The sequence below is a fragment of the Terrisporobacter glycolicus ATCC 14880 = DSM 1288 genome (assembly GCF_036812735.1).
In the GTDB taxonomy this organism is placed as follows: domain Bacteria; phylum Bacillota; class Clostridia; order Peptostreptococcales; family Peptostreptococcaceae; genus Terrisporobacter; species Terrisporobacter glycolicus.
In genome coordinates this window covers 2,133,842-2,191,512 of record NZ_CP117523.1, presented here as the reverse complement: position 1 = coordinate 2,191,512, position 57,671 = coordinate 2,133,842, and the positions used below count along the sequence as shown (strand labels likewise).

Genomic DNA, 57,671 nt, shown 5'->3' with positions numbered 1-57,671 from the left:
AAAGTAATGCCAAGTTTTATTTGCAAAAATGGTTGACAATAAAACTTGGCACTGTTATTATTTAATTACCAAGTTTACTTGGCATAAAATGTAGCAGGAGGGGTATAAAGATGTATAAAAAAGAAGAGATATTAATGAAAAGTCGTAATTCAAACAAAGATGAAGGTATAGAATACGTTGAAAATAAAGGCCGTAAGATAGGTTTTACTGCTTTTTGTCTTGTATTTGTTTTTATAGTGCTATTTAATTCTTTTATGGGAGAGAAAAGTTATGCAGTATCTTCATTATTTTGGATATTTATAGCTGCTGAAGCAATTCCAAAGTATCAATTTACTCATAAAAAAGTATACCTTGTAACTACCATAGCTGCTGGAATAGTATCTATTGCTTCATTAATAGGCTTTATTTTAGTATCAGTGAGGTAATTAAACATGAATGAAGAATTAATATTAAAAAACCGTTTAAAAGAATTTCGTGGGGAAAAGAAACTTTCCCAAAGTCAACTTGCAGAAATGGTTGGTGTTTCAAGAAATACAATTAGCTCTATTGAAACAGGGCAGTTTAATCCTACTGCAAAGTTAGCATTAATTTTATGTATAGCGCTTGATAAAAAATTTGAAGAATTGTTTTATTTTGATTAGTATGATGAATTCCAATATATATTATGATATTATAAGTAAGCATAAATATGTAGGAATTTGAGGTGAAATAATATGGATAAATATACAAAAGAAGAATTAAAAGAAGCACTAAATGTTGTAACTTCAACTATAAAAAACTGTGAAAAAATGCATCCCAAATTTGAAGAAGGAACATCACAACATACACTTCTTAAAAATAGGATAAAAGCATTATATATATCAAAATCATTAATAGAAGAAGAAAATATTAAAGATAAATATACAAAGGAAGATCTTGAAAAATCCATAGCTCCAGTTACGTCAATTATAAGTAAGTGTGAAAAAGCAAAGATAAAAGCAGTGGAAGGTACAGGAAATCATACTAGGCTGACAAAAATTATAAAAGCTATGTATATTTCAAAATATTTAATTACAAATGATATAAGTGAAAGAGATTAATATTTATATAAAGTAGTTCAAAATGAGCTACTTTTTTTGTGCAGTAATATAATATTTACAAGGGTCAATAATAATAAACTTAATAAAATTTGAAATTATATGATGACAAATGTTATTGAAGAATGTGTAAATGATGTTTTTCTTTCGGTTTGGGTAAATAGGAGTAAATTTAAAACAGTTCTTATTTTTTTTGAAATTAAATATGGGAAAATTAATGATTATGAAACAGGGGATATGCTACAATCTTTATTGTATATTATTGTTTTTATATATAAAAGAACAATTAAAATAGGGGGGATAAAGTGAAAGGATTAAAAAAGTTTGCAATAGTATTTTTAATATTAATTGGCAGTGGACTTTTAATCTATAACAGTAAAATAGGTACAGACATATTATTAACGGAGGAAAGAAAGATAGAGGACTTTAATTATTTATACAATACAATAAAAGAAAATTATCCTTTTTTAGAAGTGAACAAAAGATTGAACAATGTGGATTGGCTAAGTAAAAAAGAAGAATATTTGCAAAAAATAAAAAATACTGAGACAGATGATGAGTTTTTAATGGTTTTAGATGATATGCTCAGTGAATTAAACAACGGGCATACTAATATGATTACAGATTCTAAACAATTTAAATTTTTTAGAGAGGTTTATACTATGAGCAAAGGTTGGCAGAAAAAAGTACAACTACCAGTAATAAACAACAGAAAAGCCTTAGCTAGATACAATGTTGATAAAAATCAAAAAATAGCAGTTGTAGATGAAGGAAAAAATGGAGAAATAAAAGGTGTGAAAAATGCATCTGTTAAAGATATTGAGGAAGGGAAGATAGGCTATATTCGCATACCTCAAATGATAAGTTATTATAACATGAATATGGATATTGAATTAATTGATGAATATTTAGATAAATGTAAGGACTACGAAGCAATGGTTATTGATATAAGAGGAAATGGTGGAGGAGATAGTGGCTACTGGATGTTTTATTTGCTACCAAAGTTAATAAACAAGTCCTATACACAAACAACATATTGTTTTTGGAAAGATGGAGATTTGATAAATAATTTTATAAAAAAATCAAAATTAAAATATGAAAATGATTTTGGTGAAGTAAAAGATTTAAATACAAAACCTTTAACTAATTTACCTCCAGAAGTTAAGAAAGATTTCAAATATTATTGCAAAAATACTATAAAAATGGAGCCAAGTGAAGAATCTATAAATTTTAAAAGAAGTATATATTTATTAGTTGATAAAGGCGTTTATTCATCATCTGAAATACTTGCATCCTTTGCAAAAGAATCAGGATTTGCCACACTTATAGGTGAAACAACAGGTGGAGATGGAATCGGCTCTGACCCACTTCTTGGAATGTTGCCTAATAGTGGCTATGTATTTAGATTTTCCAAAGATATGGGAGTAACATCTGATGGAACTTGTAACGAAGAGTTTAAAACAAAGCCAGATTATTTTGTTGAAAATCCTTGGGTTAATACATTTGAGCATGATAAATGTATTAAAAAAGTATTGGAACTTGAAGAAAAATAATTGTATGGAAGCCACGTATAAACTAAACTTAATAGTAAGATTAGAAAATAAGTGGGTGGTAAGATGAAAAACCTATTAAGTACCTACAAAGGCCTACCGAGGGAAATCTACATATTGTTTTTAGGGAAAATAGTTAATGCACTAGGTGCATTTGTTCAACCTTTAATGTCCTTAATATTAACACAGAAATTGGGAATGAGTGCAGGAGAAGCTGGGGAATTTGTTACTTTTATGGCCGTATGTCAAGTTCCATGTATAATAATGGGAGGAAAATTAACAGATACCATAGGAAGAAAAAAAGTAATAACCATATTTCAGACAATGGGAATTATAATGCTAATAATTTGTGGAATAATTCCACTTTCAATCACAACGGCTAAATTTATGATATTATCTTCTTGTTTTTATTCTATCTCAATGCCTGCCTACGATGCTTTAAATGCAGATTTAACAAATGAAAGTAATAGAAAGAGTTCTTATTCATTATTATATATGGGTGTAAACATAGGATTTTCCATAGGGCCTATAATTGGAGGTTTTTTGTACAAAGATTATTTGTCTTTGATTTTTATAGGTGATGCGCTAACAACTGTAGTTGCACTTTTATTAATTATATTTTATGTAAAAGAACCAAATAAACAAAAGGAAGTTGTACTAGACTTTGAAGAAGAAGATTTAGAAAAATCAACATTAAGTGTTATTTTAAAAAGACCCATACTTTTTTTATTTCCATTAATGATGTTGTTATTTCAATTTGCATATAGTCAATGGGTATTTACACTACCTATTCAGTTAGGTGAATTGTTTAATGATGGTGGAGCTAGGCTTTATGGTTTTTTAGGTGGATTTAATGGTCTTATAGTAATAACTTTTACACCTATATTAACTTATTTTACTAAAAAATACAGAACTTTGAATATTATGAGTGCAGGTGGAATGTTATACGGATTGAGTTTTATTATATACGCCTTTGCATATTATAAAATATCTTTTTTTGCTGCCACATTGGCTTTAACTATTGGTGAGGTTCTTATAGCAACAAATGCTCAAGCCTTTATTGCAAATAATACACCCCCATCTCATAGGGGAAGGATAAGTTCGATTTTCCCCATGATATCTGGTGCAGGGTATGCTCTTGGACCCATGATAATGGGAGATGTAATAGATGCCTGTGGTATATTTGTGGCTTGGATGATAATTACGGCAGTTTGCATAACTGGTGCTGTGGGAATGCTTTTGATTAAAAATCTAAAAAATGTTAATGATTAATAGGAACAGAATATGATTTATTAGATAGTTTTATTGAAAAAGTACAATTATATATAAGTAATTTAAAAATGTGTTTATCTCACTAAAAAGATAGACACTTTTTATTTGTTTACTTTAATTTAAGGAAATCTTAATCTTTTTTTCATATTACTTTCATTCAAATGATTTAAATTAGTATAAGGGGAGAAATTACATAAATTTTAGGAGGGTAAGATTTGGATTTTAACATATTAGCAGAAAATCTAATTGAGCAATATGGATTAATAAGTATATTTTTAGTAGTTATGCTTGAATATGCAAATTTTCCACTACCGAGTGAGATAGTATTGCCATTTATAGGCATAATGATAGCTAGGGGAAATATTAACTTTGCTTTAGCTCTTATGGTGTCAGTTTTTGGAGGAATAGTTGGCAGTATTACAAATTATTTAATAGGCTTGTATTTTGGAAAGCCTCTATTAAAATATATGATGAAAAAATATCCTAAAACACAGCCTTCCATTAGATCATCCATGTGGTGGATGAATAAATACGGAAAAATATCTGTTATGATAGCAAGGGTAGTTCCTGTAGCAAGAACAGTGATATCTATTCCTGCAGGAATAAATAAAATGAATATAAGTATTTTCATATTATACTCAACTATAGGTATAAGCGTATGGAATACTATACTAATATTTTTAGGTTATATTTTTGGAGATAATTTATCTTTAATTGCTTATATGGTTAAAAATTATTCATTAATAGTGGGGACATTACTAGCTATAGTAATAGTAATATTTTATAGAAAAAAGAAAAAAATAAGATAAATTAATAGGAGAAAATATATGTCAAAAGTAGCAAAAGCAGCTCTAGGTCTTATGATAGCCATTTTGTTGGCCAAAATACTTGGATTTGGTAGAGAATTAACACTAGCATCAGTTTATGGAGCATCGGGTACAAGTGATGCTTTCTTAGTAGCAATGAATATTCCAGCTGTAATATTTACAGCTATAGGTACTTCACTAGGAACTGCATTTATTCCAATTTATTGTGATGTAAAATCAAATTTGGGAGAAGATGGTGCAAAAAAATATACAAATAATGTATTTAATATAGTAGTATTGATATGTATAGTAATTTCAATAATAGGGGTTATATTTACTCCACAAATTGTAAAATTATTTGCAGTAGGATTCGAAGGTGAAACCTTTAAACAAGCTATATACTTTACGAGAGTAATGACTCTTGGAATGGCATTTTTAGGTATGAGTTACATAATGATGGCTTATTTACAAGTAAATGATAATTTTATAATACCAGGGCTTATGCCAATACCATACAATATTTTAATAATTGCAAGTATAATAATTAGTGCAAAAGTAGATTCAAATTTACTACCTTGGGGTGCGCTTATAGGTTTATTACTTCAATTTTTATTTCAACTTCCTTTTGCCATGAAAAAAGGATATAGATATAGACCCTATGTCAATTTTAAAGATGAACAAATGAAAAAGATGATATGGCTAATAGCACCTGTATTAATAGGTGTTGCCGTTAACCAAATAAACTCCATAGTAGATAGAACAATAGCATCAACTTTAGTAGCAGGAAGTATATCTGCATTAAATTATGCAACAAAACTTAATCAATTTGTTATGGGTATATTTATAGTATCAATCTCATCTGTAATATATCCTGTACTATCTAAACTATCAACAGAAGATAATAAGGAAGAGTTTAATAAATCAATAGTAAAGTCAGTCAATACTGTTTCTCTATTGGTTATACCAATATCTGTAGGTGCAATAATACTAGCAAATCCTATAGTTAAACTTCTTTTTGAAAGGGGTGAGTTTGATGCAAGGGCAACTGAGATGACAGCAATTGCTTTAGTATTTTACTCTATTGGGATGATAGGATTTGGTCTTAGAGATATATTAGGAAAGGTATTTTATTCTCTACAAGATACAAAAACACCTATGATAAATGGTATAATTGCCATGTTTGTAAATATAGTATTAAACATACTCTTTGTAAAGTTCACAAATATGCAGTTGGCTGGACTTGCCTTTGCAACTAGTATATCAGCCCTTATTACTATAGCATTACTATTTATTAGTCTTAGAAAAAAGATTGGCCAATTTGGAGGAAAATCAATATTGGTAGTAATGTTAAAATCAATACTTTCAGCTGTAATAATGTCTATAGTTACATTATTTGTATATAAGTTTTTAGGAAATATACTAGGAAATGGATTTATAAAGGAAGGACTTACTTTAGCCTTATCTGCAGGTGCAGGAGCAATTGTATATGGACTTAGTATAATTGTTCTTAAGGTAGATGAAGTTAATTTAATTATAGATAAAGTAAAAGAAAAGATTAAAAAAATTTAAAGTAGCTCAGATAATTAAGTTATACAAGAAAAGTTTAAATGAATTTAAGATAAAATACAAAAAAGAATATCCATAATGGATATTCTTTTTTATATTTATTATATCAAAAAAAATTGATTTAATATCTTTCTATAAAAATAATTTTTGAATTACTTCATAAGTTAAAACTCTTGATAAACTATCTTTGTTAACAGAATAATAATTCCATTTTCCCATGGAAGTTTTACTTATAAGGTTTACAGAAAGTAGCATTTTTAAGTGATATGAAAGTTTTGATTGAGATATATCAAACATATCTACTAACTTGCAAACACAGACACTTTCCTCAGAGTATAGTTTTTTTAATATTTGTAATCTGATAGGATCAGATAATGATTTAAAGATTAATTCGAAATTTACCATATTAATACCTCCATTATTAATTATTATATCAAATTATTTGAAACTAATAAAAATATTTATTATTAATATGGACAAAATATAATTATTAAATCAAAAAAAATTGATATATTTTAAGAAAATCAGTTTACAAATCTTTACTGATAACATATCATATGAGTATAAGTGAATATGATTATATAAAAGAGGTGACACAGTGGAATTAATACAAATGTTAAAAGCTCTTGGTGATGATACAAGACTGAGGATAATAAACATCTTAAGTCATGGTGACTTATGTGTTTGTGAAATAGAAGTAGTTTTAGGAATTTCGCAATCAAATGCGTCTAGGCATTTGAACAAATTGATGAATGCCAAGTTAGTTAATTACTACAAAGAAGCTAAATATGTTTACTACAAAATAAATGAAGAAACAATTAATGAGCACAAGTTTCTAAAAGATATTATTGAAAAAGAATTATGCAATATAGAGAAACTAAACAATGATTATGAAAATCTAATAAAATTGAAAAATGAAGGAATGTGTTGTGAATCTATAGAGAAAGTAAAAAATCAAGAAGGCATGAGATAAGGAGAATAATCGATGAAAATAGGAGTTATATCAGATATACATAGCAATATTTACGCCCTTGATGCAGTATTAAAAGATATTGAAAAAAGAAATGTTGATTTGATTGTATGTACAGGGGATTTGGTAGGTTATGCTACTAGACCAAATGAAGTTATAAATACCATAAGAAAAAATAAAGTGTTATCAATAATGGGCAACTATGATGACGCCATAGGAAATTATAGACTGGTTTGTGGTTGTGATTATCCAGATCCTAAAGATGCACAAAAAGCCAGTGCATCCATGACTTTTACTTTAGAAAAAACTAGTGATGAAAATAAAGCATATTTAAGAAATTTGCCAAAGGAACTAATTCTTACATTTAACAACAAAACTATAAGATTTGTTCATGGAAGTACTAGGCTAATAAATGAATATTTAAAAGAAAACTCCAAAGAAGCAGAGGAAGTAATGAGTGAAATAAAAGAAGATATTTTAGTTTGTGGTCACACTCATATACCTTATTTTAAACAGTATGGACAAAAACTACTAGTAAATGCAGGCAGTGTGGGAAAGCCTAAAACTAATAAGCCTGAAGCCAATTATGTAATAATAGATATTAAAAATGGTGATGAAATAAATAAAACACCTTCTACAATTAATGTTGAAATAGTAGAGGTAAATTATGATTATGAAATAGCAGCTAAAGAAATTGAAGAAAATGAAATACTACCAAATAGCTTTGCAGGTCTTTTGAGAAAAGGTAGCGCAAAGTAAAAAGATTTTATTTAATTAGGAAACTTAATAGAGGAGGTAAATATAAAATGAATGATTTTAATAAAAATGATATTAGAAATACTGTTAGAGACAGTTATAAAAAAATAGTAACTAAAGAGTCAAAACTTGGATGTTGTGGAGAAGATATTTCAAAGAGTATTGGATATTCAGAGGAAGAACTAGATGTTGTTCCAGAAAATTCTAACCTTGGTCTTGGCTGTGGAAACCCTCATCTTATAGCAAATATAAAAGAAGGAGAAACTGTTCTAGACTTAGGTAGTGGAGCAGGATTTGATTGTTTTCTTTCATCAAAAAAAGTGGGAAAAAATGGATTTGTAATTGGTGTAGATATGACACCAGAAATGTTAACACAAGCAAGAAAAAATGCAATAGACAATAATTATACTAACGTGGATTTTAGACTTGGTGAAATAGAAAATTTACCTGTTGCTGATAATGTTGTAGATATAATTATATCAAATTGTGTAATAAACTTATCTCCAAATAAACAAAGAGTATACGATGAAGCTTATCGTGTATTAAAACCTGGTGGGAGGGTTTCTATATCAGATATAGTGCTTATGAAAGAGTTAACTTGTGAAATGAAACAAGATGAAAAGCTGTATTGTGGCTGAGTTACAGGTGCCTCTTCAGTTGAAGAGTTGGAAAATTATTTAGAAAAATCAGGATTTAAAAATATAAATATAGATGTAAAGCCTGTGTCTAAAGAATATGAAGCTAAGTGGGGACACAACTTAAAGGTTGGCGAATATATTATGTCTGCATCAGTTACAGCTACTAAATAAATTATGAAATTATATATCAACTAAGGATAAAGGGACTTACTTTGTTCTTAGTATAATTTTAAAACATCATATTCATATATTTGAATATGATTATATAACAAGGAGGGAAATTATGAGTAATAAAAATATTGATGAAAGCTATAAAGAGGGCGGACTTGGTTTATTTGAAAAATATCTAACAATTTGGGTGGCACTATGTATAGTAGTAGGAGTTCTGATTGGTGTATATTTACCACAAATTCCACAAACCTTAGATAAGTTTACTTATGCCCAAGTGTCCATACCTGTAGCAATATTAATTTGGTTGATGATTTATCCTATGATGTTAAAAATAGATTTTTCAGCCATAAAAGATGCTACAAAACAAAAGAAAGGCTTAATTGTAACTTGTGGAACTAACTGGTTAATTAAACCTTTTACTATGTATGCAATAGCGTATTTCTTTTTAATGATAGTATTTAAAAATATAATTCCAGCTGATTTGGCAAAAGAATATTTGGCAGGAGCAGTACTGCTTGGTGCAGCCCCTTGTACGGCAATGGTATTTGTGTGGAGTCATTTAACAAAAGGAAATCCTGCATATACATTAGTTCAAGTAGCAGTTAATGATCTTATATTATTAATAGCCTTTGCTCCAATTGTGGCATTTTTACTTGGTGTAACTAATGTAGCTGTTCCAATGGATACATTATTACTATCAGTTGTATTATTTGTAATAATACCATTTGTTGCAGGATATTTTTCTAGAACTATGATAATAAAGAAAAAAGGATTAGATTATTTTGAAAATGTATTTTTAGCCAAATTTAGTGGGATAACAGTAGTTGGATTATTATTAACATTAGTAATACTATTTGCTTTCCAAGGACAAAAGATAATAGATAATCCAGTTCACATAGGATTAATTGCTATACCTCTTACAATACAAACATTCTTTATATTCTTTTTAGCATATGGATGGTGTAAGGTATGGAAGTTACCACATGATGTAGCAGCCCCAGCTGGTATGATTGGTGCTAGTAACTTCTTTGAACTGGCAGTTGCAGTGGCTATTAGTTTATTTGGACTTAATTCAGGAGCAGCACTAGCTACTGTTGTTGGAGTACTTGTTGAAGTTCCAGTAATGCTTTGCCTTGTATGGATAGCTAATAAAACTAAAAAGAATTTTTCTTAATAAAAAATTCATATAGGATTTTAAAAAGGGTGTGTATCTAATTTAAAGGATACACACCTTTTCTTTATATTACTTATTTTATGATTAAAATAAGCATTTTAAAATAGTTAATTTTTACTACAAAAATATTATAAATCTTGATTTAATTACTATAAGAAATCTTAAGATAAGTTTATTTATATTTAATGTATAATGAGATTAGGAGTTAAATCCAAAAAATGGTAGTTACAAAATTAGAATATATAAATATATGGAGGTATTCTATGAAAAAGTTTTTTTTCAATAGCTATAACTTTTTAATTATAATTACTGGAATTGTATTTATTACAAACTTTTTTCTTGATAAATCCAATCTCCAAGCCATTATAAATGTAACTGCTTTAATAATTTTACTTATTTATGCCATAATAGCAATTAAAGTTAACAAATAAAAATTTATACTATATGTGGTATTTAAATTACTAAAGAGGAGAAATTTATGATAGAAGTTTTATTTGGAGAAAGTGAAGCAGCATCGATGGAAGCAGCAATAGAAGAAGGAGTTATTTCAGGAAGCACCGATAAAGTTATTTGTCTTGCTTTAATGTTAGATATTGGTGATATTAGAGAAAATATAGATAGCCCTTATAGAGATGAACTTATTTTTGATATGTATGCACAAAATGTTTACGATTATACTGAAGAAAGCTTAGAAGAAGTTAAACAGATAGGAAGAAAATATATAAAAGAACATGATAAGCTTATAAAGTATGCATTAGAAGGAGAGTCCATTAGAATTTGGTACAGCAATGCTCCATATGCTATGAGTGGTTTTTATTACGTATGTAATATATTAAAAGATATTTCCAATGAAATATTTACTGTAAAGTTACCTGAGTATATACAAATACAGGATGCGGTTATGGCATATGAAAAATGGGGAGAAGTTATACCTGAAAAATTTGGTGAACTTATTAAATATGAAAAAAAGATGTCCAAAATAGAAAAAATAATGTTTGCTAATAACTGGTTAGAGCTTGTAGAAGACAACAGCCCTTTGAGAGCAGTAGTAAATGGGCGTTTGATAGGAGTTCCAATAGATTTTTATGATCACTTAATTTACAAACATCTTAAGTTTAAACATATAAAAGAAGTTGGATTAATTGGTGAAATCTTAGGGTACTATCCATTAGGTGTTGAGGATTGGTGGTATGCATCAAGAATTGATTATATGATAGACAATAACAAAATTAGAATAGTAGAAGATTCTGATAACAAATATGAAAGAACAATTTCAAATATTTAGATTAACTATGACGTTGAAATTGAAAGATTAAAGGTTTACTATATAAGTAAATAATTGGTAAAGGGGTAAAAAAATGGTATTAGTTTTAACGAGTTTATTATTATTTGTAGCTTTTATTGTAACATTAGTTCAAGCCAAAGACTTTAATAGAAAGGATAATGTTAAAGAAAGGTTAGCTTATGAAAATTCAATAAAAGATGAATTGGGGAAAATAGGAGAAATCAAATATGTGGATTTTATAAATAATGGATATATAGCAATAATAGATGATTATATGCAATATAGTTTTTGTGATTACAAAAACAAAGTTTATATAGAAGATATATTAAAAACAGAGATCGATTATGATTTACAAGGAATAGAAGAGATGAAAGATAAAGACGAAAAAAAGTTTCCCTTTATTAGACATACTCCCAATACTCCTGTGAAGTTAAGAGAAATAAAATTTGTTTTACATTTGAAAAAAATGGACAAAATAGTATTAACACTTAATCCGCAGTATGTAAATCCTTACAAGATTAAAAAAGTGCAGTCCATGTTGGATAACATGAATGTAGTTAGTTAGAGTTTAATTGGCACACCCCGTTGATATAGTCATGAGGGTGTGCCAATTCTGCGTTTAATACTATATACTTATACCATATAATAGATACAAAACAAGTAGTTAAATATGGATCTTATGATAAAAATCATAAGCGTATACCAATTAAAGATACTGATATTATAATAGAAAGTGGCATAATGACAAATCAGAAAACTCAAAGGTACTTATTATTAGAATAAACAACCTTTAATACCTATCAATCAAAAGACTCAGACAAAATAAATGAACAAAAATAATAAATATATATCAAATTAAAGGAGACGTTAATGGAAAATAAAAGACCGATATTATTAACATTCATGAGCTTTACCTTGTGTGGGGGTATAGTCTTAGAGTTGATACAGCAAAATGTAAACTATATACATGTAATTAGATTATCAATATTTTTACTTATTGTTACCATAATAACGTCATTTTTATGGGGGATCTATTTTGCTACTAAAGGAGCAAATATTAATATGGACTTAGCTGATGGAAAAGAGATAATTTATTTTCAAAGTGTTGAAGAAATAAATTTTAATACATTAAAAAACTCTATTTATATTAAAGGGTTTACTCAGTTAAAAAATACTATTAATGAAGTTGAAATATTGAATATTAAAAAAATAAATTGGAATCACCCATTTATTTATAATTCTGTGGATGAAAATGGATTAATGCTACAGGGATTTTCTATAAAAGTACTTAATAAAAATTATAATAGCTCCAATAAAAGAAGAATTATTTTGAAAAATAAATTCCAACAAAAACATGAAGAGGATTATAATATTTATTTTGAAGCAGGAGATATATTTGAATGTAATGTATTAGCAGAAGAAATAGTTATAGATAGTGAAAAAATTAAATTATTGAAGTAACTACATATGTTAAAGATAAAGTTTTTAAAATAGGCAATGGATGGGTGAAAAGATGAAAAATAGATTATTAATTAAAGATGGACTATACAGTAAAGCCTATGATATATTTGAAAGTATAGCAGGGGATACACTTTTTCTAGTATTCTAGATACTTTTCCAAAATTAAGTAAAAAGGAATATTATTGTTATTTAATGTATGCAATATCTAGGAATGAGACTCCAGATAAGCATATGACACTATGCCCAATTTTAATGTTTATGAAAAGGTTTGTAGATGATGACTATTCTATTATTTACTGGCATATAAAAAGAGCTATTAATCTTTTTCATAGTGGATTGTGTATAATATATAAAATTAAACAATCAAAAGGGGGAATTAACTTGAGTAAAAAAATTATTATTGGATGCTTTGTATTAATTGTAATTGTTATGCTTTTAGGAACTATATCTTACTCTTCTAAAATAGCTAATCCATTTGTTGGACTAAAAGGATTGGCACAAATATCTATGGGTGGAGAAAAAGTCGAAAAAATTTCAGATAAACCACTAAGATATATAAGTAAATCCTATGAAGATTTTACAACTTATATGGAATCAGAAGGCTATACTGTTGAGCAATTAGGTAGAGGATTTCAATTACAAAAGGGTAATGAAAGTAAACTATTAGTATCAGAAGGTTTTATGGGGATGTACGAAATATTTAGCGAATAAAAATGGGGGAGATATTTATGACAATAATGGCATATTCTTTATGTCTATTATCAATATTCTATATGATTTATAGTCTTAATAAAAATAGAAAAGATGCATTTGTATTGACACCATACAAGATAGACATAAAGAAATTAGATTTTGAAAAAGAAAAAATTATAGTTAAAATGTTGAAAATTCAATATGCTCAGATTGCAATGGCAATATTGACCAATATGGTTATAGAAGTTTTAAGTATAGTTAACGGTTGGGATAAAAACATCTCACTAATTCTTGGCATCATCTTAATGATTGTAGTTTTTTCTCAGGTTTTTATTATAAAGAAAAGAATAAAGATTATATTAGGGTAATATTGTTTACGCAATTTTAATCTATTACGCACTAAATATATCAAATTATATAAATAGCCACACTTTAGCTTTAAATCCATTGAGATACTAAAGTGTTGCTATTTTTTACTATAACTATCACGAAGTAAGCTAACATAGCCAAAAAATTAAATTATCGAAGTAACTGGATATGTTAAAGATAAAGTTTTTAAAATAGGTAATGGATGGGTGAAAGAATGAAAAATAGATTATTAATTAAACATGGACTATACAGCAAAGCCTATGATATATTTGAAAGTATAGCAGGGGGATACACTTTTGATAGTATCTTAGATACTTTTCCAAAACTAAGTACAAAGGAATATTATTGTTATTTAATGTATGCAATATCTAGGGATGAGACTCCAGATAAGCATATGACACTCTGCCAAATTTTAATGTTTATGAAACCTTTTATAGATGATGACTATTCTATTATTTACTGGCATATAAAAAGAGTTATTAATCTTTTTCCTGAATATATTGATATTAAAATATGGGCACTTGATGTATTTTGGAGGTGTCCAACATCTCCATTAAGTGATGAGGAATTTTATGATTTTGCAAAAGTAATACTAGAATTTTATCCTAATAATGAAGTTGCAATTGAAATAGTTAAAAAATAGTAACAGATACTATAAGTAAATATTATAAGAAATAATGTTAATATACCAAAATATCAAGGAGTACAGTAATGAAGTTACATATAGAATTTACAATAGGTTTTGCAGATCCATCAAAAGATTATCCCTGGATTATACAAAGAAAATTACATAGTATTAAAAATAAGTTGAAAAAATACGAATTAAAGAAAATGATAGGTATTGATCCTATATATAAAATAGATGAGACAAATCCAATATTCTTAGAAGCTAAACAATTAATGTATGAATATTTAGTTGAAAACGGAATTAGTTCTAAATATTTTAAAGAATGTTATACAAAAAGAAAAAATATAATTGCTTACAGATTATACAGCGACAATGGGCTAGATGTAAATGCCTTTTATGATGATTCATATTCTGATTTATTTATTTGTAGTAATTGTGGAAAGTTATGTAAAAATTTAAAAGTAGACCAAACATACATAAATAAATATATTGATGAAAATTCATTAGATGACTTAGAAGATGTAAATATTACATCTGAATATTTCTCGAAGAATAAAAAAATAATTGTAAGTAAAAAAGTTTATAATTTAGTGAAAGAAAAAGATCCAAAGGCTATGTTCTTACCTATATATATAAAGCATAAGTAACAATTAAATATCATCAAGAGAAGAAACTGAATTTCTAATCAACCCCCCAGGGAGTGTATGTTATGGGTACTACAAGATACGATAAGTATGGATTTAAGTATTGTATTAAAATATACAAAGGAGATTATATGAAGGGTTCAATCAATGATTTATTATGGCCAATAATTGTAATATTAAGTATTATATATTTGTTAGTAATTGAAATAAAAAAAAGAATAGCTATAAGAGAATTGAAATCAAAAATAAAATATACTGAAAGCCAAATAGTAGATATGCAAATAATCAACAAAGGGTTTTCAGAAGGACTATTTTCATCAATTGGAGGAAGCATGTTACCATCTAAATTACCTGATACATATATTGTGGAGTTGAAGTATGAAGATAGTAACTATGAAATAAAGGATGAACAAATATATAAGGTTTATGAAATAGGAGATTTTGTAAAACTTAAACTTGTTAGTAATTTAGATGAAAGTAAAAATCTTATAAGTTATGAACTATATAATTTAAATGAAAATTAAATAGCATATAAAAAACTCACAACAATATTAAAGTAGGGAAGGAATTTTTAATTTATCACCCAAATTATATAAGGGTTCAAGATTTTAAAAATAGAACACCTGTGTTTATAACTAACTAATCAAAAGAAGGGGATAATGAGAAATGAAAAAAATTGGAGTTATTTTTAGTATTGTTTTATTAATTATAGGAGCAGTAGGCTGTGCAGGTGCTGGAGATTATGATATAGAATTAATAAATGGATTTAAAGTAATAAGAACATCAGCAGAAAAAATACATATTGGGTCACCTGAATATAGTTATGATGAAGTGTTAATACCATTACTTGCTGATTATGATGAAGGCGAGTATGTAACACAAGTGGGTCATGACAATGATAGGTATATAATTGCAAAAACAAATTTAAATAATTACTACTTATTAGATACAAAAGAACCAATAGTAAACGGTCCATTCACAGAAGAAAAGTTTATACAGGTAAAACAAAATGTAAAAATACCAGAGAGTGTTATTCTTAAAGATTTAGATAAATATGAAAAAATAAAATAACTAAAAAATATATAGGGCTGATTTTAACCCTATATATTTTTTACTCAATGTCAACATTTTGTTAAAATATAGCCTATTAGATAAGGGAGATATTATGGAAAAACGTGTACAATGTATGAAGATAAATAATGAAAATAACATAATACTGTATTCAATAATATTATTGGTATATTATATAGTATTTTACAAATATAAAGATATTGTGATTTTAAGATATATATTTATTACAATAATTATAGTTATATTATTTTTAATTCATAGATTTTATTATAAAAAAAATGATGTTAGTGTTACATCAGAGGAACTTTTAAATGAATATAAGGAAAATATTTATGAATGTGATAAAAAATATAATGAAAAGTATGTAAAATTAACAGGTGTAGTTTCAAAACTAGAAATTACTAATAAAAAAGATTTGTACATATTTTTTGAATCGAATAACAAATTTATTATTATTGCTAACAGCGTTTCTATAAATAACAAATGCTTAGAATATATAAAAAGTATATCTAAAGGAGATAGAATAACAATATATGGAGATTTATTTAGGACAAATAATGAACTAAGAATTTTTATGTGGTATATTTTGCAAAAGTAATAAAAAGAAAATATTATGGGTACTACAATAATTTCAATCTAAATCATTTTATATTACCAAATAATAAGTAGGTACTTGCTTAAGCAATGGGGGATGAAAATGAAAAAATTAATTAGATGTTCAAAACTTTATTACGCCAATGACCCAAAAGTAGATTCTATAGCAATTTGGATTTTATGTTCAGTAGGTATAATTACAACACTTAAAGATGGTTACTATATGGAAATATTAAGATACAGTACTTGCACATTTGTAATGGCATTAATATTATGGGATTATCTTATTAAAGGTAAAAAAGCAAAAATTGAAATAGAAGAGGGAGAATTGTTAAACGACTATAATGAAAATGAAGAAAGAGCTGATAAAAAATATTGTGATAAATACATAAAGTTAATAGGGACAGTATCACATATTGAATTTGACGAGTATGAACGCATATTTATAGAAATGGCAAGTGATGACAAATATTGTGTAGAAGCATCAGCAATACTTGCTAATAAAAAATGTATTAAATATGTAGAAAGCATACATAAAGGTGAGAAAATGATTTTTTATGGGAATTTTCTAAGAGATGAAAATAGATTATTATTAGATGTGAAATATTTAAAATTAGAGAATGGGGGAGCTTAAAAATGTGGCTTTTTTTCGTCTGTATATTATGTTCTATAATTATTACTTATTTGGGAAACTACCTAATATCTTTTATATTATCAAAGATGAACAATACAAGTAAATTTAAAAGAGTGTTAGTAAATGCCATTGTTTCAGGAACATTGCTATATATTGCTTTTAGGATAATATTGTTTTATACAGAATAAAAAGGAGTTGCTAAAAATAAACCCACTATAGTAGATTATTTTAAAATTAAAAGTTGAGATCTAATCAAGAATATTATGAGTCAAAGGAATATTAAATTATGGAGGAATAATGAAAAAATATATTATACCAATAAATTTAAAAAGTGATCAATTAAACAATTTTGTATTTAAAGACCCATTAGTTGCAGAGATAAAAGAAAGCCAAATAAAGTTTACATATAAATCAATAGAAGAGAAAAATACTAATAAATTAGGTATATACTTCAAAGGTCAAATTATAGAAGAAAATGAAAATTTAAGTGTAATAGGAACTTTTCATTACTCTAAATTATTTATAGCTATAACATATAGTTTTATTATACTAGTTTACATAGCAGTTTTTTTATTTGCTAGTAGAGATTTTATAAAAACATTTACTGTTAATATGTCAATTCTTATATTTATATATCTAAATATAAAAATAAGATGTGGCTATTTGTATCAGAAAGCTAACATAATTCAATCATTTTTAAAATCAATCGACAATAAAGATATAAATTTTTTAGATGTAAATGATTTCTATCAGGAAATACCGACTAATGGAAAATTGAAAATTGTGTTATCAATTTTAGGTATAGTTTGTTTTTTTGTTGGATTATTTGGAGTTTTAATATTTGGGTTAAGTTCAAAAAGCAAAATATTTGAAATTAGTAAAGAATATAGCCCACTTTATGATATAGAAGATTTTCTAGTGGATGAAGAAGGTCGATTTATTGTTAAATGTAGTAATTATACAGAGGTATTTGACTATAAGGGCAATTTCTTAATGAAAATAAATCACGGAGGAGAGTGTTCTACTTATGTTGAAGTAAAAGGGGATTTAGTTTACTTTTTAGTTGATTATAAAAATAGCAAAAATCCAGATTATTATAATGAGTTTATAGTTAATATATCAGAAGAAAAAATAATTAAGCATAACACCTATAAAGAAGATGACCCTGTATTCAGTTATAATTTTGAGGATGGTGAGCCTATAAAAAGTGACGTAATTTATGACTTTGAGATAGGTAAAACAAAATTTGTAAAAGATGGTATAATTTATAAAATAAAATCGGATAAAATAAGCATTAATGAAGCTGGCAAGAAAAAGGTTGTAAATTTACAGAGCCCTAAGTGGCCTCCTTATTTTGGATATTTTTTAATACTTTCATTTTTAGGAGTAGGATTTATATGTATTATAAATATTTATAATATGAAAATTAATTAAACATAAATACTTTGAGAATCGTCAACATGAAGAGTAGCAAAGGATTAGTAACTGAAATTATAAATGGATTTAGACCTTTATAATTTTGACTCTAGTTATAACCGATATTTTGCAGATGCAGGGATGTTATCGATTGCCTATAACTATACAAATATATAAAAAAGAGGATTAAATTATGAGATATGAAAAATATACTTCAAAAACATTCATATTAAATATGATAATCGTATTCATCGCATGTCAATTATTTGATAATTATTTATATAACTCTGTTTATAATAGTGTTTTAATAAAAATAATTGTAATAGCTTTAATAATATGGATTGTAAATATATTAAAAAAAATGTTAAGAAATTAGAATAATCATTACAAGCTGATTAGATTAAATTATGAAAAATAGCAATAATAACTTCGTCTTTGAATTTGCTATTGTGGAGCAGTTCTTGTCAATTAATATTTTTACTATATTGGTTCCAAATTAAAAAGGTGCGTATCTTATTAAAAAGATACACACCTTTTCTTTATTTATTGGTCATATTAGTAATATTGTGAGACAGATCGCTTATACTATCTGTCAGAGCTTGAAGTTTCCCTTCAATTCTAACTAACAAATAGAGAGAAATTGCTATGGGAAAACCAAGGTTAGCTATGAGAGATTGTAAATCAGCCATTTAGATCACCTGACTAGACTTCTAAGTCGTATTCAGTAGTTGCGCTATCAACTACTTTGGCAGATACACAAGCAGCTATGTCATATCCATTTGGTTGGAAGATATTCTTATCTTTGATCAAATTCATAGCGTCTATTATATCTTGTTCTTCCAAGTCTTCTCTTGGATCCTCCACAGTGATGGAAAAGCTATTACCTAAAGCATTTTTAAAAGTCATTATAAGTTTCTTTTCATTCATAATTTAACCTCCTAAAATTTTAGCAGCGAATTATCACAAGATATAGGATAATTCGCTGACTTTATGTTCAGAGTAAATTTTTACTCTGATAATGATGAGTTATCCACTCTATTTGTGCCACTCAAAGTATGTTGTTGTAATGCAGCTATGGTATTTACCACAGCCATAATATTTTCGTTTGAAGCACCTGATTTTATGCTTGAAAAAGTTTTTGTTTTTACAACTCTATCTCCGTTTAAATCTGTTCCATGATCAAATTTAACTTTGACAGAAGAAGCATTGGGAGTTGAAACTACAGCCATATTATTACCTCCTTAAATTTTTAGTAAGGATATATCCCTTAGGATATGACTAACCTTTGTTTATATAGTAGTTGAAAATTGTGAAAAAAAGAAAAAATAAATATGAATAAAATTATTTATTAAAAGAGTTAAAAAATATGAAAATATGTAAGTTTAAAAGTGCCAAGCGCTAGAATTGAATTTGGAGTGTAAAATATAACATTTTTGTACAAAATTGCTTATAAAGTTACCCCTAAGTTACCCCTTTTTTGGTAAAAAGATTTAGTATAATTATATTATAAAACATAATAAAAAGGAGGTGAGTTATGAAGTTTGATTTTAGGAAAAGAAGAAGAGCACTAGGATATTCCATAAAAAATCTGTCTAAGAAATCTGGAGTATCTGAGAGTACTATAAAAAATATAGAAAGCAATAAGCGTATTGCCAGGAAAGAAACTTTTGAACTGCTTACTAAAGCCTTAAATTGGACAATTGATTATGATCAATACCGTGAATACATAGGCTCTATAAATAAAAAGCATATAAAAAATGAACAAATTTGTGAAAGTAATGAGGAAATAGATAACAAAATAAAACTAGAAAAAGCAAATGAACTTTACAAAGCAAATAAGTACGAAGAAGCTTTAAATATTTACTTATCCTTTTCAAATATATTTGAAGAAGATGGTAATTATTTATTTACATGTGCTCTACTGTACCAATTATTAAATGAATATGAAAAATCAATAGAATACTGTGACAAACTACGTAATTATAAAAAATACAAATTTTATGCACTTATATTAAAAGGGGAATGTTTGGGTCAACTTGGCAGGAATAGAGAAGCTTTGAAAACATTTGAGAAAGCACTTGAAGTAAAAAATAATGGGGGTATTAATTATTATAATTATCCTTTTGATGAAATAAGTAATAATCTTAGGGACTCAATTGAATATTATCATAAATATATAGAAATCTTACCTGATCTTACTTGTGGACATTCAAATATAGCTATTTGTTATGCTAAACAATTTAAAGAAAAAAAAGACATAAATCATTTTATAAAATCAATTGAACATAAGGACAATAGTTATGAAGTTCTTAGCAATATATTTATGGATTTAGATATTGCTGAAAAAACTGAAGAATTGAAGTTTTACTACAACGAGTTTTTTAGAGTGCACTGTGACAAAATTTTTGACAAAAAGAATTTGAAAAAGGATATTACATATGTGGGATATACTACCTTAGTCAGCCAGGTAGGTTCATTGGACTATCCAACTATGGTAAAAGTATATGCTAATAAAAATCAATATTTAGATCATATGGAAAAAATAAAAGAACACATTTCCTTTGTGCAGTACAAAGACAAATCAATTTATTTTACATCTGATTATGTAAAGGTGAATGTGGCAAGGATGGAAAAAAACACATTGATTGAAATAGTCTTTGGTGAATTTGATATTTTGGAAGTAAACGCATATGTAAAAGATTTGGATAAATTCAAAGAGCTATATGAAAAATACAACCAGTTTAGAATACAGTTAGAATGTGAAGGGCACATATTTGCAATGGATTGCTTAAACAATATATCTTTCAAATAATTAAATAAATGGACAAAATTTGCTATCATAAGTTTTTTTATTATGATGGCTTTTTTGTATAAGTAAGGAGGGAAAACCATGGAAGGAAAATTGGAAAACTTAATACCCATAAGTATTACTGAGGAAAGTGACGTACTAATAAGTGCTAGAGACTTACACGATTTTTTAGAAATAAAAACAAACTTTAGAATTTGGTACCCTAGGATGATTGACTATGGATTTGTGGAAAAGGAAGATTACCAGAAGGTCTACGAAAAAACAAATACCCTGGGAGGACAGCAAACTGTGGTGGATTATATGATGAATGTGGATATGGCAAAGGAAATAGCAGTGATTCATCGCAGTGAAAAAGGTAGGGAGGCAAGGACTTATTTTATAAAAGTGGAGAAAAAGTTTAAAGCTGCTCAAGTGGCTCTTAGGAGTTTGCTAGAAATTACTGAAAACAACTTCAAAAACTCCACAACTTTTCCAGCTTATAATAATGAGCTAAATTTTAATAATGAAAACATTTATAAAGTTGAAGAAAAACCAGGAAATCTAAAGACTAATTTTAGAGATACATCAAAACTTTATGGCATTAGAGAAAACTTATTTGTAAATTGGTTACTACTTAATAATTATTGTTATCGTGATAAAAAAGGAATTATAAAACCTTATGCAAAGGTTATGGAATATTTTTATTTGAAAGAATTTACAACGGAAAATGGACATAGTGGAATGCAAACATTGATCAATCCCAAGGGAAGAGAATTTTTTAGAAATTTATTAATTGATGAAAAAATAATAAAAGAAGAAATTAAATTATTAGAATGAGGTGGATAAAATGGCGAAAACATATTTTTGGTTGAAAATACAAGAAGATTTTTACAGACAAAAGGAAATAAAAATACTAAGACAAATGGAAAGAGGAGCTACTTATATTATTATTTATCAAAAAATGCTTATACACTCTTTGAAAAATGGAAATAAACTTTTCTATGATAATTTAAAGGATAGTTTTGAGGAAGAGTTGGCATTAATTATAGATGAAGAAGTGGAAGATGTTAAAGCTACTTTGGATTTTTTGAAAAGAGCAAATCTTATTGATTCTATAACAGAGGAAGAGTATGTTTTGGCACAAGTTGAAGAGTTAACTGGTGGTGAAAGTGAGGGAGCTAAACGTGTGAGAAAGCATAGAGAAAACAAAAAAGCAGAGTTAAATAATGATAAAATTACAGATGAAACTTTTTGTAACAAAAATGTAACGCTAGATATAGATATAGATAAAGAGTTAGAGAAAGAGAAAGAATTAGATAAAGACCTAGATAAAGATTTAGGGCAAAATTCAAATGCAAAAAATCACAAGAAATCGAAAAAACACAACAAGAAAAATTCCAAAAGCAAGTGTGTTAGTAGGTCTGTAGACGAAAATTTGGGGAAAATAAGCAAGCTTTATGAGGACAACATAGGGCCTATTTATCCTGCAAATACTCAGTATTTCATTGAAATTTCAGAGAAAATCCACTGGACCTTGTTTAATCGAGCCATAGAAATTTGCATAGACAAAAGCAACACCACACCAGGCTATTTGAAGGGCATAATCAGAAAATGGGATGAGCAAAAGATTTACACACTGGATGCACTAAAAGCAAAGGACATGGAACAACTTAACAAAAATTCCAGCAAAAATAAACTAAAATACAACACCTGTGAGGAGGAGAAAATAGACGAAAATCTCATAAGGGAGATGAAAGAGCTGGAGAAGAAACTGGGTGTTAGTTAGGGGGAAAAATGAATAAAAATTTGCTGCAAAGAGTGAAAAAACTTATGGAAAATGGCAATTGTACTAAAGACAACTACAACTGTGCAAAATGCAGAGATTTGGGATATATTTTTGTGACAAAGGAGAAAAGCAGTGATGTAGCTGTGCCTTGTTCCTGTTTAGCTGAAAAAGAAGCTTTTGAAAAACTGGAAAAATGCGGCCTAAGTGAAGCCTTTAAGAAAAAGACTTTTGCAAACTACGTCTGTGAAAATCCCTACCAAATAAAAGCCAAACATCAAGTAATGAAATTTTGCTGCGACTTTTCTAATAATAACTCATCTTTGTTAATCTGTGGAAGACCAGGTGTGGGGAAAACTCATTTGGGTATAGCAGCCATGCTAAAGCTTATAAGTGACAATATTACTTGCAAGTATGTGGAGTACAACAACATGATTGTAAATTTGAAGCAAAGTATTATGGATGAGGAAAATCACCTGAGAGAAATGGAAAAATACATAAATCCTAGAGTGCTTTTTATGGATGATTTTTTAAAAGGAAAGTCCACAGCCACAGATCTTAATTATATTTACAGAATAATAAACACCAGATATTTGAAACAAAAGCCTTTAATAATTTCCACAGAGAAAAGTCTGGAAGAAATTCTTGATTTTGATGAAGCAGTGGGAAGTAGAATAATAGAAATGGCAGGAGAAAATGTGGTGCTCTTTGGAAAAGATAGTAACAATCATAGATTGAGAAATCTTTCGAAATAATACTTATAAAATACCTAGTAGGAAATAATATTATAAATAAATATATAAAAACAGGGGTGATATTATGAACATATTAATAGACGATATTCCAGTAAACTTACAACAAATGGTAGATATAATAGGCATGGACAACCTTATAGAGTTGTCAAAAATATATGGAGGTGCAAGTATATATATTCCAATGCACAAGACTTTGCTTATACGTGAGAGAAACAGAAAAATAGTTAAGGAGTTTAATGGAGTAAATGGGGAAATCTTAAGAAGAAAATATAATATTTCTTATGCTCAGTTGAGAAATTTAGTTCAAGATAAATAGGTAAAAGGGGTATCATTTTTTTAGTGATCCCCTTAAAATATACAGTTTAGAGCTAATAATAAATTAAAATTCTTTTCGCTTATATATAGAAATAGAAATAAAGTAAGAAGATATAAACATTATCGCACTAATAACAATCCAACCTATTCTATAAATCATATTTGCATTGTTTAGATTAATCAAGTATGGTGCTAAAATCACACTTCCACCATTAAATAAAAACACGGTAATTATAGTGGAAGTAAGTAGGAGTGTATTCACTTTATCTCCTCCGAATTTTAATACTAATGGATACAAAAACGCTGGAACTAAAAGAGAATATGTAATTCCAAAACCATATCCATAGCCTACCCTTTCCATGTTCATTGCTTTAGTTGAAATAACAGATAATAATACCACAGTAAGTGTGGCAAGCAAAATTCCTATAAGAGAAAAAACTAAGAAGGAAATATATCTTGCCATTGTAATATCACGTATTTTTACTGGTAAAGTTCTTTCATATTTACTCCAGTTTGAAGTGTTATCCTTTTCCAGGGCAGTTCCAGTCAAAACTGCAAAATTCATTATTTGTCCAAGTATCAATATCATTAAAATAGTATCATTGCTAGCAATTTTATCTGCTCCAATTATGACTGCAAAATTTGCAACAATGCAAAAAGCTATATTCCATTTTAAAGCGCTGCCAACTGAATAAAAATTATTTCTTATTAAACCTTTCATTATGTTTGTTCTCCTTTTGTAATAAGTGGTAGAATTTCATCAATGCTTGTTACATCTAAAGTAACATTAGGATATTTTTTTGAAAAACTAACTTTATCTGAAATTAAAGCCTCAATCTGTAAGCCTCTTTGTCTATAAGAAATATATTCAGATTTATCAAGTTTATCAAAATCATTTCGTTTCATGCGGGCAATACCATAATCATAAATTAAAGCATCTTTGCTTTCTGTTAAAATAATTTTACCATTATCAATAATCACAATATAATCAGCAATTTTTTCAAGGTCACTGGATATATGAGATGATATTAAAATAGAGTTGTTCTCATCTTCCACAAAATCTAAAAATGTGTCTAAAATTTCCTCTCTTACAACAGGATCAAGACCGGCAGTAGCTTCATCTAAAATTAGAAAGCGCGCTTTATGAGAAAGAGCAATACTGATTGAAAATTTCATAGTCATACCACGAGAAAATGTTTTTATTTTTTTATCACTGGGAATTTTGAATTTTTCAAGATAAGAAAAAAATAAATCTTTATCCCAATTTTTATAGATATCTGACAAAATCTTTTCCAAATTCTTCGCCGTTAAATCTTGGTTAAAATTAACACAATCGAAGACAACTCCAATGTCTTCTCTAATAGAAGTGGCATCATCAGTCATATGACAACCGAAAAATTTTACTGTTCCACTATCCTTTTTTATAATATTTAAAATTGAATTGATTGTGGTGCTTTTTCCAGCACCATTTTTTCCTACAAACCCTAATATAGAACCTTTAGGTATATTAAAAGTTACATTATCTAATTTGAAATCTGTATTTTCATAAACCTTACAAAGATTTTCAACTTTTAAAGCGTAATCCATTTATTAATCCTCCTCATAGAATATTTTAAGTAGTTCTGTTATTTTTTCTAATTTAATACCGTTGGTGCGGGCAATATCAGCCGCTATCATTAAATGTTCTTCAACTTGTTTTTGCTTCTCTTCTTGTATGAAATCTTTATTCTGAGCAGCTACAAAGCTTCCTCTTCCAACTGTGGTTTCAATAAAACCATCTCGTGTTAAGTCTTCATAAGCCTTTTGAACCGTGATTACACTAACATGAATTGTTTTAGCAAGTGAACGCATAGAAGGGATTGGGTCACCTGTTTTTAACTCTCCACTCATAATCATAGCTTTCATTTGTGATGTTATTTGTTCGTAGATTGGCTTACTTGTATTACTGCTGATTATAATTTCCATGTTGCATCTCCTTTCGTAATGTAGTGTACTTATTGTATAAGTACATTATATGTAATTGATATCATATAGTCAAGAAATAAAAATAATTCAGTAGCAGTTCACGGTGAAGAGACAGAAAAAATATCACTTACAGCAAAAGAGTCTCATGCTTATGTGAGCATTGATTTATTTTTTATATTCCACAAGAATTTGCTGATATAATATTAATAATAGTACTAATAAAAAACATATAAAATAATCAAAAGGGGGGCGAAGAGTATAAAAGTCTTAAAAAAAGTATTTATTGGTGTAGGTGGTTTACTACTAGCGCTTGTAATTTTTGTAGTAGGTTATATAGCATATATGCAAATTAATTACTATAGAATAGAAGACGACCAATCCTTAGAAATAACCAACAATAAAAAAGAAATCATAAAAACAGGTAAAAATTACTCTGCTGTTACATATAACATTGGCTTTGGAGCCTATGATCAAGATTATTCCTTTTTTATGGATACTGGAGAAATGGAAGATGGGACTGCTGTTGTTGGAGAACATTCAAGAGCAGTAAGCAAAGAAAATGCTTTAAAAAACACTAATGGGTCCATAGAAACAGTAAAAAAACTTTCACCAGATTTTGCATTACTACAAGAAGTAGATGTGAATGCAACTCGTAGTTATAATATAAATCAAAAGGAAAGTTTTGAGAAAAAACTTCCAAATTACTCAAGCATATTTGCATTGAATTTTCATGCACCATATATGTTATATCCTTTTAATGAGCCCCATGGAAGTGTGGAGGCAGGACTGCTTACCATGTCAAAATACAAGGCCACATCAGCAACAAGAAAAAGTTATCCAGTAGATGAAAGCTTTTTTACTAAATTCTTCGACTTGGACCGTTGCTTTACAATATCACGTTACCCAGTGGAAAACAATAAGGAACTAGTTCTTATAAACAATCATATGTCTGCTTATGACAAAGGTGGTACTATAAGAGCACGCCAGCTAAAATTGCTTAACAAAATCATGGAAGAAGAATATAAAAAAGGAAACTATGTAATTGTTGGGGGAGATTTTAATCACGCTTTAGGAGAAACTGTAGATGCATTTGAAAGTAAACAGCAAATTCCAGACTGGGTATTTAAGTTAAATGACAAGGATATTGTAGAAGGAATGAGTGTTGTAAACGCTTTAAATAATACAGAAGTTCCAACTTGTAGAAGCTGCGATATTCCTTATGAAAAAGGTGTTAACTATACTTCAGTTTTAGATGGGTTTATTGTATCTGACAATATTGAAGCTAGGGCAGAAAATATAAATGAAGACTTTATATATAGTGATCATAATCCTGTTAAATTAACATTTAAACTAAAATAGAAATGTTCCATATTTAAAGTATAATTTAGTATTAATATATTACAAATTAATATTAACCCAAATATAAATGGTTAGATATTGGTGTATCACCAATATCTAACCATTTATATTTTTTATTTATTATGAGATTGTCTAATAGATCCTAAATAAATTAATAAACTATAAAACTTTTTTTAAAATAAATCGTTGTATATAGTGAAAGGAGGTTAATTAATGCCACATTCAGATGAGAACTTAGTAAAAGAAGTACAAAATGGAAATGAACATGCAATGGAGATTTTAGTTAAAAGAAATTATAACATAGTCCATAGTTTTCTTTATAGAAATACATCTGATTCAGAGTTATCTTATGATTTAACTCAAGAAGTTTTTATAAAGGTTATCAAGAATATTAATCAGTTTAATGATGAAAAAGGAAAGTTCAAAAGCTGGTTATTAAAAATAGCAGTAAATGTAAAAAATGATTATTTTAAAAGTAGTTCATATAAACATTTTCAAAATATTGATGATATAGACAATCATGATATAGAAGATAAGAATAATTTAATAGATATACTATCTCAAAAAGATGAAACTAAAAAGGTTAAAGAAGCAATAAGTGAATTATCGCCTCTTCAGAGAGAAGCAATTATTTTAAAATATTATGATGATTTAAAGATAAAAGAAATAAGTAAGATTACAGGTTCTAATGAAAATACTATAAAGTCACGATTACTTAATGGAGTAAAAAGCTTGAAAAAAATATTAGGAGGTGAAAAGGTTGAAAAAACACAAAATACAAACTTTAGAAACAAAGTATAAAAATATAGATGACGATAAATTTGAAGATTTGTTGGAAGAAGATTTAAAAGAAATAGAAAATTTTCTAGATAGTTATATAGTTCCAGAAGTAAATGAATACAAAATAGAAGCTACAATAGATGTATTAAGAGATTACATGCCAGTAACTGAAAGAAAGCATAAAGTTAATTTATACCCTAATGTAAAGTCAAGTTTAGAGCTTATTAAGTTAAACTTGACTTTTGTAAGTAAACTATACTGGTTTTTATCTTTATTACTAGTACTTTTAGGAACTATAATAACAGTTAAATTTGAATTTAATATATATGAAACTGCTATTTCAATTGCACCTATACCTATTTTGTTAGGTGTATTTGAATTAATAAAAGGAAGGGATGAAAGTGTTTGGGAAATAGAGTTAAGTTACAAGTATTCTTTAAGAGAAATACTATTAAGTAAGATAATTATTATTGGAGTTTTCTCAATAGGAATAGGTCTTATTATAAGTATTTTACTAACAAATACCTATTCTAGTGTAAATATATTAAAAATGCTTGTTTTATGGCTAATTCCAATATTTTTAACATCATCAGTTTCATTAGTAATAGTGTCTATATATAGAAGTATTAATAGTATTGCAATATGTCTATCCATATGGATATTATCAATAATTTTAATGAATAATATTCAACTTAACATAAGCCATTTTGCGGAATTGGCAGTGTTAGCCCTGTCATTTATAACAATGATATATTCTTTAAGATTATTTTATAAACAGTCAATAAACTTTTATGATTATCAATATCAAGATTTATAGGAGGAGAAAAAATGATATTAACTATAAATAAAGTTAGTAAGCAATTTAATGATAAAATAGCGGTGAAGGATTTTACGACAGAACTAAGTTCAGGAATATATGGATTACTTGGACCAAATGGAGCAGGAAAGACAACTATAATGAGGATACTTGCAGATGTATCTAGACCAAGTAGTGGAGAAATTTTAGTTGATGGAAAAAATAAAGATGATTTAGGACCTGAATATAGAAATTTACTTGGTTATCTTCCACAGAATGTAGGACTTTACAAGAACTTTACTGCTGAAGAATTTTTACAATATGTAAGTGCTTTAAAAGGGATTCATAAGAATGATGTTAAAGCAAAAGTTGATGAATTATTAGAATTTGTGAATTTGGAAAAAGAGAGAAGAAAAAAAATTGGTAAATTCTCAGGTGGTATGAAGCAAAGACTTGGAATTGCCCAAGCTCTTTTAAATGACCCCAAAATATTAATTTTAGATGAACCCACAGTAGGATTAGACCCAAACGAGAGAATAAGATTTAAAAATTTAATTGCAGATATTTCTAAAGATAAAATAGTAATACTATCTACTCATATAACATCTGATATTGAATTTATTGCTAATGAAATCCTAGTAATGAAAGATGGTGTATTAGTAGAGAAGTTAACTACGTCTGAAATGATAGATAAACTAAGAGGAAAAGTATACAACTTAAAAGTAAGTGAAAATAAACTTCATAATCTTAGTAAAAAATTTAAGGTTTCTAATTTAATTAGAGAAAATAAATATGTTATTGCAAGAATTGTAGGAGATGAAAAACCTAATATAGATGACGCTATTTGCACATATGATGAGCCTAATTTAGAAGATGTATTTTTATACTACTTCAATGAAAAAGGAGAGCAAAATTAATGAATACTATTACTAAATTTGAACTGAAAAAGATTATTAGGAGAAAAAGTACAGTTATTGGAATAATATTATTATTTTCAATTTTAATGACAAGTTTCTTTATTCAACTATCAAATGAAATGTATGGTGGCTCGTATACAGGAATGTCAGCTATTTCAAAAAGAAAAGAAGCATTTAATAATTTATCAGGTGACTTAACAGAAAAGAGACTATCCGAGATAATAGGTATTCATAATGAATTAAGAAGTAAGCCAGAGAATCTTCCTACTGATGAATACAGTCTTAGTGGATTTAATGATTCAGCTTATTTCAAATACTGGGAAAAGTATGGAAATATTGATTCCTTGCTAGTTAAAGCAAATAATCCAATAGGGGTCACTGATTCTGAAGTTATCAATAAACTTACACCAAAAGATATAAATGGGTTTTACTTGAAGCGTGAAGATAAAATAAAAGAGTTTATAGAAAATAATAACTACTCATCTAAAGAAAAAATTATGGAGTCAGTAAGAGATATGGAGGATCCTTTATACTATAATTACTCAGATGGATGGAGAGCATTATTGGGTGAAATAGATGATGCATTTGGTATATATATATTGATTATCATCTGTATATGTATAGCACATTTATTTTCATCAGAATATCAAACTCAGGTTGATAGTATTATATTATCTACTAAACACGGAAGAGATAAATTAATAAGGGCAAAATTTAATGCTTCTTTTATATTTACAACAATTCTTTATTTTGCTTCTATGGCTTTTGTTGCCTGTTTAAGATTTTTCACATATGGATTTGACGGATGGAATTGTAAAATACAAACTTCTGCATCATATTGGTATTCCATGTATAATATAAACTTTTTACAAGCATTTTTATTAGCTACTTTATTAGGATATCTTGCATCACTGATTATAATGTCTTTAGTTATGTTCATTTCAGCAAAGCTAAAAACACCTTTTACTACAGTTATACTATCATTAGGAGTTTTATCTGCTACAAGTTTGATAAATATAAATATAATACCTAATTTATTATCATATGTTACAGATTTACTTCCATTAAATATGACTCATATAGTCAGTATTTTAAATAATTATAAATTCTATAATTTGTTTGGAGTTTTAATTTCACAACCATATATGATGATTATAATATCAATAATTTTAGTTATGATTTTACTTACTCTAACATATAAAACTTTTAATAAATATACCATATCTTAAATGATGAAAATAATGGAGGTAATTAAAATTCAATGAATGAACTTACTAAATTTGAGTTAAAAAAAATAATTAAAAGAAGAAGCTCAATAATGGCTATAGCTATGGTATTTTTAGTATGCATAATAAATTTAGTTTTCTCAATATCAGGAGAGTCTTATGGTAGTGATTTAACAGGAAACTTAAAAAAAGGAATATCTGCTATAACTAAAAAAAGAGAAGAAGTTAATAATTTAAATGGGAATTTAACTGAAAAAAGAATATCTGATGTAATAAATATATATAACAGTTTACAAAAAAGCTCTAAAAATACGGGTGATTTCGATGGGTTAAATGAAGAAGAATACTATACTCATTGGCAAAAATATAAAGATATAGATAGTTTAATTGATAGATCATATGGACAGTCCCTATTATTAGGAGTAGATGCTTCTGCAAATTTAAAATCAAAAGATGGAATAAAATTTTACTCAAATAGAGAAAAACAAGTCTTAAATTATATAGAACATGAATCTTCATATGAATATACAAATAAAGAAAAAGATAAAATTATAAAAACTACAAATAAGATGGACACACCACTATACTATAATTATACTGATGGTTGGTTTAAATTAATTTGGGATATGAGTTTAATTTCCATAGTGATAATAATATGCGCCAGTATATGTATTTCATCGATATTCTCATCAGAATGCGAAAATCAGATAGATGGTATTATACTATCAACAAAGTATGGAAAAGATAAGCTAATAAAATCAAAGTTTAAAGCAGCTTTTATATTTACAACTATATTTTATTTCATATCCATAGGGTTTGCAGCATTTATAAGACTTTTTATATATGGCTTTGAAGGATGGAACTGTAAAATACAGAGTGTATCTACTTATTGGCACTCAATGTACAATATTAATTTTTTACAGGCGTTTTTATTGTCTGTAGTATTTGGATATATAGGGTGCTTAGTTGCTACATCTATAGCCATGTTTATATCATCAAAGTTAAAAAACTCATTTACAGTTATAATTATGACACTAGGACTATTATTTGTTCCTAGATTTATAAACATGGGAACTATGCCTAAATTTATAGATTATATAATAGATTTATTTCCTATAAATATTGCAAATATTAACAATACCTTAGGATATTATAAATTTTATGATATTTTTGGAGTTTTAGTTATTCAGCCTTGGATTATGATGATAGTATCTGTTATTTTAATCATAACCCTATTATTTTTTACAGATAAAGCATGTAAAAATCATGAAGTTGAATAAATAAATTGCAAAATAAAAATCCAATAGATAATACATCTATTGGATTTTTTTATTTATACATATCATACATATATAAATGTAAGGAAACAAGAAATATAAAACTAAGTTAGAATACTAAGCACATAGTAGTAATACTATAAATACTACCAAAATAATTAAGACAAAATGATATAATGGTTATTAGATAAGAAAATTTGTCAAAATAAGTAAATAGGGGGTATTATGAAATCAATTTTAAGAAAAAGTGTCTTATGTATTTTAATGTTAGGTTTAGTAGGATGTAATGCAAATAATTCAAGTGTTAAATTAAGGGATTTAAAAACACCAGAAGAAGTAAACAAAGTATACGAAGCAAATAAAGAAAAATTAGATAATGAAGAAAAACTTCAGGATTTAAATATAAAATCTTTTGATGAAGTGGCTAAATATGCTAACAAATCAAAAGAAATAACTTCAGATTTGAAAAAAACAGAAAATAAATTAAATACTATTGATAAATTAGTAGCTTTAGATGATTTATATGGCAATACGTCAAAAGATATTAAACAAGAAGCAATGAACTATTTAATTGATCAGTACAAAAGTGAAAAGCTTGCAGATGAGTTGGAAGATAATTATTACTTGGCATCCTATATTGTTAGTAAATCAGATCCTGACAATGCTGATATATATGATATAGCTAAGGTTATGAAGGATTACATAAAAGATACAATGATACTAGTTAATAATGAGTACGATCAAAACGACAAAGGAAGTTTGCTAAAGTCATTAAATGACAATAAGAAAAAACTAGATGAAAATATGAATGTAACAACAAAGATTTATACTGATAGTAAGGGGAAAAAGAAAAGTAATTAATAGATAAGAAAAATAACCAGCTTAAATTATTAGGCTGGATATTTATTTGCCTAAATAGGACTATTTATGATATTAAATGTTATTTTTATTGAAAAAATGTACAAAAAATACAAATTACGACAAATTTAGAAAATAATATATGATATTATACTCTTCGGGTTATTAAAGTTGTAACATTTTGGGTAGAAAATTAATATAAAGATTTACAACTTTATTTTTAAGTAATTTATCAAGAAAGGAAGATGTATATGCAATCAACAGATTCAGGCGTAGTTTTCTGTACGGAGTGTGGTAAAGAAAATCAATCTACAAGTTCATTTTGCAATGGTTGTGGGAAGCCTCTAAAAAAAGTAGAACTTAACAAAAATAATTCACAAGGGGGAAGTTCTGGAAGCAATTATTCGGAAAATGATTATAGCGAAGAAGAAATGAACACATTTATTTCAAAGAATCAAATGTTCTATTTAGGAAAATTTGAGCAAATTAAAATGACTGGAGATAAAAAAACTTGGAACTGGTCAGCATTTTTAGCAGGTACTTATTGGCTGCTATATAGAAAAATGTACGTTCAAGGTTTATTATACTTTTTAGCAAGTTTACTATTATCATTTGTTCCTGTTATAGGATGGATATTGGATATATGCATTTGGATAGGTTTAGGTACTTTTGCCAATTCACTATACTTAGATCATATAAATAAGAAATTCCAAGAAATTAATTGTGCAGATAGTAGTTATAGACAGTCATTGATAAGCAAAAATGGTGGTACTAATATGGTTCTTCCACTAGTATTATTCTTAATACCAGCGATTTTAGCAATTATATTAGTATTCTTATCTGTAGTTATGTTTGGCTCAATGTTTGGGGCAATGTCTTATTATTATTAAAATGAAATCAAAAGGACATTGGATTTAAGGTTCAATGTCCTTTTTAATTTATGTTGAAAAAATTAAAAATATTTGAGAGGGCGGAAATTATGAGGTGCAATAAATGCAACACAGAAGTAAGCAACAATGAAAAATACTGCTATAAATGTGGTAACAAAATAGAAGATACAACCTTTAGCCATATAGGCACAGAGGTATCCAAAAACTCTAAAAAAGCAACATCATTTCTTAAAGAAAAAAGCGAAAAAATTATGAACAAAGCTAAAAATTTAAGCAAACTACAAAAAATTCTAATACTTTCAATTTCAGTACTGTTTATTGTAGGAATAACAGTTGTATCAATACCACAAACTCAAGAAAAAGTAATAAATCAATTTGAGGAAGCAATAATAAATGACAATCCATCTAAACTAAAAAAAATAATGATTTCCAGTGACAAAAGATTAAATATAACAGAAGAAAACTTAGGACTAATAATAGAATATTACAAAGAGAATCCTTCAAATTTAAACAATGATATTCAATACTTAAGAGAAATGTATTCAGTGGAAGATAGTACAAATGATAATAATCCATTTAGTATAGTAAAAAAGAAAGTATTGTTTAAAGAAAAATGTTATATAGGTATAAACCCTAGATATATACAATTAGAATCCACATATCAAGATGCAAAAATTGATTTATATAATGGTGAAAAGTTAATAGAAGAAGATTTAAAAGGTGGAGAAGTAGGTCCACTTTTACCAGGAAAATATAAGTTAGTTATATCATGTGACAATGATTTTGAAAAAACAAAGGCATCTAAAGAAATAGATCTTTTCTATGGAGAATTAACAAACTACATAAACATGGAAGGAACTATTAACAACAATAAAATAAATAGTGATGAACCAGATGCTATCATCTACATAAACGACAAAAGTACAGATAAAACAGTTAGACAAATTAGTACAATATCAGGACTAAAAGATGGAGACACTGTATATGGTATTTTAAAATATAAAGGAAAGAGCATAAAAAGTAATGTGGTACAAATTGATGGAAGTTCAGATATATACTTAAACTACGAGTATACTAAGCCACCATCATCAGAGGAAGTAAAAGACTCTGTTTTTACATTAATTTATGACTATTTATATTACTTTGCAGATGCAGTGAACTACAATGATTTTTCATATATAGAAGACTTACTTAGCGTAGGTAGCAATTTATATAATGAGCAAAAAAATAATGTACCTAAGTTCTATGAAAAAGGTATAAGTGAAAGATATGTTAATCATGAAATAATTGACTTTAATTATAATGAAGATGAGGGAAAAGGTAGTATAACTGTAAAAGAAGTATATGAAATAACAAAAGGTGATGAGCAAAAGGAAAAAATATTTAATAATAAATACGAATTTATATTTAATGACATAGATAAAACCTATAAGTTAACTAAGTTAGAAATGGTTGAATAATAAAAAATATATAGCAAAGTATGTAGCAAAATATAATGCATATTTAAAATAATTAATAAAGCAAAATAGGGGGAAAATTTATGAAAAAAAGGGTTATATTATTTTTAATTTCGGCGCTAATGATTTTATTTGTTGGATGTGGCAAAGAAGAAGTAAAAGAAGCAGCACAACCTGAAAATTTTATGGGGGAAAAATTAAACAATAAGTACCTGTATTACACTGTTTCAGATGATAAATGGGATAATAAAGAATATGCCTATGGCGTAGAAAGAACATTTATTTTTGCATTTAATAATGAGAAAGCCTCACTTTATTCCATAAGCAAAGATAAAGAAGAATGTTTACAATTAGCAGATACAAAATTAAGTGAAGATGGCTATAAAGTTGATTATACTTTTAAATCTGAATCAGAAGATGAATATAAGTTAAAGGTATTATTAAATAAAGAGAATGAAAATGAAATAAGGTTTACACTAAATGATCCTAATAATAAAAATCATTTAATAAAAGAGAATTTATTAAGTAAGGAAGAATGTGAAGACAAAATTAAATCAACAATAAACGAAGTTGAGCTAGATAATATGTTAGCTACAAACTTTAAAGAAGTTTCAAACTTAGATTTAGATAAAATAAAATCTGACATAAATAAGGCAAGAGAAAAACTTTATGAGCAAACAAAAGAAAACAAAGACGAGATACATTATGTTTACTCACCAAGTGGAAGTTATTGCGAAGAAGATGAAGAGTTTAAATTACAAAATTATGTATTTGTAGGAGTGTACTTAGATGAAAATGGTGAAATGCTTACTATAAATGATTTTGCCTACTTAGTAGATGCCGATGACTTTACTTTGTATAAATATTCTCCTAGTGGAAGTGAAAAAAGAGTAAAATATGAAAAGCAACCAGAGGAAAGCACAAGTTATGATAATGAAGCTTCAAGTAAGAAGGGCAAATATTCTAAAGATGAAATAAATAAAATACTTGAAAAGGGCGATGATGAACAAGCATGTATAATTGATGGGCCTGTTTATTATAAGGATGAATGGTGTTATTTAGTATCATATTTGGTAAATCCTCAAACTTATCGCATGGGTGAATATTATATAGGTAGCAATACTTTAGATAAATACACTTATGAAGAAGTAAACAAATAGGAAATAAAAATTTATCATATAATCTGGTAATTTGATTAGGGAATTTTAATGAAAATATAAAAATATTGACAATATAAATAAAGAATGCTTACTATATAGTTAAGAAAATAGAACATAGTGTATAGTTTTGAAACTATTGAAAAAGTCATGAAGACCTTAGGGGATTCATGACTTTTTTTGTTTAAAAAAGGGGGAAATTCAATGAGTAGTGTTTATTGGGAAGAAAAGTGGAAAGAAAAATTTAGAGAAAGAAAAGCTAAAATTAAAGCTAATCCCAAAATAGATTATTGGGATAAAAGAGCAAAAGATTTTTCGAAAATGAGAAAAAGTAATGATTACGATTTTGGTAGAAAAGTTCAACAAGCCCTCAATGATATTATCACATCTGAATCTTCAGTTCTAGATATTGGAGCGGGTCCAGGATCATTTGTAATACCTTTTGCAAAAAAAGCAAAATGGGTTACAGCGTTAGAGCCATCTAAAGAAATGATTAAAATATTACAAGAAAATGCCAAGGAAAAAGAAATTTCTAATTTTGACATAATAGAAAATGTATTGGAAGATGTGCCAAGTGAATCAATAAAAAATAAATACGACTTAGTAACAGTATCATTAGTTTTATGGATGTTTGAAGATGTATGGCCTGAAATTTTAAAAATGGAGGAAATCTCGAAAAAATATTGTGCCATAATAGCGAGTATTCCAACTGATGGAAAATCATACGACAAAATAAAGGAAAGTATTGGTGTAAGAAAAAATAAAGTGGATTTTGATGAATTTCAAGTGCTTTTCAATTTGTTATTTGCAAAAGGAAGATGTCCAAATGTTACTATGATTGACTATAGATGTGAACGCTCCATAGAAGACGAGATAAGCTGTCAAAAAATCATGACGGAAGAGTATGATGAAAAAGTAACTCCAGAAATAGAAGAAAAAATTCGTGAAGCAGTTGAAAAAAATGCAATAGATGGAAAATGTTTGGTGAGTTCAAAATCTGCTGTTATATGGTGGAATAAAGAAAACATAATTTAATAATAGGGGGATAAAGATGAAGAAAAAGAGATGTAAAATACTTTCAATAGTTTTATCAATGATGATGATAAGTATGAGTCTATTAAGTGGATGTGGTTCTACAAATAGTAATAATAAAGAAAATAGCAATTCTAGTAAAAAAATAGAAATAACGGATTTGGCAGGTCGTAAAGTTACTTTTGATAAGGTAGCAAAAAAAGCGGTAGTTCAGTGGAGTGGTTCGGGAGGAGGCTTTATGACCATATCGGCACTAGCAGGCAAAGATGTAAGCAATATAATCGTTGGTATGGATGCAGGATTAAAAAATTATAGATTAGATATGTGGAATCAGTTTAAAAAAGATATTCCAGAGTTGGAGAAAATTCCTGATATAGGAAGTATAGATGATGATACATTTAACACAGAGCTAGCCATTTCTCAAGGTGCAGAGGTAGCATTTTTCCCAATGGATTTAAAGAAAACAGCACAGCAAAGTGTACAACCTAAACTAGAAGCAGCAGGAATACAAGTAGTATACACAGATTATCATTCTGAAGATTTAGAAAAACATAAACAAACAATATCTATTATGGGGAAAATATTAGGGTATGAAGATAGAGCAAGTGAAATAATAGATTATTACAATAAAAAAGTAACAGCGGTATATGACCGTATTGATAAAATCAAGTCTAAAAAACCAAGTGTGTACATAGAAGTTGGAATGGGTGGCCCAAAAGAATATGGAAACTCTTTTGGAGACTATTCATGGGGAATGTTAGCTAAAAAATGTGGTGCAGATTTAATAACTGATGGAGTAATAAAAGAAGCAGAACCAATAAATCCAGAATTACTTTTAACAAAAGATCCAGACATAATCATGATAACAGGATCATATTGGCCAGAAAAAAGTAACTCTATGCGATTAGGATTTGATGCAAATGAAAAAGATTCACAAGAATTGTTAAAAGCTTTTACTAAAAGGGATGGGTGGTCTAATTTAAAAGCTGTGAAAAATAAAGAAGTTTACTCAATGCACCATGCTATTAGCAGAGAAGTGTATGACTGTGCAGTAATAGAGTATCTGGCAAAAACATTCTATCCAGATGAATTTAAAGATACAGATCCAAAAGCTACATTAAAAGAATTCTATGAAAAATTCTTACCATATGAATTTGGAGGATTATGGTTTACAAAATTAAAATAAGAGGAAAATATTAATGGAATTAAAAGTGGAGAAGTTTGAATATAGAAAGGAAAGTAAAAAGAAAGTAATATTTTTAGCTTTGGGAATTACTATATGCTTTATAAGTTTTATAACAGACATATTAGTAGGACCAGCTATGTTATCTTTAAAAGATGTAATTTTATCTTTGATTCATTCACCAGATGTGGCACAAAATACAAATGTTATAATTTGGACACTAAGACTACCAACAGCATTGATGGCACTAATTGTAGGAGCGTCACTGGGCATTGCAGGAGCGGGTATGCAGACCATACTAGATAATCCACTAGCAAGTCCTTATACTTTAGGAATTTCTGCTGGAGCTGGATTTGGGGCATCATTAGCAATTGTAACAGGATTAGGTACACTAAAGTTTTTGGGTGACTTTATGGTTCCTGTGAGTGCTTTTGTATTTTCATCTATTGCTAGTTTATTAATATATTTAATTAGCAAAGCAAAAAAATTCACATCAGAAACAATGGTACTTGCAGGTATAGGTTTATTATTTTTATTTCAAGCATTACAGTCACTTATGCAATATGTAGCATCACCTGAAGCCTTACAAAATATTGTATTTTGGACATTAGGAAGTCTTACAAAAGCTAATTGGAGCAATATACCTGTTGTGTTTGTTGTTTTCATTATAATATTTCCAATTATGATAAAAGAATCTTGGAAACTTACAGCCTTAAAGTTAGGAGATGAAAAAGCAGCAGGACTTGGAGTAAATGTTGAAAGACTTAGGTTTAAGTCATTTATAACAATTTCTATAATAACATCTGTAGCAGTATCATTTGTTGGAACTATAGGTTTTATTGGAATTGTAGGACCACATATATCTAGAATACTAGTTGGAGAAGATCAAAGATTTTTCTTACCTATGTCAGCCATATGTGGAGCTGGCATATTATCACTAGCATCAATAGGTAGTAAAATAATAAAATCAGGTGCAATATTCCCAATAGGTATAGTTACAGCAATAATAGGTGTACCATTTTTCTTTTCTCTTATACTAACTAAGAAAAGAGGTTATTTTTAATGATAAATGTGGAGAATCTAAGTTTTAGATATAAAGATAAATATGTATTAAATAATATAAATTTTACTGCACAGACTGGAAAAGTAACAGCAATAATCGGTGCTAATGGAACAGGTAAATCAACATTGCTAAAAAATATAACGGGCAGCCTAAAAGGTAATGGCAATATTTTATTAAATAATAAGCCTATAAATGAATATAAAAATGATGAGTTTACAAAAATAATAAGTTATCTTTCACAAAATAATGATTGTAGAGCTGTATTAAATGTATTTGAAGTTATTTTGCTAGGAAGAATGAACTCTTTATCTTTTAAGGTGTCAGACAAAGATATTGAAAAAGTTCATGAAGTAATGAAACAATTAGGCATAGAAGAATTTGCATCTAGAAATATAGGAGAACTTAGTGGAGGTCAAAGACAGCTAGTATTTATAGCACAAGCATTAGTAAAAGAACCAGATATTTTAATACTAGACGAGCCCACTAGTGCATTGGATTTGAATCATCAATTTGAAATGTTAGAACTTTTGAAAGAATTAACTGAAAAAAATAATTTTACCACATTAATTACCCTTCATCACTTGGATTTAGCAGCACGTTTTGCAGACGAAATAATTGTGATAAATGATGGAAGTTTATATGACAGTGGTCATCCTAAAAAAATTTTCACAGAAAAAATGATCAAAGATGTATATCATGTTAAATCAAGGATTTATATGGATGATAACGACGTACCTCATGTAATACCATTAAGTTCAATAGGAAAAATGAAAAAGATTATATAGGTTAATCTTTCTATAATTTCCAAAATAAATAAATTTTCTGACTCTTACCTAATTTTTATATTTTTCTAAATAATGTAAAATATTAGAATTTTATGATTGTTAAAATATATATAAAATAAGTAAAAAATATATATAAAAAAATATTAATACTATTGGAAAACATTTTCGAAGGTGATATAATTTGTTCGCGACAATAAATAAAAGAAAGAAGGGCAAAATAATTATGTTAAAAGCAATTTTAGGGGCAATAGCAGTAATTTCAGCAGGATTTTCAACAGTCTATGTAAATGACTTTAGAAAAAACAGAAATGCAGCTAACAATGGTATTTTTAAGAAAAGTTTAATCATAGGATTTATAACAGATTTCCTAGATGCAATTGGGGTAGGATCATTTGCAACAACAACAGCAATTTTAAAATTTGACAAGAAGGTTAACGTGCCTGATAAATTATTACCAGGAACATTAAACGTAGCTCATGCACTACCAATGGTAGCACAAGCACTTATGTCATTAACAGCAATAGAAATCGATATATTTACATTAATATGTATGATAGTTGCTGCAGTAGTAGGTTCTTGGATAGGAGCAGGAGTAATATCTAAATTACCAGAAAAGAAAGTTCAGTTAACTATGGGAGTAGCTTTATTTGCAACAGCAGGATTACTAGTAGCAAAACAATTAGGAGTAATGCCAGCAGGTGGAGATGCAATAGGACTTGAAGGAAGTAAATTAATAATAGGTGTTGTAGGTAACTTTGTACTTGGAGCATTAATGACTGCAGGTATAGGATTATATGCACCATGTATGGCAATGGTTGCACTTCTTGGAATGAATCCAAAGGCAGCATTCCCAATAATGATGGGATCATGTGCATTTGTTGGACCAATAGCTTGTACTAAGTTCGTTAAAGAAGGAGCTTATGTAAGAGAAGTATCTATGGGTATAACTCTAGGTGGTATAGTAGGTTCAGTACTTGCAATATTATTTGTTACTAATCTTCCAGTATACTGGTTAAACTGGTTAGTAGTTGTAGTAGTACTTTACACAGCAGTTACTATGTTCAAATCAGCAGTTAAAAAAGATGATGAAAATAAACTTGAAAATCAAGCAAGTTAAATAAATGGAAAGCCAATAACTAAAATTAAATTTTAGTTATTGGCTTTTTTACATGTTAGGAGATTATATTGCACTCAAACATATGGAAAACTTGTGTATAATAGTGATATGAGTAAGTATGTGAGAAAATATTCCTTGGAATGGGCAGAAATTAGCCCAATATATTAAATAAAGTGATTTCAGGAGAAATATGATGTTAAAAGAATTAGAGAAATGAGTATTGGGCAAAAACTATATGACTATGAATGTAATTCATGTGGATTTGAAAAAGGAGTAGCTGAATTTCTTATTGAAGAATTTAGAGAAGATATAATATTTGGTTTTGGAGCGGTAGCTTCGTTAGAAGATGAATCAATGCCAGAATTAGTTTGCCCAAACTGTGGTAGTAAATTTGAATACAAAAAAACTGACGACCGTTAGGTGTCAGTTTTTTTGTATTAAGAAAGTATTTATTTTTTGTAAGGAAACTTCCATAAAGCAGGTGTAAATATAGATATAGCAACTGCCTCTTCATCACCCTTATTTTCTACAATATGAGGTATGTTTCCTTTGATTATAGTGGAGTCACCTTGCATAAGCTCGACAGTCTCATCTCCAGTATGAATAATCAGATTACCTTTCTCAACCATTATAATCTCTTCACTTTCATGAACTACAGGTATATCTCCATCCTTACTATTAGCATTTAATTTAAATCTAATCACAAGGGATTTTGGTATAAAATTCTCGTCAGGCATAGGAGTAAGGCAATGGTACTCTATAGTAGATTTTGGTTGCTTCATTATAAGAATATTATCTTTTCTTATAGTAAGGTCATTATTATTTTTTTCTACTTCCATAAGTAAATAAGTTGGTATATCTAAAGCGGCTGATATTTTCCTAAGTGAAGATAGTGATGGGTCTACTAAATTTCTTTCAACTTGTGATATATATCCAATAGATAAACCTGTTGAATCTGCCATTTCTTGTATAGTTATACTCTTGTTTTTTCTAAAATTTCTGATTTTTTCTCCAAGCATTATTACTCCTCTTATCTAAGCTATTCATTTTAATTTTTATATTAAGATGTAATGCTTATAACTAAAACTTCACTTTAATTTTAACATAAAACCTATGTTAATAAAACAATAATAATTCTATTATTTATATATATACTTAAAATCATAGTTTATTTTTTATAAATATGAAAAAAACGGGTGGGTATATAGAAAAATATAGTTATAAAGGATGATTTATAGGTGTTATGATAGTATTTATATATAAAATTTTTATATTTGTAAAAAAATATAACATTTTTATTGAAATAATAAAAAAACTAGAGTAATATTATACTAACAAATATTAAAAAATTCTGACAAATAAAAATTGTATTTGACATGAATTTTTATAAAATATTTACAAAATAAAGAAAATATTTTAGCATGTGTAAACATGGGGAGGGAAAATAATGAAAATAGTTGATATTAAAATCGAAAAATTACGTATTGATTTAAAGGAACCTTTTAAAATTGCATTTGCAGTGCAAGATTATGCTGATAATGTGATAGTAAAAATAGTTACAGATGAAGGCTATTACGGTTTAGGTGAAGCAGCACCTTTTGCTCCTGTAACAGGAGAAACAGTTGACGGAGTAGTTAACACATTAAAAATGTTTAGAAGTGGTTTAATAGGTATGGATCCTTTAAATATAGAAGGAATACATGTTTTAATGGACAGATTAATAGTTGGAAACACTGCAGCAAAAGCAGCTATAGATATAGCACTTTATGATATAAAAGGTAAAGTAATGGGACAACCTCTTTATAAAGTTCTTGGTGGATATGATAATAAAATCCAAACAGATATGACAATAGGTATAGATACTCCTGAAAATATGGCTTTAAAAGCTAAAAAGAGTGTAATAGAAGATGGCTTTAGAATATTAAAAGTTAAAGCAGGAATAAATCCTAGTGATGATGTTAAAGCGCTTCAATTAATAAGACAAGCTGTTGGTAATGATATACGTTTACGTGTAGATGCAAATCAAGGATACTGTGTAAATGATGCAATAGCTGTTCTTAAAGAATTTGAAAAAGTTGGAGTAGAAGCTGTAGAACAATGTTTACCATATTGGAATTTAGCTGATTCAAGAAGAATAAGAGATAATGTTAACCTTAAAGTTATGTTAGATGAAACTATTAAATCACCAATGGATGCAGCAAAAGCTTGTAAAATAGATGCAGCAGATATATTAAATATTAAACTTATGAAATCTGGTGGACTTTATAATGCATTAAAAATAAATGCTATAGCTGAAGCTAATGATGTTAGATGTATGGTTGGTTGTATGCTTGAAACAAAAATAGCTATAACAGCTGGAGCAAGTTTAGTAGCAGCCAAGAAAAACATAACAGAAGCTGATTGTGATAGTTTCATGTATTGTGTAGATCCTGATAATGGAATGAAGGGTGGATTTGAAAGAGACAAAGACATCTTTACATTATTAGATAAGCCAGGATTAGGAATTGAATTTGATTTTTAATTTATGAATTAAATTCAGAATATTACAAATATAAAAAAGGATAAAAATATTAAATATAACAACGAGGGGGAGTAAAATGAAGACACTTTTTGACACACCAGATTTTTTACTGTTAATAATGTTTTTAACAGTAGCGATGGGATTTTGGCTACAAAGAGTTAAAATGTTTAAATCTTTAGGTCCAGCATTAACAGTTATAGTATTAGGTATAGTACTTTCAAATTTTAAAATAGTACCAGTGAATCATGAGGTATATGGAATTATATCAGGGTATTGTGTACCACTTTCAATATGTATTTGTTTACTTAGTTTAGATTTAAAAGAAATGAGAAAACTTTCTAAACAACCTATAATAGCACTTTGTTCAGCTGTATTTTCAGTTTGTGTAATGGCATTTATATTTGGTTTAGTTTTCGGAGGGAAAATAGATGAAGGATGGAAAGTTGCTGGGATGTTCGTAGGAACATATACAGGAGGTAGTTCAAACCTTACAGCTATAGCAGTAGGACTTGATGCAGCTCGTGAAACAATAGCAGCAGCAAATGCAGCAGACTATGTAATAGGTATACCAACTTTAATATTCATGTTTGCAGCACCAGCGATTTTAAGAAACTCTAAATTCTTTAATAAAATATGGCCTTATCACCATACACCAGAGGAGCTTGAAGGTAATGGAGATCATACAGAACTTATGGCTTCTAAAGAGTGGAGTATACAAGATATAGCTTGGATGCTTGCTATAGGATTTACAGTAGTTGCAATAGCTACACAACTTGCAGGAATGTTCTTCAGTGAAGGATTCAGAAGTGCAGGAAGAGTAATACTAATAACAACTATATCTATAATAGTAGCTCAATTCCCACAAGTTAAAAAACTTAGAGGAAACTTTGACTTAGGATTATACATAGCGTTATTATTCTTAGTAACTATAGGATTTGCAGTTGATTTACAACAATTCTTTGGATCAACTTTATATATAACTATATTCTGTTTCTGTGTTGTTGCAGGATGTACTTTATTACATTTAATAATAACTCGTTTATTTAAAGTTAAATATGAGTTTGTTTTACTATCAATAGTTGGTGCTATATCAGATGGACCAACAGCAGCTTTAGTAGCATCAAGTGCGCAGTGGAAAGGTCTTATAAATATAGGTCTTTTGATGGGAGTACTAGCTGGAGCTTGCGGTAACTATGCGGGTATTACAGTAGCTTATCTTATTAAAGGTGCTTTAGGAATGTAATATATTAAATTATAATAGAGTATGTAAGAAATAGTAAATATTAAAAAGGCTGTCGTTAATTTAACTACGATAGTCTTTTAATATAATAAGTATTATATATTAGGGAGGTATAAAATGAGACAATATAAACTATATTCATCGGGAATAGTATATGCACATGTGTATTTTAAAGGGAATCAAGTATTTGTTGAATCTTTAGATGTTTTTACAAATACCTTTTCACAAAAAGAGGAATTAACTGAAGAAAAAAATCAAGAATATGTTGCTTTATGCAAAATAGATTTTTTAGAACTAGCTAAGAAAATAGATTATTATGAAGAATGCTTTGTAAGTGAACAAGAGAAAATAGTAACAAAATTTGATGAGGAATATGAATTAGCATCAAAGGGATATTATATACAAAGAAAAATTAAATTCCCTCAAAATATTTTAATGGAAGATAAAGAACTAGTTGGAGTACTATGTCCTAATCGTGAATATGCTTCTGCTTTAATAAAAGAAGGATATGAAGACAAAACATTTTTATCTCAGTGGAAAGAAATAAAAGAGCCTATTCATCCAGTAAAATATGAAGGTATGTTTGATATAGTAACTCGTGATGGAGTAAAATTATCAACAGATGTATTTTTACCAGCTGATATTACTGAAAATATTCCTGCTATACTTGTTAGAACTCCTTATGGAAAAGAATTAAATAATCAAATGTATTTTAGATTTGTTCAAAGAGGGTACGCAGTTGTAATACAAGATGTTAGAGGAAGAAACTTAAGTGAAGGTGAATGGATTCCAAACTATTTTGAAGTTGAAGATGGAGACGATACTATAACATGGATTGCTAATAGACCATGGAGTAGTAAAAAAGTAGGTATGATTGGTGGTTCATATTTAGGATATGTGCAATGGGCAGCATCAGCTAGTGGAAATCCATACCTTAGTGCTATGGTAAGTATAGTTTGTGCTGGCAGTTCTTTTGTTGATTTACCAAGACGAGGTGGAGCATTTACTTCTGGAATGTTAGCATGGGCATTTGCCGTATCTCAGCAAAAATTCAAACCAGAACTAATGGAAAGAGATGACTGGGAAGAAGTATTAAATATCAGACCTTTAAATAAAATACCAGAGCAAGCTTTAGGATATAAAATAGGATTTTTAGATAAATGGTTAGAACAAAAAGATTATAATGAGTTTTGGCATATGTCAAATTGGCATCAAAGAAGTCAAAAAAGAGAAATACCTGCTTTAATAATGTCAGGATGGTTTGATGATAATGGAATGGGAACTACAGAAGCTTTAGATATAGTGAAAGACTTCCCACAAGGTAAGCGTAAAGTAATACTTGGGCCATGGCAACATAGTGGAAACTCAAGATATGATTTACATGGAGTAGACTTTGGAAGTAATGCTCTTAGATTTGATTTAGATTTAAACTTCTTAAAGTGGTTTGATTTACATTTAAAAGGAATCCAAAATGGAATAGATAAAACAGAGCCAGTAGAATATTACACAGTTGGTTCAAATGAATGGAAAAGTGCTAAAAATTGGCCTGTACCAGAAGCCAATAAAGTAGAAATATACTTAAGTAGTGAAGGTAATGCTAATACATCTGATGGAAATGGAAAGCTTGTATTTGAAAATGTGGAAAAAGAAGGTGTGGATGCTTACGATTATGATCCTAAAAATCCTTCTACTCATATTATAGATATGAGTGAAAATGAAATAGAAGTTCCAGAAGATTACACAGAAGAAGAAAAAAGACAAGATATATTATGCTATACGACAGATACTCTTGAAGAAGATTTTACTATAACAGGAGATATAGAAGTAGAACTTTATATATCTTCTGATGCTGTAGACACAGACTTTGTAGTTAGAGTTACAGATGTTGATGAAAATGGAAAATCTATAAAATTAGCTGATGGACTTATTTCAGCTAAATATAGAGATGGTTTTTCACAGCCTAAGTATTTAGAAAAAGATGAAGTATATAAGATAAATATATTAACTACAAAAATATCTAATAGGTTTAAAAAGGGTCATAAGATAAGATTTACTGTAACATCAAGTGCTAAAAACTTTATATTCCCAAATAGTAATACAAAAGATGGATATAACAGTGAAGTTACAGTAATAGCAAATAATAAAGTGCATCATGGTAGAAAATATCCTTCTAAAATAGTTGTTAGAAAAGAAAATTAAACTAGATACATAAGTATTTAATTAGAAATCCCAAGTTCAAAAATAGCTTGGGATTTTTTTATTTATATTAACTATAAGATATAGTCTCTTACATAACCATAATTTTCATAATTGTCAAAAATGGCAATTTCAGAATCAAATTTCACGTAAATAGGTGTATCAAGTAAAAAATCGTGTTCATTTAATAATTCTTTATCTCCATAAAAAATAGCTTGAAGAGCAAAAGGTAGATGATATTTAAAAGCACCGTACTTCATTGATGCAGCAAAATAATCAGAATCTCCAACATAAGCATAAAAAATCAATATATATGAGTTATAACCATATCTTTTATATTTTCCCAAAAGTTCATCTCTCAGTTCTTCATTTATGGCAGAATAATTGTACTCAGGACCAATATCTAAAAAGAGCATACCTGTAGTATCTGAATGAGTAAGGGTGTATTTTCTGCCTTCAATTGGGCCCAAGGGTGTCATAGGTGGGATAAATGTGGTTTCTAGTTTGTTTGGGTCAAATTCCATATAATCACCAACTTTCAAAAATTAATATTACTCTATCATATAAGGAAAATAAGACAAAGGTTACAGTTTTTCGGTCTTATCAGGTATTTGTCTTATATTTGCTTTTCAAGTATACAATCCTAAAGATTAACCTTAAAATAAGAAAAAATATATAATAGAAGTATAAATATTAAAAAATTTTCTGATAAAAAATACAGTTGATAATTAAAAAAAAAGGGGGAGTATGAAATGTCAGAAGTTCTTTTAGAAGTAAGCAGAGGTCCATTGGTGGAAAATATCCATAGAGGTGATGTGGCAGTAGTAGGAAAAGATGGAAAACTTAAATACTACAAAGGAGATCCTTACAAAGTCGCATATTTACGTTCATCACTAAAGCCAGTTCAAGCTATTAATGTGTTTTTAAGTGGAGCCAATGAAAAATACAATTTTGAAGATGAAGAAATAGCAATTATGTGCGCATCTCACTATGGACAAGATATACACAAAAAAGTCATAGACAAAATACTTGAGAAAATAGGACTAACACAAGAAAACCTTCTTTGTAGAGGAGGATATTCTTTAAATGAAGACTATAAAACATTTCAAATAGCTAATCATATTCACTTAATTCCAGCCAATTCTGATTGCTCAGGAAAACACAGTGGAATGCTTGCATCTTGCTTAGCAAAAGGATATGACATAGAAAATTATAACTCAATAAACCACCCCCTACAAAAAGATATAAAAAAACTTGTAGCTGAATTTTGTGAAATAGATGAAGATAAAATTTTAATAGGTGTGGATGGATGCGGCGTTCCTGTTCACGGCATGCCTCTTTACAATGCTGCTCTAGCTTTTGCCAAATTTACTCATACTGATGATTTACAAATAGATGTTAAAAATGCTTGTGATAGAATTTTCAAATCCATGAACAATGCACCAGAGATGGTTGCTGGTATAGATGGATTTTGTACAGAATTAATAAAAAATACCAATGGAAAACTTATAGGAAAGCTGGGAGCTGATGGTGTTTATTGTGTGGCTGTAAATGGTGTAGATATGGGTATTGCCATAAAAATAGAAGATGGAAATTACACAAGGGCCCTAGCTCCTGTTGTTATGAGATGTTTGGAGGATCTTGATGTGCTAACTTTGGAAGAGATGAAGGCTTTGGAAAGATTTAGAGGAGAAGATTTGAAAAATAGTCTGGGAAATACTATAGGTCAAGTTAGATCAGTTTTTCATTTGGATAAAGTGTAAAATAGGATATATAATTTGTGGAAGTAAATAAGTAAGATTTGTTTTGAAAGGCAAGGGTGTATCGAAAAAGATACACCCTTGGTTTTTCCATAAAATAGGATTCTTATAAAATTGGAATTATATTAATCTTTAGTATATAATTGGTATATATTTCAAAATTGAATAATCATACTGGAGGAAAGAGAGTGAAAAATTTTATTTAGCCAACATTTAAACTATATAGAAAAATTAATAATTAACGTATATATATAAAGAGGTAGTGAATAGTTTTTTATTCAAAGCACCAAGCTAAAAAACTCAAATATTAAATTTAAAACTATTTTAGAAAGGTACTATTTATGAAAATTAAAAAAATACTTAAGAATGTGTTGGTATGTATCCTATGTGTAACTATAGGAATATTTATAGGAACAATCAGCAAAATGTTAATTAAAAATATGTTTAGTAAAGCAAACTCATCATCAGTAAGTGTGGTAGAGCATTTTGTTCAAGCAACTTACAACAAAGACAAAAGCACAATGATAAAATGCCTAAGCCCGGATTTGAACGATGTTGACAAATTGAAGAAATTTAAAGAAAAGGGAAGCAAAATAGCATCAGATATACTAACTATATATGAAAATCATCTTTACTACAAAAAAAATCCACCAAAAGATCTTTCAGAAGATGATATGGATGCTCATAATTCATCTATGAAAAAAATAGAGAAGGGTAACTTTGTTGAAGCTTATGTTGATTTTCTTATAAATAATATGGACTCTAAAGGAAAAGACATAAAAGAAGAATCCATAAGTGTAAAACCCTTAGTTGATGAGAAATATTATGAAGGAAAAAATGCAGACAAAGACTATTTAGAAATGAAATTTTCCATAACTCTTAATAATAATGGTGACATATCAAAAGAAGATGAAAAAATAGTAATTCAAAGCAAAGAAGAAAAATATTACATAGTTGATATGGATATTTAGCAATTGACAGTGGGGGTAAAAGGTGAGAGATAGAAGAAGATTAGCACAAAACAATAAATCAAATACTACGCGTCAAAGAAGAAGGCGAAGATATAAAAGTACTAAAAGTAAAAAAAGAATAAAAGAAAAGAAAAACATTATAGAGAATCTACGTAACAAAATAAAAAATAAAAACATACCATGGAACTTAGTAATAATAAGTCTCTTTATAGGCCTGGAAATAGGAATTTTTACTGATTTTAGTATAAAAAATTTAATTGAAGATGTAAGTAAATATAAAATATCCATAGTAAAAGAAGATGACCAGTCACAAGAACAAGAAGCTGCTAAAGAAACAAAGTCAGACAAAATTAATAAAGCAAAGAAATCAATCATAAATTCCTGTGGAAAAGAGTTTAAAGACGTGGAGTACAAGGGAGATGGTGATCACCCAACTAAAATAAAGGGAGAGTACTATATTTTTAAGATGGGTAAAGATAAAACAGGCAATATGATGTTTTACGTTGATAAAAATACATATGAAGTTTTTGAGTACTCTGTTGATGGGTACTTTGGGAAGTATAGAAAAGAAAGGTATACTCCTTTTGAGAATGAAAATAAATAGATTACAGCCGAAGACAAAGATATAATCAGAGTCTTCGGTATTTTTATTTGGAAAATATTAAGAAAAATTTAAATCAAAGAAAGATTAGGCAATAAAAAAATAGCGTAAATTTATATAATAAACAAATATTAAAGTTAATGTGTAATAACTTTTAGTTCTTTAATAAATATATGTTTATGGTTTATAAATTTACAAGTAATATTGCGAAGTATATTGTTTAGGATAATAGTATCTGTTACCATGAAAATATAAATAGAAAGGGAGGATGGTATGAGATTCGAATTGATATTTCAACTTAAAAATAAGACTTTTCCAGTAGACTATAGACGAGTTATTTTAAGTTACATAAAAAAATCATTACAAGATATGTCTGATGGGAAATATTATGAAAAATATTTCAAAGATACAATACAAAAAGATTTTAGCTTTTCTGTGCAATTTCCAAAAATGAAATTTACAAAAGAAAATATAGAATTAGAAGAAGATAAAATAAAGGTACTATTTACAACTGATAATACTAAAAAAACAGGATTGTTACTTCAACAATCATTTATAAAACAAAAATACAAAGACTTCAACATACCTAATAATAATTCAATGACACTAATTAACATCAATCAAAAAAGAGAACAGAAAATCACTAATTCAAAGGTAATATTTAAAACTTATGGATTATGTGTAAGAGATCATAACAAGGAAAGTAATAAAGACACTCACTATACATATCAAGATGAAAGATTCAATGAACAACTAAAAATAGTTTTAGCTAATGAAGCGAAAAAAGCAGGATTTAGTCAATCGTTAATAGATAATTTGAAATTTATACCGTTAAACTGTAAAAAAGTTTTAATAAAGCATTATGGTGTTTATGTTGACACCACAGTAGGCACATTTTTCTTAGAAGGTCATCCATCTCTTCTACAATACTTCTATAATGTAGGTTTAGGTAGTCGTAGAGCAATGTTTGGGTATTTAGATTTAGTTACACAAGACTTATAAGAGGGGGTGAATCTAATTGAAAACTATGTTACAAGATAATGAGAAATTTGATATTAAGTTAGAGCCATCTGATTGGAGATTTTCGGCTAGCATATTAGGACTTATTGAATATTTTGAAAGTATAGATCCATTAAATGACTTTCATGAAATAGAGGAGGATTCTATTTTATATAATAGTAATTCTATTACAAAAGAAAAGTATTTGAATTTTGTAGAAAAAAAATATGGACAAGACTTACATCATAAATTTGTTGAAGATAGAGTTAGATATTTTTCCAAAATAGATAATGATGAAATTGACTTAGAAAAAATAAAAGAAATAAATGCTAGATTTTCTAAGAATGCATCTGGAAATACAATAATGGAAAATGTGTTTAAAAAGACAAAGTTTGATGGGAGTAATAGTGAAGAAATACTAAGTTTAATTGAATCTAACAGAGAAGAACTAATATGCGAAACTTTTAGAAACAAAAAAGATATGTATGCTAATTTTTGTAATACAAATCAAATGCTTAATGATGACCAGAATTACTGTAGATTATTAGGATACTGTATAGATGCAGGTAAAAAAGGTAAATCCATAGGATATGCATTTAATGCAAATAGCTTTGCTGGACAAGATATATGTGAATTTGACTTTATACCATTTGCTTTTATTAATGATAGGGAATCAATTTTTATAAATGATAACTATGAAATAAACAGACTATCTAATACTAAAAAAATATTAGAAGCTAAGATAAAAAATGATTCTAATACAGAAGGAAAATATAAAAGTGCTAGATACTTTTTATTTAAAGGTATTATAGAAAGTTCGGACTTTATAGATTATGATGTTGAAGTAATAGTCAAAAATAGGGATAAAGATTATTTTGAAACGTTATATATAAGAAAACCTAGTATAGAAATTTTAAGAGCTATTGGAAAAAGTAAAATTGATTATAACTCACTATGTTTTTCATATAAGATAACTGACGATTATTATATTGATATATACAGAAAAGTAATGGATAGCATTTTAAACAATATACTTTTAGATGAAATTATAGATTTGTTGTTAAAAGAGAATAGAAATAATTATAAAATTAATCAACTATTAAGAATAAATGATTTGATAAGGGGTGGGGCAATGATGAATTCAAAAAAAGTCCTTGATGCAAGAATGGTAAGTAAAATACATGCTTGTGCTAAGGCAGTAAAAGGTAAAATACAAGAAAATAAGTTAGAAAGTTACAGACAAAAGCTTATAAGCTCAATAATATTTAAAGATTATGATAGAGTTTGCCAAATATTATTACAGTTATCACAGTATTCAGATACATATTTTAGCTTTGCAGATGACTTGTTTATAGATTTTGAAGAAAACAAAGATATAGCATATATGTTTATAAATTCACTAGGAAAAAGCTATGAACCGAATGATAAAGGTTTAGTAGATATAAAATCAGAAGTAAAAGAAGGGAAATAAGGGGGAGAATTAACAATGGAAAATAAAAAATATAAAGCATTAACATTAACAGTAGTAGCAAATATGACTTCAAATTACTCAGAGGGATTAGGAAATATAGCGTCATTACAAAAGGTATTTAGAAATAGAAAAGTTTACACTATAAGAAGTAGAGAAAGTTTAAAAAATGCCATAATGGTGGAAAGTGGCATGTATGATGATTTAAAAACAGAATCTAACGGTGCTACTCAAAAAGTAGCTAATACAGAGTTAAATGCATCAAACTGTAGAGCACTTGAAGGTGGATATATGAACACTAAGGGAACAACAAATATAAGAAAAAGTTCATTCTATTTAACAGATGCAATATCTTGTGAAAGTTTTGTAAATGAAACTAGATTCCATAATAACTTATATTTAGCTACTAATTTAGCAAAAGAATTAAATTTAAATATACAAGCTAATCCAAAAGAAACAGGACTTATGCCTTATCAATATGAATATGATAAATCATTAAAAGTATATAGCATAACTATAGATTTAGAAATGATAGGAAAAGATGAAAACTTTGAAAATGACAAAGACTACAAAGAAGCAACTAAAGAAGAAAAAGCAGATAGAGTAAATTCTATATTAAGTGCAATAGAAAACTTAAGTTTAACAGTAAAAGGAAACTTAGATAATGCAGAGCCTATATTTGTTGTAGGAGGATTATCTGATAGAAAAACTCACTATTTTGAAAATGTAGTCAGAGTAGAAGAAGATAGATTAGTTGTATCACAAGATTTAATAGAAAAAGTATCAAAAGAATATAATGTAGGACTTTTAAGAGGACAGGCATTTATAAATGAAGGAGAGATAGAAGAAAAACTTAGACCAATGAGCATAATAGGATTTTTCGATAACTTGAGACAAGACGTAAATACTTACTTTGAGGTATAAAATTTATAATAGAAAGTAGGTAAATATATGAAAGCATTAAGAATTGAATTGACTCAAAATAGTGCAAATTACAGAAAAGAAGAGTGTTTAGATAATAAAATGACTTATCCTATACCACCTATATCTACGATTATAGGAGGCATTCATAATGCCTGTAACTACAGAGAGTATCATCCTATGGATATAAGTGTCCAAGGCAATTTTGAATCTATGCATAGAGAACCATATACAGATTATTGTTTTTTAAACTCTACTATGGATGATAGAGGAATACTTGTAAAAATGAAGAATGAATCATTTTTATCAAAAGCTTTTGACAAGGTTGCAAAGGCTAATAAATCACAAGGAAGCAGTTTTAGAAAAGGTATCACTATAGACGTATATAACCAAAAATTGTTAGATGAATATAATGCTCTTAGGGATTTAGGTGACAAGATAAAGAATTATAAAAGTACAGAACAGAAGCAACAATTGGAAGCAATTAAGAGTGAAAAAAAATCTTTAGCACAACAGAAGAAAGAGTTAGATAAAAAGAGCAAAGAGTATGAATTGTTAGTGCAAAAGGAGAAAGAAATTAAAGATAAGGAAAAACAGTTAAAAGATGGTCTTAAAGGGTATGAGCAAGAAAACTATATAAAACCTATATCTAAGTTTAGATCTTTGACTACATCTATTAAGTATTATGAAATTTTAAATAATATAAATTTAGTTATTCATGTTAGAAGTGATGAAGAAACGTTAAATGATATATTGGATAATATTTATAATTTAAAGTCTATTGGTAGAAGTGAAGATTTTGTAGATATAAAAGAAGCTAAGATTGTTGATTTATATGAAGGTGATTGTGATGTGGATAGCAACTATTCTACTTACGTAAATTATGATGATATAAAAAATGATAATATAGGTGTAAAATCGAAAGGTGCGAAAGATGTAAATGGAACAGTATATTATTTAAATAAAAACTATACTATAGTAGATGGAAAAAGGGAGTTTATTAAAAAAAGAGTTTTATACACATCATATTGTGCTATAGAAGAAACTAGTGAAAATATTTTTATTGATAACAATGATGGAAAAGAATACATAGTTAATTTTATTTAAGTATAAGCAGTAGGTGTTATGCCTACTGCTTAAAAAGGAGAATATATGTCAGAAGAAAATTTATATAGTGAATTATTAGATGAATCGATAATTAATGAAATAAATAAAAGACTTGCAAAACCTAGAAAAACAATAAAAGAGCATACAGATGATTTATTAAATGTTTTATATTTACTTAGGGATTTAGGATATATAAAAGATGATAAAATATATAAATTAGTTAAAAAAGCTTGTATATATCATGATATAGGAAAAATTAATGATGAATTTCAATTTAGAGTTAAAAGTGAAAAAAAGATTCCTTTTAATGATGATAAAGAAATATCTCATAATATATTGTCTTTATACTTTATAGATGAAAGTAAGTTTGATAGTAAAGAAGATTACTTAAGGGTCGCAAATGCAGTAATTAATCATCATGACTATTGTGATATAAGTGAAATTTTGAGAAGTAAACAAGAATTAATAAATTCATTATTAGATAAATTTGAACATAAAAAGGTTAAGAAAAAAGCTTCATCAAATATATCAAAAATATCTCAAAATATAGATGCTATCAAAATCAAAGGTTATTTGCATAAATGCGACTATAGTGCCAGTTCTATAGATAAAGATGGAAATAAAAACTACGAAGCAGAATACATCAACTATTTCTTAAATGAATCATTAAACAACCTATTAAATAGATGGAAAAGTAATAATCCGAATTCTACATGGAACAAGCTGCAAAACTTCTGTATAGAAAATAAAAATGAAAATATAATAGCAATAGCTCAAACAGGAATGGGCAAAACAGAAGCTGGACTTCTTTGGATTGGAGATAATAAAGGCTTCTTTATCCTTCCAATAAGAACTGCTATAAATGCTATTTACGATAGAATAGAAAAAGAAATATTAAATATAAAAGATGATAAATCTAGTGTAGATAAAATCAATAATAAAGTTGGATTATTACATTCAAGTTCTCTTGAATATTTATTATCACAAGAAGCAAATAAGAAAGATAACAAAGAGGCAAAAATTGAAGATAAAGAAAATCAAGAAATATTAAAATACGAAAATACAGCCAAGCAGCTATCACTTCCATTAAATATATCAACATTGGATCAATTATTTGATTTTGTATATAAATACCCAGCATACGAACTTAAACTTACTACACTTTCTTATTCAAAATTAGTTATAGATGAAATACAAATGTATTCACCAGATTTATTGGCATATTTAATATATGGAATAGAGCGTGTAGCAGAGCAAGGTGGTAAAATAGCCATATTAACTGCCACATTAGCTCCATTTATAAAAGATTTATTAAATAAAAATATAAAATTTAAAATAGATGAATTTACAGATGATTCCAAAAGACATAATTTAAAAGTAATTGATGAAAAAATAAGTGCTGATGATATTTATGAAAAATATTTAGAAAATAAGATCTCAGATAAAAGTAATAAAATCCTAGTGGTATGTAACAGTATAAGTGAATCTCAAAATATATATAAACAATTAAAAGAAAAAATGAACGATATTAATGAAGAAAGTAACCTACATATATTACATGCTAAATTTATAAGAAATGAAAGATTACAAAAGGAAAAAGAAATCTTAGA

66 protein-coding genes (1 of these 66 cut by a window edge) are annotated in these 57,671 nt (G+C 27.7%); 57 read left to right on the top strand and 9 right to left on the bottom strand.

Annotation, left to right across the window (positions count from 1 at the left end; genetic code table 11):
* Positions 1-110: 110 nt before the first annotated feature.
* The 7 genes from TEGL_RS10850 (at position 111) to murJ (ending at position 6,273) form a co-directional block, all read left to right on the top strand.
* Complete coding sequence (locus tag TEGL_RS10850) at positions 111-425, top strand: DUF6442 family protein (RefSeq protein WP_018590723.1); 315 nt, start codon at positions 111-113, stop codon at positions 423-425.
* Between the two features lie 6 nt (positions 426-431).
* Positions 432-641, top strand: coding sequence for a helix-turn-helix transcriptional regulator (locus TEGL_RS10845; RefSeq protein WP_018590724.1), 210 nt, complete (start codon positions 432-434; stop codon positions 639-641).
* 72 nt (positions 642-713) lie between these two features.
* On the top strand, positions 714-1,079 hold the full coding sequence (locus TEGL_RS10840; protein ID WP_018590725.1) for a hypothetical protein: 366 nt from the start codon (positions 714-716) through the stop codon (positions 1,077-1,079).
* A gap of 302 nt (positions 1,080-1,381) precedes the next feature.
* Positions 1,382-2,629: a S41 family peptidase gene (locus TEGL_RS10835; protein WP_018590727.1), complete on the top strand. Its 1,248-nt coding sequence runs from the start codon at positions 1,382-1,384 to the stop codon at positions 2,627-2,629.
* 63 nt (positions 2,630-2,692) lie between these two features.
* Positions 2,693-3,898: an MFS transporter gene (locus TEGL_RS10830; protein ID WP_033316447.1), complete on the top strand. Its 1,206-nt coding sequence runs from the start codon at positions 2,693-2,695 to the stop codon at positions 3,896-3,898.
* A gap of 215 nt (positions 3,899-4,113) precedes the next feature.
* Complete coding sequence (locus TEGL_RS10825) at positions 4,114-4,707, top strand: DedA family protein (protein WP_018590729.1); 594 nt, start codon at positions 4,114-4,116, stop codon at positions 4,705-4,707.
* An 18-nt stretch (positions 4,708-4,725) separates the two neighbouring features.
* A complete protein-coding gene (gene murJ / locus TEGL_RS10820) occupies positions 4,726-6,273 on the top strand; it encodes a murein biosynthesis integral membrane protein MurJ (RefSeq protein WP_018590730.1) in 1,548 nt (515 codons plus the stop codon).
* Between the two features lie 129 nt (positions 6,274-6,402).
* On the opposite strand, the gene TEGL_RS10815 is transcribed toward murJ, so the two are convergent.
* Complete coding sequence (locus tag TEGL_RS10815) at positions 6,403-6,675, bottom strand: ArsR/SmtB family transcription factor (protein ID WP_018590731.1); 273 nt, start codon at positions 6,673-6,675, stop codon at positions 6,403-6,405.
* 193 nt (positions 6,676-6,868) lie between these two features.
* On the opposite strand from TEGL_RS10815, the gene TEGL_RS10810 reads away from it, so the two are divergent.
* The 18 genes from TEGL_RS10810 (at position 6,869) to TEGL_RS10725 (ending at position 19,150) form a co-directional block, all read left to right on the top strand.
* The gene (locus TEGL_RS10810) at positions 6,869-7,243 is read left to right on the top strand and encodes an ArsR/SmtB family transcription factor (RefSeq protein ID WP_018590732.1); all 375 of its coding nucleotides are present in this window, start codon (positions 6,869-6,871) and stop codon (positions 7,241-7,243) included.
* Between the two features lie 12 nt (positions 7,244-7,255).
* Entirely contained in the window at positions 7,256-7,999 is a 744-nt protein-coding gene (locus TEGL_RS10805; protein ID WP_018590733.1) for a metallophosphoesterase family protein, read from the top strand.
* 47 nt (positions 8,000-8,046) lie between these two features.
* Entirely contained in the window at positions 8,047-8,805 is a 759-nt protein-coding gene (arsM, locus tag TEGL_RS10800; RefSeq protein ID WP_154650640.1) for an arsenite methyltransferase, read from the top strand.
* A gap of 112 nt (positions 8,806-8,917) precedes the next feature.
* Positions 8,918-9,979, top strand: a complete 1,062-nt coding sequence (gene arsB / locus TEGL_RS10795; RefSeq protein ID WP_018590736.1) for an ACR3 family arsenite efflux transporter — start codon at positions 8,918-8,920, stop codon at positions 9,977-9,979.
* A gap of 263 nt (positions 9,980-10,242) precedes the next feature.
* Complete coding sequence (locus tag TEGL_RS10790) at positions 10,243-10,410, top strand: hypothetical protein (RefSeq protein ID WP_018590737.1); 168 nt, start codon at positions 10,243-10,245, stop codon at positions 10,408-10,410.
* Between the two features lie 47 nt (positions 10,411-10,457).
* Complete coding sequence (locus TEGL_RS10785) at positions 10,458-11,264, top strand: DUF1835 domain-containing protein (protein ID WP_018590738.1); 807 nt, start codon at positions 10,458-10,460, stop codon at positions 11,262-11,264.
* A gap of 73 nt (positions 11,265-11,337) precedes the next feature.
* Complete coding sequence (locus TEGL_RS10780) at positions 11,338-11,829, top strand: hypothetical protein (protein ID WP_018590739.1); 492 nt, start codon at positions 11,338-11,340, stop codon at positions 11,827-11,829.
* Positions 11,830-12,134: 305 nt separating this feature from the next.
* A complete protein-coding gene (locus TEGL_RS10775) occupies positions 12,135-12,725 on the top strand; it encodes a hypothetical protein (RefSeq protein WP_018590740.1) in 591 nt (196 codons plus the stop codon).
* Positions 12,726-13,106: 381 nt separating this feature from the next.
* Positions 13,107-13,436, top strand: coding sequence for a hypothetical protein (locus TEGL_RS10770; RefSeq protein WP_154650641.1), 330 nt, complete (start codon positions 13,107-13,109; stop codon positions 13,434-13,436).
* Between the two features lie 17 nt (positions 13,437-13,453).
* A complete protein-coding gene (locus tag TEGL_RS10765; protein WP_018590743.1) occupies positions 13,454-13,786 on the top strand; it encodes a hypothetical protein in 333 nt (110 codons plus the stop codon).
* Between the two features lie 215 nt (positions 13,787-14,001).
* Positions 14,002-14,430: a hypothetical protein gene (locus TEGL_RS10760; protein ID WP_018590744.1), complete on the top strand. Its 429-nt coding sequence runs from the start codon at positions 14,002-14,004 to the stop codon at positions 14,428-14,430.
* 68 nt (positions 14,431-14,498) lie between these two features.
* Positions 14,499-15,062 (top strand): hypothetical protein, encoded by a 564-nt coding sequence (locus TEGL_RS10755; RefSeq protein ID WP_018590745.1) that lies wholly within the window; start codon positions 14,499-14,501, stop codon positions 15,060-15,062.
* Between the two features lie 62 nt (positions 15,063-15,124).
* Positions 15,125-15,583 carry a hypothetical protein gene (locus TEGL_RS10750; RefSeq protein WP_018590746.1) on the top strand — a complete coding sequence of 153 codons (459 nt, stop codon included), beginning with the start codon at positions 15,125-15,127 and terminating at the stop codon, positions 15,581-15,583.
* Positions 15,584-15,725: 142 nt separating this feature from the next.
* On the top strand, positions 15,726-16,130 hold the full coding sequence (locus TEGL_RS10745) for a hypothetical protein (RefSeq protein WP_018590747.1): 405 nt from the start codon (positions 15,726-15,728) through the stop codon (positions 16,128-16,130).
* Between the two features lie 94 nt (positions 16,131-16,224).
* Positions 16,225-16,728, top strand: a complete 504-nt coding sequence (locus TEGL_RS10740) for an OB-fold protein (protein WP_018590748.1) — start codon at positions 16,225-16,227, stop codon at positions 16,726-16,728.
* Between the two features lie 99 nt (positions 16,729-16,827).
* Positions 16,828-17,358 carry an OB-fold protein gene (locus TEGL_RS10735; RefSeq protein WP_018590749.1) on the top strand — a complete coding sequence of 177 codons (531 nt, stop codon included), beginning with the start codon at positions 16,828-16,830 and terminating at the stop codon, positions 17,356-17,358.
* 297 nt (positions 17,359-17,655) lie between these two features.
* Entirely contained in the window at positions 17,656-18,792 is a 1,137-nt protein-coding gene (locus TEGL_RS10730) for a hypothetical protein (protein WP_018590751.1), read from the top strand.
* Positions 18,793-18,967: 175 nt separating this feature from the next.
* Entirely contained in the window at positions 18,968-19,150 is a 183-nt protein-coding gene (locus TEGL_RS10725; protein WP_018590752.1) for a hypothetical protein, read from the top strand.
* Between the two features lie 163 nt (positions 19,151-19,313).
* On the opposite strand, the gene TEGL_RS10720 is transcribed toward TEGL_RS10725, so the two are convergent.
* From TEGL_RS10720 to TEGL_RS10710, 3 genes are all read right to left on the bottom strand, one after another.
* Positions 19,314-19,463 carry a YvrJ family protein gene (locus TEGL_RS10720; protein ID WP_018590753.1) on the bottom strand — a complete coding sequence of 50 codons (150 nt, stop codon included), beginning with the start codon at positions 19,461-19,463 and terminating at the stop codon, positions 19,314-19,316.
* A 13-nt stretch (positions 19,464-19,476) separates the two neighbouring features.
* Positions 19,477-19,701, bottom strand: a complete 225-nt coding sequence (locus tag TEGL_RS10715) for a DUF2922 domain-containing protein (protein ID WP_018590754.1) — start codon at positions 19,699-19,701, stop codon at positions 19,477-19,479.
* 80 nt (positions 19,702-19,781) lie between these two features.
* The gene (locus tag TEGL_RS10710; protein ID WP_018590755.1) at positions 19,782-20,003 is read right to left on the bottom strand and encodes a DUF1659 domain-containing protein; all 222 of its coding nucleotides are present in this window, start codon (positions 20,001-20,003) and stop codon (positions 19,782-19,784) included.
* Between the two features lie 305 nt (positions 20,004-20,308).
* Between TEGL_RS10710 and TEGL_RS10705 the strand changes: the two genes are divergently transcribed.
* From TEGL_RS10705 to TEGL_RS10685, 5 genes are all read left to right on the top strand, one after another.
* Positions 20,309-21,586, top strand: a complete 1,278-nt coding sequence (locus tag TEGL_RS10705; protein WP_018590756.1) for a helix-turn-helix domain-containing protein — start codon at positions 20,309-20,311, stop codon at positions 21,584-21,586.
* Positions 21,587-21,664: 78 nt separating this feature from the next.
* Entirely contained in the window at positions 21,665-22,399 is a 735-nt protein-coding gene (locus TEGL_RS10700; RefSeq protein WP_051082134.1) for an antA/AntB antirepressor family protein, read from the top strand.
* Between the two features lie 10 nt (positions 22,400-22,409).
* Positions 22,410-23,348, top strand: a complete 939-nt coding sequence (locus TEGL_RS10695) for a phage replisome organizer N-terminal domain-containing protein (protein WP_018590757.1) — start codon at positions 22,410-22,412, stop codon at positions 23,346-23,348.
* Positions 23,349-23,356: 8 nt separating this feature from the next.
* On the top strand, positions 23,357-24,100 hold the full coding sequence (locus TEGL_RS10690) for an ATP-binding protein (protein WP_018590758.1): 744 nt from the start codon (positions 23,357-23,359) through the stop codon (positions 24,098-24,100).
* 64 nt (positions 24,101-24,164) lie between these two features.
* Positions 24,165-24,416, top strand: a complete 252-nt coding sequence (locus TEGL_RS10685) for a Mor transcription activator family protein (protein ID WP_018590759.1) — start codon at positions 24,165-24,167, stop codon at positions 24,414-24,416.
* A gap of 63 nt (positions 24,417-24,479) precedes the next feature.
* On the opposite strand, the gene TEGL_RS10680 is transcribed toward TEGL_RS10685, so the two are convergent.
* Genes TEGL_RS10680 through TEGL_RS10670 form a run of 3 tightly spaced genes read right to left on the bottom strand, consistent with a single transcriptional unit; the run spans position 24,480 to position 26,380 of the window.
* Positions 24,480-25,136 carry an ABC-2 transporter permease gene (locus tag TEGL_RS10680; RefSeq protein ID WP_018590760.1) on the bottom strand — a complete coding sequence of 219 codons (657 nt, stop codon included), beginning with the start codon at positions 25,134-25,136 and terminating at the stop codon, positions 24,480-24,482.
* On the bottom strand, positions 25,136-26,002 hold the full coding sequence (locus tag TEGL_RS10675) for an ABC transporter ATP-binding protein (RefSeq protein ID WP_018590761.1): 867 nt from the start codon (positions 26,000-26,002) through the stop codon (positions 25,136-25,138). The genes TEGL_RS10680 and TEGL_RS10675 overlap by 1 nt, the downstream gene beginning before the upstream one ends.
* Positions 26,003-26,005: 3 nt before the next feature.
* Entirely contained in the window at positions 26,006-26,380 is a 375-nt protein-coding gene (locus tag TEGL_RS10670) for a GntR family transcriptional regulator (RefSeq protein ID WP_018590762.1), read from the bottom strand.
* A 342-nt stretch (positions 26,381-26,722) separates the two neighbouring features.
* Here TEGL_RS10670 and TEGL_RS10665 point away from each other — a divergent pair, with 342 nt between their 5' ends.
* From TEGL_RS10665 to TEGL_RS10590, 16 genes are all read left to right on the top strand, one after another.
* A complete protein-coding gene (locus TEGL_RS10665) occupies positions 26,723-27,739 on the top strand; it encodes an endonuclease/exonuclease/phosphatase family protein (RefSeq protein ID WP_018590763.1) in 1,017 nt (338 codons plus the stop codon).
* Positions 27,740-27,952: 213 nt separating this feature from the next.
* Positions 27,953-28,540: an RNA polymerase sigma factor gene (locus tag TEGL_RS10660; protein ID WP_018590764.1), complete on the top strand. Its 588-nt coding sequence runs from the start codon at positions 27,953-27,955 to the stop codon at positions 28,538-28,540.
* Entirely contained in the window at positions 28,491-29,336 is an 846-nt protein-coding gene (locus TEGL_RS10655; protein WP_416389615.1) for a hypothetical protein, read from the top strand. Before TEGL_RS10660 ends, TEGL_RS10655 begins: the two co-directional genes overlap by 50 nt.
* An 11-nt stretch (positions 29,337-29,347) precedes the next feature.
* Positions 29,348-30,232: an ABC transporter ATP-binding protein gene (locus TEGL_RS10650; protein ID WP_018590766.1), complete on the top strand. Its 885-nt coding sequence runs from the start codon at positions 29,348-29,350 to the stop codon at positions 30,230-30,232.
* Positions 30,232-31,461, top strand: a complete 1,230-nt coding sequence (locus tag TEGL_RS10645) for an ABC transporter permease subunit (protein ID WP_018590767.1) — start codon at positions 30,232-30,234, stop codon at positions 31,459-31,461. Before TEGL_RS10650 ends, TEGL_RS10645 begins: the two co-directional genes overlap by 1 nt.
* 32 nt (positions 31,462-31,493) lie before the next feature.
* Complete coding sequence (locus tag TEGL_RS10640; protein WP_018590768.1) at positions 31,494-32,738, top strand: ABC transporter permease; 1,245 nt, start codon at positions 31,494-31,496, stop codon at positions 32,736-32,738.
* Between the two features lie 222 nt (positions 32,739-32,960).
* Complete coding sequence (locus TEGL_RS10635) at positions 32,961-33,596, top strand: hypothetical protein (RefSeq protein WP_018590769.1); 636 nt, start codon at positions 32,961-32,963, stop codon at positions 33,594-33,596.
* A gap of 248 nt (positions 33,597-33,844) precedes the next feature.
* Positions 33,845-34,483, top strand: coding sequence for a zinc-ribbon domain-containing protein (locus tag TEGL_RS10630; protein WP_018590770.1), 639 nt, complete (start codon positions 33,845-33,847; stop codon positions 34,481-34,483).
* A gap of 89 nt (positions 34,484-34,572) precedes the next feature.
* The gene (locus TEGL_RS10625) at positions 34,573-35,943 is read left to right on the top strand and encodes a TcaA NTF2-like domain-containing protein (RefSeq protein ID WP_018590771.1); all 1,371 of its coding nucleotides are present in this window, start codon (positions 34,573-34,575) and stop codon (positions 35,941-35,943) included.
* A gap of 80 nt (positions 35,944-36,023) precedes the next feature.
* Positions 36,024-37,100, top strand: coding sequence for a hypothetical protein (locus TEGL_RS10620; RefSeq protein ID WP_018590772.1), 1,077 nt, complete (start codon positions 36,024-36,026; stop codon positions 37,098-37,100).
* A gap of 201 nt (positions 37,101-37,301) precedes the next feature.
* Positions 37,302-38,132 (top strand): class I SAM-dependent methyltransferase, encoded by an 831-nt coding sequence (locus TEGL_RS10615; RefSeq protein ID WP_018590773.1) that lies wholly within the window; start codon positions 37,302-37,304, stop codon positions 38,130-38,132.
* Positions 38,133-38,148: 16 nt separating this feature from the next.
* Positions 38,149-39,315 (top strand): ABC transporter substrate-binding protein, encoded by a 1,167-nt coding sequence (locus TEGL_RS10610; protein ID WP_018590774.1) that lies wholly within the window; start codon positions 38,149-38,151, stop codon positions 39,313-39,315.
* Between the two features lie 13 nt (positions 39,316-39,328).
* Positions 39,329-40,375, top strand: a complete 1,047-nt coding sequence (locus TEGL_RS10605) for a FecCD family ABC transporter permease (protein ID WP_018590775.1) — start codon at positions 39,329-39,331, stop codon at positions 40,373-40,375.
* A complete protein-coding gene (locus TEGL_RS10600; RefSeq protein ID WP_018590776.1) occupies positions 40,375-41,160 on the top strand; it encodes an ABC transporter ATP-binding protein in 786 nt (261 codons plus the stop codon). Before TEGL_RS10605 ends, TEGL_RS10600 begins: the two co-directional genes overlap by 1 nt.
* Positions 41,161-41,383: 223 nt before the next feature.
* Positions 41,384-42,277, top strand: coding sequence for a sulfite exporter TauE/SafE family protein (locus TEGL_RS10595; RefSeq protein WP_018590777.1), 894 nt, complete (start codon positions 41,384-41,386; stop codon positions 42,275-42,277).
* Between the two features lie 213 nt (positions 42,278-42,490).
* Positions 42,491-42,697, top strand: coding sequence for a hypothetical protein (locus TEGL_RS10590; protein WP_018590778.1), 207 nt, complete (start codon positions 42,491-42,493; stop codon positions 42,695-42,697).
* A 29-nt stretch (positions 42,698-42,726) separates the two neighbouring features.
* On the opposite strand, the gene TEGL_RS10585 is transcribed toward TEGL_RS10590, so the two are convergent.
* Complete coding sequence (locus TEGL_RS10585; RefSeq protein WP_018590779.1) at positions 42,727-43,296, bottom strand: helix-turn-helix domain-containing protein; 570 nt, start codon at positions 43,294-43,296, stop codon at positions 42,727-42,729.
* A gap of 428 nt (positions 43,297-43,724) precedes the next feature.
* Between TEGL_RS10585 and TEGL_RS10580 the strand changes: the two genes are divergently transcribed.
* The 3 genes from TEGL_RS10580 to TEGL_RS10570 all read left to right on the top strand — a co-directional run bounded on the left by TEGL_RS10580 (position 43,725) and on the right by TEGL_RS10570 (position 48,237).
* Positions 43,725-44,798, top strand: a complete 1,074-nt coding sequence (locus TEGL_RS10580; protein ID WP_018590780.1) for a mandelate racemase/muconate lactonizing enzyme family protein — start codon at positions 43,725-43,727, stop codon at positions 44,796-44,798.
* 76 nt (positions 44,799-44,874) lie between these two features.
* Positions 44,875-46,041, top strand: a complete 1,167-nt coding sequence (locus tag TEGL_RS10575) for a DUF819 domain-containing protein (RefSeq protein ID WP_018590781.1) — start codon at positions 44,875-44,877, stop codon at positions 46,039-46,041.
* A 114-nt stretch (positions 46,042-46,155) separates the two neighbouring features.
* Positions 46,156-48,237 carry a CocE/NonD family hydrolase gene (locus TEGL_RS10570; protein ID WP_018590782.1) on the top strand — a complete coding sequence of 694 codons (2,082 nt, stop codon included), beginning with the start codon at positions 46,156-46,158 and terminating at the stop codon, positions 48,235-48,237.
* 71 nt (positions 48,238-48,308) lie between these two features.
* Here the strand turns inward: TEGL_RS10570 and TEGL_RS10565 are convergent, their stop codons facing one another.
* Positions 48,309-48,758, bottom strand: a complete 450-nt coding sequence (locus TEGL_RS10565) for a staygreen family protein (protein ID WP_018590783.1) — start codon at positions 48,756-48,758, stop codon at positions 48,309-48,311.
* A gap of 228 nt (positions 48,759-48,986) precedes the next feature.
* Here TEGL_RS10565 and TEGL_RS10560 point away from each other — a divergent pair, with 228 nt between their 5' ends.
* The 8 genes from TEGL_RS10560 to TEGL_RS10525 form a co-directional block, all read left to right on the top strand.
* Entirely contained in the window at positions 48,987-49,997 is a 1,011-nt protein-coding gene (locus TEGL_RS10560) for an asparaginase (protein WP_018590784.1), read from the top strand.
* Positions 49,998-50,335: 338 nt separating this feature from the next.
* Positions 50,336-50,965, top strand: a complete 630-nt coding sequence (locus tag TEGL_RS10555; RefSeq protein ID WP_018590785.1) for a hypothetical protein — start codon at positions 50,336-50,338, stop codon at positions 50,963-50,965.
* A 22-nt stretch (positions 50,966-50,987) separates the two neighbouring features.
* Positions 50,988-51,569: a hypothetical protein gene (locus tag TEGL_RS10550; RefSeq protein WP_018590786.1), complete on the top strand. Its 582-nt coding sequence runs from the start codon at positions 50,988-50,990 to the stop codon at positions 51,567-51,569.
* A gap of 270 nt (positions 51,570-51,839) precedes the next feature.
* Positions 51,840-52,568 carry a CRISPR-associated endoribonuclease Cas6 gene (gene cas6, locus TEGL_RS10545; RefSeq protein ID WP_018590787.1) on the top strand — a complete coding sequence of 243 codons (729 nt, stop codon included), beginning with the start codon at positions 51,840-51,842 and terminating at the stop codon, positions 52,566-52,568.
* A gap of 25 nt (positions 52,569-52,593) precedes the next feature.
* The gene (cas8a1, locus tag TEGL_RS10540) at positions 52,594-54,036 is read left to right on the top strand and encodes a type I CRISPR-associated protein Cas8a1/Csx8 (protein WP_242827323.1); all 1,443 of its coding nucleotides are present in this window, start codon (positions 52,594-52,596) and stop codon (positions 54,034-54,036) included.
* Between the two features lie 15 nt (positions 54,037-54,051).
* The gene (cas7i, locus tag TEGL_RS10535; RefSeq protein WP_018590789.1) at positions 54,052-54,957 is read left to right on the top strand and encodes a type I-B CRISPR-associated protein Cas7/Cst2/DevR; all 906 of its coding nucleotides are present in this window, start codon (positions 54,052-54,054) and stop codon (positions 54,955-54,957) included.
* A gap of 27 nt (positions 54,958-54,984) precedes the next feature.
* Complete coding sequence (cas5, locus tag TEGL_RS10530) at positions 54,985-56,061, top strand: CRISPR-associated protein Cas5 (protein WP_018590790.1); 1,077 nt, start codon at positions 54,985-54,987, stop codon at positions 56,059-56,061.
* A gap of 45 nt (positions 56,062-56,106) precedes the next feature.
* Positions 56,107-57,671, top strand: partial view of a CRISPR-associated helicase/endonuclease Cas3 gene (locus TEGL_RS10525; RefSeq protein ID WP_018590791.1) — the 5' portion only. 823 nt of this gene lie beyond the right edge of the window; only the first 1,565 of its 2,388 coding nucleotides appear in the window; it begins with the start codon at positions 56,107-56,109; its stop codon lies off the right edge, out of view.

Excerpts from the sequence above, each read along its gene's own strand:
- TEGL_RS10690 (WP_018590758.1), top strand. The coding sequence starts at position 23,357 with ATGAATAAAAATTTGCTGCAAAGAGTGAAAAAACTTATGGAAAATGGC.
- TEGL_RS10630 (WP_018590770.1), top strand. The coding sequence starts at position 33,845 with ATGCAATCAACAGATTCAGGCGTAGTTTTCTGTACGGAGTGTGGTAAA.
- TEGL_RS10590 (WP_018590778.1), top strand. The coding sequence starts at position 42,491 with ATGAGTATTGGGCAAAAACTATATGACTATGAATGTAATTCATGTGGA.
- TEGL_RS10840 (WP_018590725.1), top strand. The coding sequence starts at position 714 with ATGGATAAATATACAAAAGAAGAATTAAAAGAAGCACTAAATGTTGTA.
- TEGL_RS10735 (WP_018590749.1), top strand. The coding sequence starts at position 16,828 with ATGAAAAAATTAATTAGATGTTCAAAACTTTATTACGCCAATGACCCA.
- TEGL_RS10605 (WP_018590775.1), top strand. The coding sequence starts at position 39,329 with ATGGAATTAAAAGTGGAGAAGTTTGAATATAGAAAGGAAAGTAAAAAG.
- TEGL_RS10640 (WP_018590768.1), top strand. The coding sequence starts at position 31,494 with ATGAATGAACTTACTAAATTTGAGTTAAAAAAAATAATTAAAAGAAGA.
- TEGL_RS10570 (WP_018590782.1), top strand. The coding sequence starts at position 46,156 with ATGAGACAATATAAACTATATTCATCGGGAATAGTATATGCACATGTG.
- TEGL_RS10780 (WP_018590739.1), top strand. The coding sequence starts at position 11,338 with ATGGTATTAGTTTTAACGAGTTTATTATTATTTGTAGCTTTTATTGTA.
- TEGL_RS10745 (WP_018590747.1), top strand. The coding sequence starts at position 15,726 with ATGAAAAAAATTGGAGTTATTTTTAGTATTGTTTTATTAATTATAGGA.
- TEGL_RS10650 (WP_018590766.1), top strand. The coding sequence starts at position 29,348 with ATGATATTAACTATAAATAAAGTTAGTAAGCAATTTAATGATAAAATA.
- TEGL_RS10705 (WP_018590756.1), top strand. The coding sequence starts at position 20,309 with ATGAAGTTTGATTTTAGGAAAAGAAGAAGAGCACTAGGATATTCCATA.
- TEGL_RS10645 (WP_018590767.1), top strand. The coding sequence starts at position 30,232 with ATGAATACTATTACTAAATTTGAACTGAAAAAGATTATTAGGAGAAAA.
- TEGL_RS10790 (WP_018590737.1), top strand. The coding sequence starts at position 10,243 with ATGAAAAAGTTTTTTTTCAATAGCTATAACTTTTTAATTATAATTACT.
- TEGL_RS10685 (WP_018590759.1), top strand. The coding sequence starts at position 24,165 with ATGAACATATTAATAGACGATATTCCAGTAAACTTACAACAAATGGTA.
- TEGL_RS10845 (WP_018590724.1), top strand. The coding sequence starts at position 432 with ATGAATGAAGAATTAATATTAAAAAACCGTTTAAAAGAATTTCGTGGG.
- TEGL_RS10850 (WP_018590723.1), top strand. The coding sequence starts at position 111 with ATGTATAAAAAAGAAGAGATATTAATGAAAAGTCGTAATTCAAACAAA.
- arsB (WP_018590736.1), top strand. The coding sequence starts at position 8,918 with ATGAGTAATAAAAATATTGATGAAAGCTATAAAGAGGGCGGACTTGGT.
- TEGL_RS10815 (WP_018590731.1), bottom strand. The coding sequence starts at position 6,675 with ATGGTAAATTTCGAATTAATCTTTAAATCATTATCTGATCCTATCAGA.
- TEGL_RS10670 (WP_018590762.1), bottom strand. The coding sequence starts at position 26,380 with ATGGAAATTATAATCAGCAGTAATACAAGTAAGCCAATCTACGAACAA.
- TEGL_RS10660 (WP_018590764.1), top strand. The coding sequence starts at position 27,953 with ATGCCACATTCAGATGAGAACTTAGTAAAAGAAGTACAAAATGGAAAT.
- TEGL_RS10785 (WP_018590738.1), top strand. The coding sequence starts at position 10,458 with ATGATAGAAGTTTTATTTGGAGAAAGTGAAGCAGCATCGATGGAAGCA.
- cas7i (WP_018590789.1), top strand. The coding sequence starts at position 54,052 with ATGGAAAATAAAAAATATAAAGCATTAACATTAACAGTAGTAGCAAAT.
- TEGL_RS10585 (WP_018590779.1), bottom strand. The coding sequence starts at position 43,296 with ATGCTTGGAGAAAAAATCAGAAATTTTAGAAAAAACAAGAGTATAACT.
- TEGL_RS10625 (WP_018590771.1), top strand. The coding sequence starts at position 34,573 with ATGAGGTGCAATAAATGCAACACAGAAGTAAGCAACAATGAAAAATAC.
- TEGL_RS10730 (WP_018590751.1), top strand. The coding sequence starts at position 17,656 with ATGAAAAAATATATTATACCAATAAATTTAAAAAGTGATCAATTAAAC.
- TEGL_RS10600 (WP_018590776.1), top strand. The coding sequence starts at position 40,375 with ATGATAAATGTGGAGAATCTAAGTTTTAGATATAAAGATAAATATGTA.
- cas8a1 (WP_242827323.1), top strand. The coding sequence starts at position 52,594 with ATGTTACAAGATAATGAGAAATTTGATATTAAGTTAGAGCCATCTGAT.
- TEGL_RS10700 (WP_051082134.1), top strand. The coding sequence starts at position 21,665 with ATGGAAGGAAAATTGGAAAACTTAATACCCATAAGTATTACTGAGGAA.
- TEGL_RS10755 (WP_018590745.1), top strand. The coding sequence starts at position 14,499 with ATGAAGTTACATATAGAATTTACAATAGGTTTTGCAGATCCATCAAAA.
- TEGL_RS10750 (WP_018590746.1), top strand. The coding sequence starts at position 15,125 with ATGGGTACTACAAGATACGATAAGTATGGATTTAAGTATTGTATTAAA.
- TEGL_RS10595 (WP_018590777.1), top strand. The coding sequence starts at position 41,384 with ATGTTAAAAGCAATTTTAGGGGCAATAGCAGTAATTTCAGCAGGATTT.
- TEGL_RS10760 (WP_018590744.1), top strand. The coding sequence starts at position 14,002 with ATGAAAAATAGATTATTAATTAAACATGGACTATACAGCAAAGCCTAT.
- cas6 (WP_018590787.1), top strand. The coding sequence starts at position 51,840 with ATGAGATTCGAATTGATATTTCAACTTAAAAATAAGACTTTTCCAGTA.
- TEGL_RS10560 (WP_018590784.1), top strand. The coding sequence starts at position 48,987 with ATGTCAGAAGTTCTTTTAGAAGTAAGCAGAGGTCCATTGGTGGAAAAT.
- TEGL_RS10565 (WP_018590783.1), bottom strand. The coding sequence starts at position 48,758 with ATGGAATTTGACCCAAACAAACTAGAAACCACATTTATCCCACCTATG.
- TEGL_RS10580 (WP_018590780.1), top strand. The coding sequence starts at position 43,725 with ATGAAAATAGTTGATATTAAAATCGAAAAATTACGTATTGATTTAAAG.
- TEGL_RS10710 (WP_018590755.1), bottom strand. The coding sequence starts at position 20,003 with ATGGCTGTAGTTTCAACTCCCAATGCTTCTTCTGTCAAAGTTAAATTT.
- TEGL_RS10680 (WP_018590760.1), bottom strand. The coding sequence starts at position 25,136 with ATGAAAGGTTTAATAAGAAATAATTTTTATTCAGTTGGCAGCGCTTTA.
- TEGL_RS10830 (WP_033316447.1), top strand. The coding sequence starts at position 2,693 with ATGAAAAACCTATTAAGTACCTACAAAGGCCTACCGAGGGAAATCTAC.
- TEGL_RS10615 (WP_018590773.1), top strand. The coding sequence starts at position 37,302 with ATGAGTAGTGTTTATTGGGAAGAAAAGTGGAAAGAAAAATTTAGAGAA.
- TEGL_RS10610 (WP_018590774.1), top strand. The coding sequence starts at position 38,149 with ATGAAGAAAAAGAGATGTAAAATACTTTCAATAGTTTTATCAATGATG.
- TEGL_RS10805 (WP_018590733.1), top strand. The coding sequence starts at position 7,256 with ATGAAAATAGGAGTTATATCAGATATACATAGCAATATTTACGCCCTT.
- TEGL_RS10775 (WP_018590740.1), top strand. The coding sequence starts at position 12,135 with ATGGAAAATAAAAGACCGATATTATTAACATTCATGAGCTTTACCTTG.
- TEGL_RS10715 (WP_018590754.1), bottom strand. The coding sequence starts at position 19,701 with ATGAATGAAAAGAAACTTATAATGACTTTTAAAAATGCTTTAGGTAAT.
- TEGL_RS10695 (WP_018590757.1), top strand. The coding sequence starts at position 22,410 with ATGGCGAAAACATATTTTTGGTTGAAAATACAAGAAGATTTTTACAGA.
- cas5 (WP_018590790.1), top strand. The coding sequence starts at position 54,985 with ATGAAAGCATTAAGAATTGAATTGACTCAAAATAGTGCAAATTACAGA.
- TEGL_RS10725 (WP_018590752.1), top strand. The coding sequence starts at position 18,968 with ATGAGATATGAAAAATATACTTCAAAAACATTCATATTAAATATGATA.
- TEGL_RS10765 (WP_018590743.1), top strand. The coding sequence starts at position 13,454 with ATGACAATAATGGCATATTCTTTATGTCTATTATCAATATTCTATATG.
- TEGL_RS10555 (WP_018590785.1), top strand. The coding sequence starts at position 50,336 with ATGAAAATTAAAAAAATACTTAAGAATGTGTTGGTATGTATCCTATGT.
- murJ (WP_018590730.1), top strand. The coding sequence starts at position 4,726 with ATGTCAAAAGTAGCAAAAGCAGCTCTAGGTCTTATGATAGCCATTTTG.
- TEGL_RS10620 (WP_018590772.1), top strand. The coding sequence starts at position 36,024 with ATGAAAAAAAGGGTTATATTATTTTTAATTTCGGCGCTAATGATTTTA.
- TEGL_RS10575 (WP_018590781.1), top strand. The coding sequence starts at position 44,875 with ATGAAGACACTTTTTGACACACCAGATTTTTTACTGTTAATAATGTTT.
- TEGL_RS10675 (WP_018590761.1), bottom strand. The coding sequence starts at position 26,002 with ATGGATTACGCTTTAAAAGTTGAAAATCTTTGTAAGGTTTATGAAAAT.
- TEGL_RS10635 (WP_018590769.1), top strand. The coding sequence starts at position 32,961 with ATGAAATCAATTTTAAGAAAAAGTGTCTTATGTATTTTAATGTTAGGT.
- TEGL_RS10740 (WP_018590748.1), top strand. The coding sequence starts at position 16,225 with ATGGAAAAACGTGTACAATGTATGAAGATAAATAATGAAAATAACATA.
- TEGL_RS10665 (WP_018590763.1), top strand. The coding sequence starts at position 26,723 with ATGCAAATTAATTACTATAGAATAGAAGACGACCAATCCTTAGAAATA.
- TEGL_RS10720 (WP_018590753.1), bottom strand. The coding sequence starts at position 19,463 with ATGGCTGATTTACAATCTCTCATAGCTAACCTTGGTTTTCCCATAGCA.